This window comes from Lactococcus sp. S64, from assembly GCF_016516525.1.
GTDB lineage: Bacteria > Bacillota > Bacilli > Lactobacillales > Streptococcaceae > Lactococcus > Lactococcus lactis.
On the sequence record NZ_JACVUQ010000007.1, the window covers coordinates 57,672 to 114,545 of the forward strand.

The 56,874-nt window shown below is 35.7% G+C and carries 61 protein-coding genes and 2 tRNA genes (2 of these 63 running past the window's edge); 39 read left to right on the plus strand and 24 right to left on the minus strand.

The annotated features are described in order from the left end of the window. The 4 genes from IAE51_RS08650 to IAE51_RS08665 form a co-directional block, all read right to left on the minus strand. On the minus strand, nt 1-270 hold the 5' portion of the coding sequence (locus tag IAE51_RS08650) for a hypothetical protein (protein ID WP_012896935.1). It extends 198 nt beyond the left edge of the window; 270 of the gene's 468 nt are visible here — the first part of the coding sequence; the start codon lies at nt 268-270; its stop codon lies beyond the left edge, outside the window. A gap of 188 nt (nt 271-458) precedes the next feature. Next, on the minus strand, nt 459-1,292 hold the full coding sequence (locus IAE51_RS08655; protein ID WP_033899627.1) for an Rgg/GadR/MutR family transcriptional regulator: 834 nt from the start codon (nt 1,290-1,292) through the stop codon (nt 459-461). A 273-nt stretch (nt 1,293-1,565) separates the two neighbouring features. Continuing rightward, nucleotides 1,566-2,846, minus strand: coding sequence for an O-acetylhomoserine aminocarboxypropyltransferase/cysteine synthase family protein (locus IAE51_RS08660; protein ID WP_033900272.1), 1,281 nt, complete (start codon nt 2,844-2,846; stop codon nt 1,566-1,568). Between the two features lie 225 nt (nt 2,847-3,071). Then, nucleotides 3,072-3,905 (minus strand): SDR family NAD(P)-dependent oxidoreductase, encoded by an 834-nt coding sequence (locus IAE51_RS08665; RefSeq protein ID WP_058202937.1) that lies wholly within the window; start codon nt 3,903-3,905, stop codon nt 3,072-3,074. A gap of 400 nt (nt 3,906-4,305) precedes the next feature. On the opposite strand from IAE51_RS08665, the gene IAE51_RS08670 reads away from it, so the two are divergent. The 5 genes from IAE51_RS08670 (at nt 4,306) to IAE51_RS08690 (ending at nt 7,570) form a co-directional block, all read left to right on the plus strand. Next, the gene (locus IAE51_RS08670; protein ID WP_010905090.1) at nt 4,306-4,773 is read left to right on the plus strand and encodes a universal stress protein; all 468 of its coding nucleotides are present in this window, start codon (nt 4,306-4,308) and stop codon (nt 4,771-4,773) included. Nucleotides 4,774-4,900: 127 nt separating this feature from the next. Further along, nucleotides 4,901-5,098 (plus strand): DUF4649 domain-containing protein, encoded by a 198-nt coding sequence (locus tag IAE51_RS08675; protein WP_012896939.1) that lies wholly within the window; start codon nt 4,901-4,903, stop codon nt 5,096-5,098. Nucleotides 5,099-5,128: 30 nt separating this feature from the next. Continuing rightward, on the plus strand, nt 5,129-5,749 hold the full coding sequence (locus IAE51_RS08680; protein WP_200095194.1) for an alpha/beta hydrolase: 621 nt from the start codon (nt 5,129-5,131) through the stop codon (nt 5,747-5,749). 50 nt (nt 5,750-5,799) lie between these two features. Then, entirely contained in the window at nt 5,800-6,969 is a 1,170-nt protein-coding gene (locus tag IAE51_RS08685; protein WP_021722890.1) for a ring-cleaving dioxygenase, read from the plus strand. A 10-nt stretch (nt 6,970-6,979) separates the two neighbouring features. Then, the gene (locus IAE51_RS08690) at nt 6,980-7,570 is read left to right on the plus strand and encodes a flavin reductase family protein (RefSeq protein WP_003132255.1); all 591 of its coding nucleotides are present in this window, start codon (nt 6,980-6,982) and stop codon (nt 7,568-7,570) included. A 78-nt stretch (nt 7,571-7,648) separates the two neighbouring features. Here the strand turns inward: IAE51_RS08690 and rpmG are convergent, their stop codons facing one another. Then, on the minus strand, nt 7,649-7,798 hold the full coding sequence (rpmG, locus tag IAE51_RS08695; protein ID WP_003132258.1) for a 50S ribosomal protein L33: 150 nt from the start codon (nt 7,796-7,798) through the stop codon (nt 7,649-7,651). Nucleotides 7,799-7,827: 29 nt separating this feature from the next. Beyond that, a complete protein-coding gene (rpmF, locus tag IAE51_RS08700; RefSeq protein WP_010905107.1) occupies nt 7,828-8,001 on the minus strand; it encodes a 50S ribosomal protein L32 in 174 nt (57 codons plus the stop codon). Between the two features lie 363 nt (nt 8,002-8,364). Here rpmF and IAE51_RS08705 point away from each other — a divergent pair, with 363 nt between their 5' ends. Next, nucleotides 8,365-10,146 carry a heavy metal translocating P-type ATPase gene (locus tag IAE51_RS08705; RefSeq protein WP_021722893.1) on the plus strand — a complete coding sequence of 594 codons (1,782 nt, stop codon included), beginning with the start codon at nt 8,365-8,367 and terminating at the stop codon, nt 10,144-10,146. Nucleotides 10,147-10,198: 52 nt separating this feature from the next. Here the strand turns inward: IAE51_RS08705 and IAE51_RS08710 are convergent, their stop codons facing one another. The 3 genes from IAE51_RS08710 to IAE51_RS08720 are packed head-to-tail and all read right to left on the minus strand — an operon-like array spanning nt 10,199 to nt 12,830. Next, nucleotides 10,199-10,984 carry a ParB/RepB/Spo0J family partition protein gene (locus tag IAE51_RS08710; RefSeq protein ID WP_021722894.1) on the minus strand — a complete coding sequence of 262 codons (786 nt, stop codon included), beginning with the start codon at nt 10,982-10,984 and terminating at the stop codon, nt 10,199-10,201. A gap of 54 nt (nt 10,985-11,038) precedes the next feature. Next, on the minus strand, nt 11,039-12,298 hold the full coding sequence (locus IAE51_RS08715; protein ID WP_200095196.1) for a replication-associated recombination protein A: 1,260 nt from the start codon (nt 12,296-12,298) through the stop codon (nt 11,039-11,041). A gap of 43 nt (nt 12,299-12,341) precedes the next feature. Continuing rightward, a complete protein-coding gene (locus IAE51_RS08720) occupies nt 12,342-12,830 on the minus strand; it encodes a GNAT family N-acetyltransferase (RefSeq protein WP_200095198.1) in 489 nt (162 codons plus the stop codon). Between the two features lie 151 nt (nt 12,831-12,981). Here IAE51_RS08720 and IAE51_RS08725 point away from each other — a divergent pair, with 151 nt between their 5' ends. From IAE51_RS08725 to IAE51_RS08760, 8 genes are all read left to right on the plus strand, one after another. Continuing rightward, nucleotides 12,982-13,449: a DUF3013 family protein gene (locus IAE51_RS08725; protein WP_010905112.1), complete on the plus strand. Its 468-nt coding sequence runs from the start codon at nt 12,982-12,984 to the stop codon at nt 13,447-13,449. Between the two features lie 29 nt (nt 13,450-13,478). Beyond that, the gene (locus tag IAE51_RS08730) at nt 13,479-15,032 is read left to right on the plus strand and encodes an ABC-F family ATP-binding cassette domain-containing protein (RefSeq protein ID WP_003132266.1); all 1,554 of its coding nucleotides are present in this window, start codon (nt 13,479-13,481) and stop codon (nt 15,030-15,032) included. Nucleotides 15,033-15,162: 130 nt separating this feature from the next. Next, entirely contained in the window at nt 15,163-15,447 is a 285-nt protein-coding gene (locus tag IAE51_RS08735) for a hypothetical protein (protein ID WP_058206650.1), read from the plus strand. Between the two features lie 37 nt (nt 15,448-15,484). Further along, nucleotides 15,485-15,973 carry a YdeI/OmpD-associated family protein gene (locus IAE51_RS08740; protein ID WP_143458994.1) on the plus strand — a complete coding sequence of 163 codons (489 nt, stop codon included), beginning with the start codon at nt 15,485-15,487 and terminating at the stop codon, nt 15,971-15,973. A gap of 17 nt (nt 15,974-15,990) precedes the next feature. Beyond that, entirely contained in the window at nt 15,991-16,944 is a 954-nt protein-coding gene (gene prmA / locus IAE51_RS08745) for a 50S ribosomal protein L11 methyltransferase (protein WP_012896947.1), read from the plus strand. A gap of 99 nt (nt 16,945-17,043) precedes the next feature. Next, complete coding sequence (locus IAE51_RS08750; protein ID WP_200095199.1) at nt 17,044-17,796, plus strand: 16S rRNA (uracil(1498)-N(3))-methyltransferase; 753 nt, start codon at nt 17,044-17,046, stop codon at nt 17,794-17,796. 28 nt (nt 17,797-17,824) lie between these two features. Then, complete coding sequence (locus IAE51_RS08755) at nt 17,825-18,781, plus strand: polysaccharide deacetylase family protein (RefSeq protein ID WP_012896949.1); 957 nt, start codon at nt 17,825-17,827, stop codon at nt 18,779-18,781. 200 nt (nt 18,782-18,981) lie between these two features. Further along, entirely contained in the window at nt 18,982-21,204 is a 2,223-nt protein-coding gene (locus IAE51_RS08760; protein ID WP_200095200.1) for a bifunctional (p)ppGpp synthetase/guanosine-3',5'-bis(diphosphate) 3'-pyrophosphohydrolase, read from the plus strand. A 14-nt stretch (nt 21,205-21,218) separates the two neighbouring features. On the opposite strand, the gene IAE51_RS08765 is transcribed toward IAE51_RS08760, so the two are convergent. After that, nucleotides 21,219-22,154, minus strand: a complete 936-nt coding sequence (locus tag IAE51_RS08765; RefSeq protein ID WP_058202926.1) for a glycosyltransferase family 2 protein — start codon at nt 22,152-22,154, stop codon at nt 21,219-21,221. A gap of 190 nt (nt 22,155-22,344) precedes the next feature. On the opposite strand from IAE51_RS08765, the gene dtd reads away from it, so the two are divergent. The 5 genes from dtd (at nt 22,345) to IAE51_RS08790 (ending at nt 26,753) form a co-directional block, all read left to right on the plus strand. Then, nucleotides 22,345-22,800 carry a D-aminoacyl-tRNA deacylase gene (gene dtd, locus IAE51_RS08770; protein ID WP_200095201.1) on the plus strand — a complete coding sequence of 152 codons (456 nt, stop codon included), beginning with the start codon at nt 22,345-22,347 and terminating at the stop codon, nt 22,798-22,800. Continuing rightward, nucleotides 22,793-23,788 (plus strand): TMEM175 family protein, encoded by a 996-nt coding sequence (locus IAE51_RS08775; protein ID WP_021723310.1) that lies wholly within the window; start codon nt 22,793-22,795, stop codon nt 23,786-23,788. Before dtd ends, IAE51_RS08775 begins: the two co-directional genes overlap by 8 nt. Before the next feature lie 2 nt (nt 23,789-23,790). Continuing rightward, on the plus strand, nt 23,791-24,414 hold the full coding sequence (locus tag IAE51_RS08780; RefSeq protein ID WP_025016997.1) for an HAD family phosphatase: 624 nt from the start codon (nt 23,791-23,793) through the stop codon (nt 24,412-24,414). Between the two features lie 139 nt (nt 24,415-24,553). After that, complete coding sequence (locus IAE51_RS08785) at nt 24,554-25,963, plus strand: APC family permease (protein WP_047206169.1); 1,410 nt, start codon at nt 24,554-24,556, stop codon at nt 25,961-25,963. A gap of 148 nt (nt 25,964-26,111) precedes the next feature. Then, nucleotides 26,112-26,753 (plus strand): 1-acyl-sn-glycerol-3-phosphate acyltransferase, encoded by a 642-nt coding sequence (locus IAE51_RS08790; protein WP_003132283.1) that lies wholly within the window; start codon nt 26,112-26,114, stop codon nt 26,751-26,753. Between the two features lie 39 nt (nt 26,754-26,792). On the opposite strand, the gene IAE51_RS08795 is transcribed toward IAE51_RS08790, so the two are convergent. Continuing rightward, nucleotides 26,793-27,284: a MarR family transcriptional regulator gene (locus tag IAE51_RS08795; protein WP_010905125.1), complete on the minus strand. Its 492-nt coding sequence runs from the start codon at nt 27,282-27,284 to the stop codon at nt 26,793-26,795. Between the two features lie 34 nt (nt 27,285-27,318). Then, nucleotides 27,319-27,963, minus strand: a complete 645-nt coding sequence (locus IAE51_RS08800; RefSeq protein WP_023349128.1) for an NAD(P)H-dependent oxidoreductase — start codon at nt 27,961-27,963, stop codon at nt 27,319-27,321. A 174-nt stretch (nt 27,964-28,137) separates the two neighbouring features. Between IAE51_RS08800 and secA the strand changes: the two genes are divergently transcribed. The 5 genes from secA to IAE51_RS08825 all read left to right on the plus strand — a co-directional run bounded on the left by secA (nt 28,138) and on the right by IAE51_RS08825 (nt 34,618). Continuing rightward, complete coding sequence (gene secA, locus IAE51_RS08805) at nt 28,138-30,735, plus strand: preprotein translocase subunit SecA (RefSeq protein WP_021211046.1); 2,598 nt, start codon at nt 28,138-28,140, stop codon at nt 30,733-30,735. A gap of 128 nt (nt 30,736-30,863) precedes the next feature. Continuing rightward, a complete protein-coding gene (locus tag IAE51_RS08810) occupies nt 30,864-31,901 on the plus strand; it encodes a 3-deoxy-7-phosphoheptulonate synthase (protein WP_003132289.1) in 1,038 nt (345 codons plus the stop codon). A gap of 250 nt (nt 31,902-32,151) precedes the next feature. Then, a complete protein-coding gene (locus IAE51_RS08815) occupies nt 32,152-32,418 on the plus strand; it encodes a phosphocarrier protein HPr (RefSeq protein WP_003132292.1) in 267 nt (88 codons plus the stop codon). Nucleotides 32,419-32,420: 2 nt separating this feature from the next. Then, on the plus strand, nt 32,421-34,148 hold the full coding sequence (gene ptsP, locus IAE51_RS08820; protein ID WP_010905129.1) for a phosphoenolpyruvate--protein phosphotransferase: 1,728 nt from the start codon (nt 32,421-32,423) through the stop codon (nt 34,146-34,148). A gap of 152 nt (nt 34,149-34,300) precedes the next feature. Beyond that, nucleotides 34,301-34,618, plus strand: a complete 318-nt coding sequence (locus IAE51_RS08825; RefSeq protein ID WP_200095202.1) for a hypothetical protein — start codon at nt 34,301-34,303, stop codon at nt 34,616-34,618. Nucleotides 34,619-34,659: 41 nt separating this feature from the next. Here the strand turns inward: IAE51_RS08825 and IAE51_RS08830 are convergent, their stop codons facing one another. From IAE51_RS08830 to IAE51_RS08840, 3 genes are all read right to left on the minus strand, one after another. Beyond that, nucleotides 34,660-34,959 (minus strand): YbaB/EbfC family nucleoid-associated protein, encoded by a 300-nt coding sequence (locus tag IAE51_RS08830; RefSeq protein WP_010905131.1) that lies wholly within the window; start codon nt 34,957-34,959, stop codon nt 34,660-34,662. A 218-nt stretch (nt 34,960-35,177) separates the two neighbouring features. Then, nucleotides 35,178-35,263 (minus strand) — tRNA-Leu (locus tag IAE51_RS08835). A gap of 84 nt (nt 35,264-35,347) precedes the next feature. Next, nucleotides 35,348-36,283, minus strand: a complete 936-nt coding sequence (locus IAE51_RS08840; protein WP_012896958.1) for an alpha/beta hydrolase — start codon at nt 36,281-36,283, stop codon at nt 35,348-35,350. A gap of 241 nt (nt 36,284-36,524) precedes the next feature. On the opposite strand from IAE51_RS08840, the gene IAE51_RS08845 reads away from it, so the two are divergent. Both IAE51_RS08845 and IAE51_RS08850 read left to right on the plus strand, forming a co-directional pair. Continuing rightward, nucleotides 36,525-36,845, plus strand: coding sequence for a SugE family quaternary ammonium compound efflux SMR transporter (locus IAE51_RS08845; protein WP_021723289.1), 321 nt, complete (start codon nt 36,525-36,527; stop codon nt 36,843-36,845). Nucleotides 36,846-36,966: 121 nt separating this feature from the next. Continuing rightward, a complete protein-coding gene (locus IAE51_RS08850) occupies nt 36,967-38,130 on the plus strand; it encodes an MFS transporter (RefSeq protein ID WP_014570341.1) in 1,164 nt (387 codons plus the stop codon). A 195-nt stretch (nt 38,131-38,325) separates the two neighbouring features. Here IAE51_RS08850 and IAE51_RS08855 read toward each other — a convergent pair. Continuing rightward, nucleotides 38,326-38,412, minus strand: a tRNA-Ser gene (locus tag IAE51_RS08855). 159 nt (nt 38,413-38,571) lie between these two features. Here IAE51_RS08855 and IAE51_RS08860 point away from each other — a divergent pair. Both IAE51_RS08860 and argH read left to right on the plus strand, forming a co-directional pair. Continuing rightward, the gene (locus tag IAE51_RS08860; protein ID WP_026138845.1) at nt 38,572-39,765 is read left to right on the plus strand and encodes an argininosuccinate synthase; all 1,194 of its coding nucleotides are present in this window, start codon (nt 38,572-38,574) and stop codon (nt 39,763-39,765) included. 30 nt (nt 39,766-39,795) lie between these two features. After that, nucleotides 39,796-41,175 carry an argininosuccinate lyase gene (gene argH, locus IAE51_RS08865; RefSeq protein ID WP_200095203.1) on the plus strand — a complete coding sequence of 460 codons (1,380 nt, stop codon included), beginning with the start codon at nt 39,796-39,798 and terminating at the stop codon, nt 41,173-41,175. A gap of 16 nt (nt 41,176-41,191) precedes the next feature. Here argH and IAE51_RS08870 read toward each other — a convergent pair whose 3' ends face one another. Further along, nucleotides 41,192-42,388, minus strand: a complete 1,197-nt coding sequence (locus IAE51_RS08870) for a multidrug efflux MFS transporter (RefSeq protein ID WP_200095204.1) — start codon at nt 42,386-42,388, stop codon at nt 41,192-41,194. 195 nt (nt 42,389-42,583) lie between these two features. Between IAE51_RS08870 and IAE51_RS08875 the strand changes: the two genes are divergently transcribed. From IAE51_RS08875 to IAE51_RS08915, 9 genes are all read left to right on the plus strand, one after another. After that, on the plus strand, nt 42,584-43,159 hold the full coding sequence (locus tag IAE51_RS08875) for a TetR/AcrR family transcriptional regulator (protein ID WP_003131814.1): 576 nt from the start codon (nt 42,584-42,586) through the stop codon (nt 43,157-43,159). 136 nt (nt 43,160-43,295) lie between these two features. After that, nucleotides 43,296-43,664 carry a ribonuclease P protein component gene (gene rnpA / locus IAE51_RS08880; protein ID WP_003131815.1) on the plus strand — a complete coding sequence of 123 codons (369 nt, stop codon included), beginning with the start codon at nt 43,296-43,298 and terminating at the stop codon, nt 43,662-43,664. Then, nucleotides 43,661-44,470 (plus strand): YidC/Oxa1 family membrane protein insertase, encoded by an 810-nt coding sequence (locus IAE51_RS08885; RefSeq protein ID WP_010905140.1) that lies wholly within the window; start codon nt 43,661-43,663, stop codon nt 44,468-44,470. Before rnpA ends, IAE51_RS08885 begins: the two co-directional genes overlap by 4 nt. A gap of 88 nt (nt 44,471-44,558) precedes the next feature. Further along, complete coding sequence (gene jag, locus IAE51_RS08890) at nt 44,559-45,473, plus strand: RNA-binding cell elongation regulator Jag/EloR (RefSeq protein WP_003131817.1); 915 nt, start codon at nt 44,559-44,561, stop codon at nt 45,471-45,473. 131 nt (nt 45,474-45,604) lie between these two features. Next, complete coding sequence (gene rpmH, locus IAE51_RS08895) at nt 45,605-45,739, plus strand: 50S ribosomal protein L34 (protein WP_003131818.1); 135 nt, start codon at nt 45,605-45,607, stop codon at nt 45,737-45,739. A gap of 207 nt (nt 45,740-45,946) precedes the next feature. Next, the gene (locus IAE51_RS08900; protein ID WP_003131819.1) at nt 45,947-46,858 is read left to right on the plus strand and encodes an aldo/keto reductase family oxidoreductase; all 912 of its coding nucleotides are present in this window, start codon (nt 45,947-45,949) and stop codon (nt 46,856-46,858) included. 319 nt (nt 46,859-47,177) lie between these two features. Further along, nucleotides 47,178-47,444: an IreB family regulatory phosphoprotein gene (locus tag IAE51_RS08905; protein ID WP_003131820.1), complete on the plus strand. Its 267-nt coding sequence runs from the start codon at nt 47,178-47,180 to the stop codon at nt 47,442-47,444. Next, nucleotides 47,444-47,875, plus strand: a complete 432-nt coding sequence (gene ruvX / locus IAE51_RS08910; protein ID WP_003131821.1) for a Holliday junction resolvase RuvX — start codon at nt 47,444-47,446, stop codon at nt 47,873-47,875. The genes IAE51_RS08905 and ruvX overlap by 1 nt, the downstream gene beginning before the upstream one ends. Before the next feature lie 152 nt (nt 47,876-48,027). Beyond that, a complete protein-coding gene (locus IAE51_RS08915) occupies nt 48,028-48,351 on the plus strand; it encodes a DUF1292 domain-containing protein (RefSeq protein WP_003131822.1) in 324 nt (107 codons plus the stop codon). A gap of 30 nt (nt 48,352-48,381) precedes the next feature. Here IAE51_RS08915 and IAE51_RS08920 read toward each other — a convergent pair whose 3' ends face one another. The 5 genes from IAE51_RS08920 to IAE51_RS08935 form a co-directional block, all read right to left on the minus strand. Continuing rightward, entirely contained in the window at nt 48,382-48,933 is a 552-nt protein-coding gene (locus IAE51_RS08920) for a TMEM175 family protein (protein ID WP_003131824.1), read from the minus strand. Nucleotides 48,934-49,026: 93 nt separating this feature from the next. Further along, nucleotides 49,027-49,326: a hypothetical protein gene (locus tag IAE51_RS12230; protein WP_233611050.1), complete on the minus strand. Its 300-nt coding sequence runs from the start codon at nt 49,324-49,326 to the stop codon at nt 49,027-49,029. A 42-nt stretch (nt 49,327-49,368) separates the two neighbouring features. Then, nucleotides 49,369-49,812, minus strand: a complete 444-nt coding sequence (locus tag IAE51_RS12235; RefSeq protein ID WP_233611051.1) for an SDR family NAD(P)-dependent oxidoreductase — start codon at nt 49,810-49,812, stop codon at nt 49,369-49,371. Nucleotides 49,813-49,831: 19 nt separating this feature from the next. Then, nucleotides 49,832-50,143, minus strand: coding sequence for a DUF2316 family protein (locus tag IAE51_RS08930; RefSeq protein ID WP_012896982.1), 312 nt, complete (start codon nt 50,141-50,143; stop codon nt 49,832-49,834). 9 nt (nt 50,144-50,152) lie between these two features. Further along, the gene (locus IAE51_RS08935) at nt 50,153-50,938 is read right to left on the minus strand and encodes an SDR family oxidoreductase (protein WP_012896983.1); all 786 of its coding nucleotides are present in this window, start codon (nt 50,936-50,938) and stop codon (nt 50,153-50,155) included. Nucleotides 50,939-51,049: 111 nt separating this feature from the next. On the opposite strand from IAE51_RS08935, the gene IAE51_RS08940 reads away from it, so the two are divergent. Continuing rightward, on the plus strand, nt 51,050-51,595 hold the full coding sequence (locus IAE51_RS08940) for a TetR/AcrR family transcriptional regulator (RefSeq protein WP_010905153.1): 546 nt from the start codon (nt 51,050-51,052) through the stop codon (nt 51,593-51,595). Nucleotides 51,596-51,675: 80 nt separating this feature from the next. Here IAE51_RS08940 and IAE51_RS08945 read toward each other — a convergent pair whose 3' ends face one another. Both IAE51_RS08945 and IAE51_RS08950 read right to left on the minus strand, forming a co-directional pair. Continuing rightward, nucleotides 51,676-53,622: an alpha-amylase family glycosyl hydrolase gene (locus tag IAE51_RS08945; RefSeq protein ID WP_033899185.1), complete on the minus strand. Its 1,947-nt coding sequence runs from the start codon at nt 53,620-53,622 to the stop codon at nt 51,676-51,678. A gap of 126 nt (nt 53,623-53,748) precedes the next feature. Continuing rightward, nucleotides 53,749-54,069 carry a hypothetical protein gene (locus IAE51_RS08950; RefSeq protein WP_033899184.1) on the minus strand — a complete coding sequence of 107 codons (321 nt, stop codon included), beginning with the start codon at nt 54,067-54,069 and terminating at the stop codon, nt 53,749-53,751. A 472-nt stretch (nt 54,070-54,541) separates the two neighbouring features. Here IAE51_RS08950 and IAE51_RS08955 point away from each other — a divergent pair. After that, nucleotides 54,542-56,874: part of a SpaA isopeptide-forming pilin-related protein coding region (locus IAE51_RS08955; RefSeq protein WP_200095206.1), annotated on the plus strand (this coding region is incomplete at its 3' end). 2,864 nt of the annotated region lie beyond the right edge of the window; the window shows 2,333 of its 5,197 annotated nt.

The window sequence follows — 56,874 nt, forward strand, 5'->3', positions numbered from 1 at the left end:
AGTGAATCCGGTTCCCTGATAGCTTGAACTTCCTGAAGCTGATAAAGTTCTGCCACTAGAAATTGTATAGCTGTTAGCATTCGCCCAGTAGGGGGTAAGAGATGAAATACCTACAAAGCGATTGTATACTCTAACAGATGAAATTTTAGTGGTAATTGTTGTAATAGGCGCATCCATTCCTAATGCTTTAATGTGATTAGAAGCTAGGAACGTTCCACCAAGCATAAAAAGAACTCCTAGAATTTTGATTAGTTTCTTTTTCGTCTTCATAACGTTTTCTCCGATTTCTAGCTAAAGATTTAGCAAAGTCCAATGAAATTGGGAGAAAATTTCACTAGACAGAGAGAGGGGGTAACTTGAGATCGTAAAGTTCTCGCTTTTGTTTTTTCATACTTTTATTATAATCCAAAAGTCAAGTCTAACAACAAAAAAGCCGTAGTGTTATCACTACGGAAATATTACAGGTTTTTATTCAAAAAATGCTTGTTTCGCTTACCATAGAAATCTTTTAATTTCTCTTGACCCAATAAGTCAAAAATAGCGAGCCCATTTCTAATCTCTGCTAAACCTTCATTTTCATCAACAAAGGAATAATTATAAAATCCAATAGCCATTTTGTGCAAGACTTCAAGATAAAGGTCAATTCCTGCTCGGTTTGGTTTTTCTATCATCTTCAAAATCTGTTGACTCAGCTTTTTTTCACCACGTGAAGATAGAATGACTAAAGCTCGATAAAAAATTTGGAAAATTCGTCGACGATATTTATAAATCCCAAAATAATTTTGATTCTTTTGTTCAAAATTACTCATTAACGACTGGATTGTGAGAGTATCCAAATTATCTAATACAAAATAAGCGATAGAAAGCTCGAAATAGCCCCATGAAGTTACTTCTGTTAAAAGTTTAACGACAAAATTTATCTCCGACAATGTAAGTTTCTCAAATCGTGATTTTACAGATAAAGCTAAATAAGAAAAGCCTGATTCTTTGGCCTCTTTATAGAGTGACTTTAATTTTTTTTCGTCTTGAGCAAAATCTGCCTCCTCAACTTCAAATAGAAACTCTTCTTGAAAGTCAGGAACGAAATGATTAATTACAAGTTCATATTCTGCTAAACTGACATTCATTTCTTGCAACATCACATCAACTTTTTCAAATCCCATCATGCTTAATCCACGTTCAAAACGACTCAATCCAATTTTGTCGATACCCACTCTTTGAAAATAGGATAAAGGCAATCCTTTTTGTTTGCGGATTAACCTAAAGTTTTTTCCATAACCTGTATATGGCATTGCTTCTCCTTGATAAGTAAAATATTTAACATGATTATACAGTTTTTTGTAATTTTTGTCATCAAAAAAACTGTTAAGTTTTGATTCAAGGCTAGAAGATATAATGATAAAATTTTTTGTATGTTTAATACATTAGTAGGAATTCAAGTTTTATTTTAGCCTAGTTTTAGTAAAACTTAAGTCAAGTTGATTATAATATACTTATTCCAATAAAATTTTTCATAAAGTTTACTCCTAAACAAAAGAATGAGCGGCTGGTTACCGCTCATTTTTTTATATTTTTTCTAATGCTTGCTCTAAATCAGCAATCAAGTCAGTTACATCTTCAATACCAACCGATAAACGAATGGTTCCTTTGGAAATCCCTGCACTAGCAAGTTCTTCGGCATTCAGCTGCTGGTGAGTGGTCGAAGCAGGATGAATGGCCAATGATTTGGTATCTCCAACGTTGGCTAGAAGTGAGAAAATTTCAAGATGATCAATCAAATCACGCGCTTTTTTCTCATCTTTGTCTTTGAGTTCAAAGGTAAAGATAGATCCAGCGTCTTTTGGATAATATTTCTGATAGAGCGCATGATAGGAATTACTTTCAAGCAGAGGATGGTTAACAAGTTCCACCTTAGGATGATTGTCTAAAAATTCTACAATCTTTTTAGTATTGGAGATGTGACGTTCTACCCGGAGTGAGAGTGTTTCTAGCCCCTGTAAGAAAAGCCAAGAATGAAAAGGCGATAAAGCCGCACCCGTATCACGTAATAAAATAGCTCTAATCCGAGTCACAAAAGCAATTTCACCCAATTCGGCAAATTTAATCCCATTGTAGCTTTCATCAGCTTGTGTAAAATCAGGAAATTTACCATTTGCCCAATCAAAGTTTCCGCCATCAACGATGACTCCACCAATAGAAGTACCGTGACCGCCAATGAATTTCGTTGCTGAATGAACAATTACATTAGCACCATGTTCAAATGGTTTAAAGGCCACAGGTGTAGTAAACGTTGCATCAACAATAACGGGAATTCCATGTTTTTTAGCAATTTGACCAATGGCATCATAATCAATCACATTATTTCCCGGATTGCCCAAAGTTTCATAATAAATAGCTTTGGTTTTTTCATCAATCGCCTCTTCAAAATTCTTCGGGTCATCTGGATTGACAAATTTAGTTGTAATTCCATATTTTGGTAAAGTCCCAGAAAAAAGGTGATAGGTTCCACCATAAAGGGTACTTGCGGAAACAATATTATCACCGACTGTAGCGATATTCAAGATGGCATAGGTAATAGCGGCTGAGCCAGAACCAACACCAAGGGCTGCACTTCCACCTTCAAGAGCTGCGATGCGTGCTTCAAAAACATCGTTGGTTGGATTTCCTAAACGTGAATAAATAGCTCCAGGATCTTGTAAAGCAAAACGAGCTTCGGCATGGTCTGAATTGTTAAAAACGAAAGAAGTTGTTTGATAGAGCGGAACGGCGCGTGAACCTGTGACAGGATCAGGGACTTGTCCTGCATGGACTTGCAAAGTGTCGAATTTATAATTGTGATTAGTCATAGTTTTTTTCTCCTATTTTCGAAAATTTTAGTTAGTATAAAAAATAGTCGTTAATCACATTCGTTGATTATTCGTCAGCAATTCTTGAACCATAGCTTTCTCCTTTAGCTATAAAACTTATTATAATTATAAGAAATTCAGAAAATTCTAGCGATATGATTTTTTAATGGAGCTGATAGAACTTTTAAAAGTAGAAATAAAAAAATACAACTCAAGGTTGTATTTTTATTGATTGTGCTTTTCAAAGTAACGCATTGTAATAAGAAGAGCTTTACGAAAGATTTTTGGATGTTTACGAGCAACATTTACCATGAATTTATCACCGAAAGAGTGGAGGTAGCGAAGGCTCGGTTTAATCTCTGTCGCAGCTTTATAAAAAACTTCAGCTAAATCAGAAGCTTTAGCACTATTTTTCATAAAACGGTCAAGTCCTGAAGCAACAGAATTTACCAAAGGTTGGTAAGCAGAGTTTGAACTCATATTCTTTTTAGAATTTTCTAGGGCAATATTTCCCCAGCTTGACTGAGTTCCACCAGGTTGAACACAAACTGAACGGATACCAAATTGGGAAACTTCGAGGTCCAAAACGTCAGACCATTGTTGAAGGGCGGCTTTTGTAGCGTGATAATAAGCACCAAGTGGCATATAGACATCTCCACCAATTGATGAAATATTAACAATTCGTCCATAATTTTGAGCTCTCATTGTTGGTAAGACAAGTTGAGTTAATTCAACCGCACCAAAGAAGTTGGTTTCAAACTGATTGCGAATTTTATCCATTGGGATTTCTTCGGCTGGTCCGTATTCGCCATAACCTGCATTATTGATGAGGACGTCAATATGACCTGCCTCATCTAAAATTTTTTTCACAAAAGCTTGGTTTGATTCAGAGCTAGTAACATCCAGTTTTAGTGCTTTGATGTTGTTTTCATATTGTGGAATTTTTTCAACGCGGCGTGCACCGGCGTATACTTTCCAACCCCGTTTGGCAAAAAGTTCTGCTGCCTCAAATCCCATTCCATTTGAAGCACCTGTGATTGCAACAATTTTTTGTGTCATCTCTTTAGAGTCCTTTCAATTTGTCTGTATCTTGTTTTCATGATTTTAAAAGTAATTATACCACTTTAGTAAATCAAAGGCTAAAAAAACTTCCGCGGAGTAAACGGAAGTTTTAGGAGTATTTATGAAAAAAGTTTATTTAGGAGTATGGAAACTATTATACGTTATAATGCTGAAATGAAACTTAAATGAAAAAGAAAATGTTTTTGTATTTTTAGAATCCCTTTTCTATAAATCAATTCTAACTATAAGGACCTGATGATTGAGTGATAATGCTAGTTTGAAGCATTCTTAGTAAGAAAGTGATTTTTTATAAATGGTTTATAGAATAAATTGTACAGCGTTTAATTGGACTTGCTCTCTGAAATAACGTAAAATTGTAGTGAGGAGGACGGTTACAATGAGTAAAAATTATAAAAAAATCCTAGTCGCAATTGATGGATCTGAGCAGGCAGAAGAAGCGTTAAAAGAAGCTATTGTCCTTGCTAAAAGAGACAACTCACAATTATTCGTTTTACATGCGACGGATAAAAACAGTATTTATGCAGCTGGTAACCCAGTTCCTGTGGTTCCTGCACCAGCTATTCCAGTAGTTCCAGCAGTTCCTGTACTTGAAGAAAGTGCAGATAATGAAGCTAAAGAAGTTTTAGACAAAGCTTTGGCAATTATCAATAATGAAGTGAAGTTTGAAGAAATTCGAGTTGATGGTTCGGCAAAAAATGAAATTGTCGATTTCGCTAAAGAACATGAAATTGATATGATTGTGATGGGCTCTTCAGGAAAAGGCGCTCTTGACCGAATGTTGCTTGGCTCTACAGCAGTTTACGTGGTTAAACATGCACCTTGTAGTGTAACAATCATCAAATAAATTAGATAGATTTCAAGAATCGGCAAGCATTTGCTGGTTTTTTTGTATTTTAAAAATAAATTCCTTGACAATGAAATTCTTTTCGTTTACAATTGTAAACATAGAAATGAGAAAGTTGGATTGAACAATGAAAGTTACTTTTAAAACCCTTGATGGACGTACAATGACTAAAGAATTTGCTAGTGTAGATGAATTCGTAACACTACAAAATCGTGAAATTCCGGCAATTGATGATTCAGCGAAAGTTCTTGAAGTTGTAATTTCTGGACAAGTTGAAGAATTTAGTGGAAATGTTGCTGATTTGTATTTCAAACTTAGTAAATAAGAATCTGAAATCGTGAATGGAGGAGGAAAGATGACAGATTATGTTTTTAAGGCAGGTCGTAAAGATTTGGCACCTCTTTTGTTATTACATAGCACGGGTGGAGATGAGCATCAATTAGTAGAAATTGCTGAAATGATTGCCCCTTCACATCCTATTTTGTCAATTCGTGGACGTATTAATGAGCAAGGAGTCAATCGTTATTTTAAACTCCGAGGCTTAGGTGGTTTTACTAAAGAAAATTTTGATCTTGAATCTTTAGATGAAGAAACAGACTGGTTGACGGATGAGGTCAGTTTGTTGGCTGAAAAACATGACCTTGACGTCCATAAAATGATAGCTATCGGTTATTCAAATGGTGCAAATGTAGCTTTGAATATGTTTCTTAGAGGAAAAATAAATTTTGATAAAATTATTGCCTTTCATGGGATGCAATTGGAAGACTTTGAACAGACCGTTCAACTTGATGATAAGCATGTCTTTCTAAGCTATGCGTCAAATGATATGATTGTTCGTCAGAAAAACTTTGGTGATTTAAAAGGTGATTTGGAAGATTCAGGCTGTCAGCTTGAAATATATGAAAGTTCACTTGGTCATCAATTGACGCAAGAGGAAGTTTTAGCCGCTAAAAAATGGCTTACAGAAACAAAATAATTTTGTATTGAAAAAATTTCAGTGCAAAGTAACTAAATAGGAGAAAACAAATGGCTGAATTAACAAAAATTGAAACAAAAATACCTGAAAATCTTACTCTTGGTGGTGTTCACCACGTAACAGCAATCACCTCAAGTGCTCAAAAAATCTATGATTTTTTCACAAATATCTTGGGTCTGCGTTTAGCAAAATTAACAGTCAATCAAGATGACTATGAAACTTATCACCTCTTTTTCACAGAAGAAGATGGGCATGGAGCTGATATGACTTTCTTTGATTTCAAAGATATTCCTAAAGGAAATCATGGAGTTAATAATATTGAACGTGCTTCATTTCGTGTACCGACAGATGCGTCCTTAGATTATTGGACTCGTCGTTTTGACAATGCCCATGTTAAACATGGCGAAATTTCTAGTAAATTTGGTCAAAAAACCATAGAGTTTGAAGATTTTGATGGTCAATTGTACCAATTGATTTCTGACCAAAATAATAGTGGGGATGATTCAAAAGGACGTTCTTGGCAACTTTCTAATGTTCCGCAAGAACATGGAATTACTGGACTTGGTCCTGTTTTTGTAAAAGTTGAAAATGCCGAAAATCTTCGGACCATTTTGGAAACAGTTTTTGGCTTCCGTTACGCTGGGCAAGAAGCTGATTTACATCTTTTTGAAGTGGCGAATGGTGGAAATGGAGCAGCTTTAATTCTTCAAGAAGCTGGTGAAAAAGAAGCTTACGCTTATCAAGGTTATGGTACGATTCATCATTTAGCTCTGGGAACAACAAATCCTGAAACTTTAAACTATTGGATTGAACGCATTAAGGCTTTCCGTTTGCCACATTCTGGTTTGGTTGACCGTTTCTATTTCTCAAGTGAATATGTCAGAGTAGCACCAGGAGTTCTCTTTGAAATTGCGACTTACACACCAGGGATTGGGGCATTGGACATGGCAAAATCAGGTCTAGGAGCCGTTGATTCTTATGAAGAAGCTCTAATTACTTCTGGTTTCTGGATTGACCAAACTAAGGAAGAATCAGGTTTATCTTTGAGCTTACCTCCTCATTTATTCCCCGGAGATGAAGCTACTAAAGCGAGAACAGCCGCAAGTTTACGTCCATTGGACACTTCAGATGCTCATCGTGACCGCACAAAAGATGAACTATGGACTGTTGAAAAAGTATTGGAACACAAAGCTGGAACTCCGGCTGAAACAGTGCAATAAAGGAGAACTGATGAAATCATATCAAGCAAATGAGCTCGACGAAAAAACAGTCTATAAACTTCTGTCAGGCAGTATTGTTCCACGCCCAATTGCTTGGGTGACCAGTCAAAATCTCGAAGGTCTAGTTAATGTGGCACCCTTTAGTTTTTTCAATGTTGCTTCGTCAAATCCACCACTTTTATCCATTTCGTTTACGGGAAATAAAGATAGTTTGAATAATTTATTGACGACGAAAGAAGCAGTGGTTCACCTTGTGAATGAGGATAATGTGGAGCTTATGAATCAAACGGCAGCACCATTAGCGGAGCATATTAGTGAAGCGGAAGAATTTTCACTTGAACTTGTCCCTTCTCAGAAAGTTCAGGTTCCAAGTTTAAAGGAGTCAAATGTTCGTTTAGAAACTAAATTGTATCATCATTTACCTTTAGGAGAGAGTGGGCATTTAGTTCTTCTTGAAGTTGTCAATTTCTCTTTTGCAGAGGAACTATTGGATGAGGAAAACTTTCATGTCAATCTAAATAAACTCAAACCAGTTGGGCGTTTAGCGGGTGATGATTACAGTACCTTAGGAAATCGATTCAGCCTTTTACGACCTAGATAAATAAAAAACTTACTGATGATTGGTCAGTAAGTTTTTATTTGCTTTAAAAATAAAAAAATAACCCGAAGGTCATTTTTATTATTTAACTTCTTTAAAGATTACGTGTTTACGCAATTTTTTAGAGTATTTTTTAAGTTCCAATTTGTCTGGAGTGTTGCGTTTGTTCTTTTGAGTAAGGTACAGACGTTCACCAGATTCTTTGTGTTCAAGTGTAATATTTACGCGCATGATAGTCCCTTTCTATAACTTTTGTCGAATTATTTAGTGTCGCGAACTTTGCGGCCTTTGTAGTAGCCTTTAAGTGAAACGCGATGTGAGTGACGGTAGTCACCAGTAGTTTCGTCAAAAGTAACAGTTGGAGCTGTCAATTTGTAATGTGTACGACGACGGTTTTTCTTTGCTGATGAAGTGTGACGTGCAGGTACTGCCATTGTTTTTTTCCTCCGTAGAATTTTATCTCGTTCTTGCAGAGTGCAAAAACGTACTTTATTAGTATAGCATAAATTTTCAGAAATGCAAGTTTTGTAAAGTAAAATTACTTGACAAATTTTTGCAAACCTTTCTGTCAGTAAAATTTGAGTAAGCAAAAGTACTGACAAATATCTTTGACAACTAAAATGATAGGGCCTTTAGCGCAAATTTGATAAAATAGAAGTAACTTAACGGATAACTTAAAAATTTAAGCTCAGCTTCGAAAGAATCAAAGCGGCGTAAGGAGAAGACAATCAGGTCGTAAAAACTCCTCACAAAGCAGGGCAATGTTCTAGGATAATTAAATTTTTAAGGAGAAATGAATGAAGAACTGGAAAAAACTGATTCTTGTTTTTGTCATTGCAGGCGTGGCATTGATTGCTTACTTTGGCTTTAATCAGCCTTTTTTGGCACGCTTAATTGTTACAATTGCTGGGGGAGTCTTGGCCTTCTCAATGCTGATTGAAATGATTAAAACTTTACGGTCTGGCTCTTATGGTGTTGACTTATTGGCCATCACGGCCATTATTGCTACTTTACTAGTGGGTGAATATTGGGCCTCTTTGATTATTATTCTCATGCTTGTTGGAGGTGAGAGTTTAGAAGACTATGCAAATGGTCGAGCTCACCGAGCTTTAGCTGCTTTATTAGATAAGTCGCCTGATATTGCTCATGTGCAAAAAGGAGATAAGGTGGTCGATTTACCGATAGACCATGTGGAAGTCGGGAGTCATTTATTGATTAGACCGATGGAAATTATTCCAATTGACGGGAAACTTATTTCTGAGGCAGTGGTACTTGATACAGCGTCATTGACGGGTGAAACCAAGCCGAATGAATTAGTAAAAGGTGATCCTGTTCTTTCGGGAGCTATCAATGGGAATTCTAGTATCCAGATTGAAACTACGGTGATAGCGGCAGAATCACAGTTTCAAAAGATTGTAGAACTGGTTAAAGAAACGGAGAAAACTCCAGCTCAGTTTGTACGTCTGGCTGATCGTTATGCTGTTCCTTTTACAATTATTGCCTATCTTATTGCAGCAGTTGCTTACTTTATTTCTGGTGACCCAGTGCGGATTGCGGAAGTCCTAGTGGTTGCAAGCCCTTGTCCATTGATTCTGGCAGCCCCTATCGCGTTTGTTTCGGGAATGAGTCGCTCTAGTCAAAATGGAGCATTAATCAAAAATGGAACAGTCATCGAAAAATTAGCAAAAGCTCGGGAAATATTTTTAGATAAAACAGGTACAATTACTGAGGGGACAATTAAGGTTGACAGTCTAAAACCAATAGAAACGGTAGATGAAGTAGAACTTTTACAGTTGGTTTACACGGTTGAAAAATCAAGTGGTCATATTTTGGCAAAAGCTGTTGTTGAATATGCTGAAAATAAAAAGGTTCAACCATTAAAATTGACCTCTTTAACTGAGGTTGCTGGACTTGGTGTGATTGGAGAAATCGAAGGTCAAGAAATTAAAATTGGGCGAAGTTCTTTTGCTTTTGCACCTGATAATCTCAACTATGAAACAGCATTTTATGTGAGTAAAGCAGGTAAATATGTTGGGGCGGTCACATTCTCTGATACTTTAAGACCAGAAGCTAAAGAAACAATTGCTCAGATGAGAAAAATTGGTCTTGAAAAGATTACGATGTTGACGGGTGACAATCAACTTGTTGCTGATAAAATTGCGAGCACTGTTGGAATTGACAATGTTTATGCAGGTTTGATGCCAGATGAAAAATTAAAATTTATTAAAAATGCGACGAATAGACCAGTAATTATGGTTGGAGATGGAGTTAATGATGCTCCAGCTCTAGCCACAGCAGATGTTGGAATTTCGATTGGTGTGGGCTCAGGTACAGTTGCAAGTGAAGCGGCTGACATTGTTCTATTGCAAAATGACCTTAGGAAAGTGACGACATCTATTGAAATCAGTCGTGATACGTTAAAAATTGCTAAACAAGCGGTCATGATTGGGATTATCATTTGTATTATTTTGATGTTTATTGCAGCTCTGGGAGTGATTCCAGCTGTGATTGGAGCTTTGTTCCAAGAGATCATTGATGTTGTTTCAATTCTCTATGCGCTTCGAGCTTTAAGAGGATAAAGAAAAAATTTACTGACGGAATGCTTAAAAGTCCTCTGTCAGTAAATTTTTTTTATTTTTTTAGTAATTTTATTAGATGTTCTAGTTCATCAAGATTATCAAAGTGAATGGATAAATTCCCTTGATATTTTTTATTTGCTTGAATCTTAACCCTGTTTCCCAATTTTTTCATCAGTTCTTTTTCAGTTTCGTCAGTAAAAAGATTGATATTTAATTTACTGACAGATTTGTCAGTAACTTTTTCTTCACCATAAATAATAGCTTCAAGTGCTCTGACATTGAGCTGCTCTTTAATTATTTTATCAACGAGCTCTAATTGCTTTTTAGGATTTTTTTCAGCTAAAAGTGTTCTAGCGTGAGCAGGTGAAATCTCTCGATTTTCAACATGCTTCAAAATTGTGTCAGGCAAACCAAGTAAACGAATAAGATTAGAGACATAAGACCTTGATTTTCCAAGGGCCTTAGCGATTTGATCGTGGGTCATTCCCAATTTGTCAGCCAATTGTGCCAAGCTTTTAGACTCTTCTAGTGGATTGAGATTTTCTCTCTGCAAATTTTCTAAAATTGAGAGAGTCATCATTTCTTCATCAGAATAGCTTCTAATAATTGCTGGTATAGTTTCTAAACCAGCTAATTTTGAAGCTTGAAACCGACGTTCACCTGCTAAAAGCTCATAGCCAACAAGTTTTGATTTACGAACGATTATGGGTTGTAAAACGCCATTTTCTTGGATAGAATTAGCCAATTCTTTTAATTTATCCTCATCAAAAACAAGACGAGGCTGGTAAGGGTTTTTTACAATTGTTGACAACTTAAGTTGAGTGATTTGTTCTACCATATTTTTCACTTTCTGTCAGTAAATTTTATTGTGCTCTATTTACTGACAGATTTGTCAGCTCCTCTTTTTTTGTTCATCAATCCATTCTTTACGACTGTGGAGTGCTTTTTCATATCTTCCCATATCATCAGGACGGAAATAATCAGCATTTTTAATTTTATCAGGTAAGTACTGTTGGTTTACCCAGTGATTAGGAAAATTATGAGCATATTGGTATTCTACAGACCTTCCTAAATCCTTTGCCCCAGCGTAATGGCCATCCTGTAAGTGTGGTGGTACAGCAAGATTTCCATATTTCCCTAAATCAGCAATCGCTTCATCCATCGCTAAATAAGCCGCATTTGATTTAGGGGATAAAGCCAAGTCAATAATGATATTGGCAAGGGGAATCCGTGCCTCAGGAAAACCGAGTTTTTCGGCTGCTGATAATGCTGAAACCGTATGAAGTGCGGCATCAGGATTTGCTAAACCAATATCTTCATAAGCCATAACGGTTAAGCGCCGGGCTAGACTCTGCAAATCTCCGCCCTCAATTAAACGAGCCGCATAGTGTAAACTTGCGTTGACATCAGAACCACGAATTGACTTTTGTAAAGCAGAAAGCAAGTCATAATGAGCATCGCCATCTTTATCAAAAGTTGCAGCTTTTCTTTGCAAAGAATTTTCCATATCATCTAAAGTGACATGGTGTTCTTTTGAGGAAAGAACGGCTAATTCTAAGGCATTAAAAGTAGAACGTAAATCCCCATTAGTCGAATGAATTAAAAAGTAAAGTGCATCATCGTCAATGGTCACATCAAAATCAAATCCACGTTCTTTATCTTGTAAACTTAGGTTTACAGCAAATTCTAAATCTTCTGGTTCTAAAGGTTTTAATTCAAAAATCTGTACGCGAGAACGAATCGCTGGAACAACTGAAAAATAAGGGTTTTCGGTTGTTGCTCCAATTAAAATAATTTGTCCGTTTTCTAAAAGTGGTAAAAGAAAATCTTGTTTAGGTTTGTCTAGGCGATGAATTTCATCAAGTAATAAAACAAGTTGGCCAGAAAATTCGGCTTCTGAGGCAATTTCTTGAAGTCTTTTTTTAGTGTCTGTCGTTGCATTAAATGTCCGAAATGCGACATTCATTGTTCCAGCAATCGCTGAAGCAATTGAAGTTTTACCAATGCCAGGAGGTCCGTAGAGAATCATACTTGAAAGAAGTTGAGTTTCGACCATTCGGCGAATGATTTTTCCTTTACCAACTAAATGTTTTTGTCCAACAATTTCATCAATATTTCTTGGTCTCATTCGTCTTGCAAGATTTTGTGCCATATTATTCTCCAATCCATAGGTTTACAACAAATGTAAATCTGGTTTACATAAGGCTTTTGTCTAGATAGAAGGGGAGAATGCAATCATCAATATATTCACCATCAATGAAAAATTCTTTTTTCAAACGTCCTTCTTCAACAAAGCCTAATTTATTATAAAGTTTCAAGGCTGCTGGATTTGAACCCATCACTTGAATTGTAATTTTTTTGAATCCTTCTTTTTTTGCAAAATCAATAAAGAAGTTTATTAGTGTAGTAGCTACGCCCTTACCTCTGGCTTCTTGTGCTGTCATAATGCCAAAGGTGACAGTATGTCTTCCAAATTCAGATTTGTGGCGGGGGCCGTAATCAAGTATTCCAAGAATTTCATCATTTTCTACTGCCAGAAAATAAGTGGTTCCAGTCATAATTTTACCGATAATTTTTTCTGCTGAGGAATCCATGACATGTGGAGTTGAAGCTAGGGTCCAGTTTTCATTTTCCAATTGAGCAACTTTGACAAAGTCACGTGGTTCTATTTTTCTAATTTCCATTAAATCTTTCTCCAAATTCTAAAAAAATATCTATTTACACATTATAAACGTAAAAAAGCTATTAAATGAACTGATTTATTAAGTCTTGCGACTTTTCTAGAGCAAATTTTTGTTATAATTATTTTAACATAATATAAAGAGGGTGTGAACAATGGCTAAATTTGGATTTTTAGATGTTTTGGAAGAAGTTTTAGAAAAAGGATTTACTTATGATTTTGAAATGAATTGGGATAAGCGTAATTTTGCGGTAGAAGTCAGCTTTTTACTAGAGGCAGAAAATAGTTCTGGAGCGCTTTTGACTGATGCAGAAGGAGTAGAATCAGCAGAAAATATCGTCTATGAGGATGCAGTTTTATTTTATAATCCCGCTAAATCACGTTTTGATGAAAATGATTATTTGGCAACAATTCCTTATGGTGAAAAAGGCTTATCTCGTGAATTTTTGGCTTATTTTGCTCAATTTTTACAAGAAAGTGCCGATCAAGGCTTGGATGATTTAATGGACTTTCTAGCTGATGAAGCTGCCGAAGAATTTTCAGTCAATTGGGATAAAGAAGCTTTTGAAAATGGCATTGCTGATTTATCTGAAACAGACTTTTATAAGTATCCAAGATATTAAGAAATTTAGAAAGATTTAAGAAATAAAAAATGAGTATTTTAAATGTAAAAAATCTATCCCACGGTTTTGGTGACCGCGCAATTTTTGAAGATGTAAGTTTCCGTTTGCTAAAAGGTGAGCACATCGGCTTTGTTGGGGCAAATGGTGAGGGTAAATCAACTTTCATGAATATTATCACAGGAACTCTGGTTCCTGATGAGGGAAAAGTAATTTGGTCTAAAAAACACCGGGTTGGCTATATGGATCAACACGCTGCGCTTGGAAAAGGTAAAACGACGCGTGAAGCATTGGCTGAGGCTTTTCAATATCTTTTTGATATAGAAGCGAAAATCAATGATACTTACATGAAAATGGCAGAAATGTCAGAAGATGAGATGAATGCTGCGCTTGAGAATGTAGGAGAACTTCAAGAAGAATTGGATAATAGTGACTTTTATCTCATTGATGCCAAAGTTGAAGAAACAGCACGAGGTCTTGGTTTAACTCCTCTTTTGGATAAAGATGTAGCCGAGCTTTCTGGAGGGCAAAGAACAAAAATTTTACTTGGTAAACTTTTGCTTGAAAAACCAGATATCTTGCTTTTGGATGAACCAACAAACTATTTGGATGAAGAACATATTTTATGGTTGAAAAATTACCTTAAAAACTATGAAAATGCCTTTATTTTGATTTCGCATGATGTGCCATTTATGGATGAAGTGGTCAATATCATTTATCATGTGCATGGTCTAGGGATTACCCGCTATTCAATGGGGTATGCGGAATTTGAACGTGTCTTTGAAGAGAAAAAGGCACAGCTTGAATCTTTGCATAATGCGCAGGTCGCTGAGCAAGCTAAACTTAAAGATTTCATTGCCCGTAAAAAAGCGAATGTGGCAACATCTGGTCAAGCAAAAGCGCGTGAGAAAAAATTGGCGAAAATGGAAATTGTTGAGACTATTTCTGAAAAGCCAAAACCTCATTTTGATTTTAAATTTAGTAGAAAACCAAGTCGTCTCGTTTTTGAGGCAAAAGATTTAGTTATTGGTTACAATGAACCTTTGTCGTCAGAAATTAATTTAAAAGTAGAAGCTGGACAAAAAATTGCCTTTATTGGTTCCAATGGGATTGGGAAATCGACTTTGCTTAAGAGTTTAATGGGCTTGATTCCAAGTCTTGATGGGGAAGTTGAAAAAGGAAATTTCCAAGATATTGCTTACTATGAGCAAGAAATCAAAAATCCTTCGCAAAAAACGGTACTTGATGATTTATGGGATGAGTATCCAAGTTGGAATCAAGCAGAACTCCGCGGGGCACTTGCTCGGGTGGGCTTGACGGCTAAACAAATTGAATCACGTGTTTATGTTCTTTCAGGTGGAGAACAAGCAAAATTACGTTTTGCTAAATTAATGAATACCGAATCTAACATTCTCATCTTGGATGAACCAACCAATCATTTGGACGTGGACGCTAAAGAAGAACTCAAGCGTGCACTTATTGAATATCCGGGAACTGTTTTGATGGTTTCACATGAACCAGAATTTTATGAAGGTCTAGTTTCTGATGTCATTAACTGTGAAGAATGGACAACTCGTATTTTGTAATTACTGATTAATTCTTATGCTAGTTCATCTCTAATTTTTCTTAAAAATTGGTAGTTGAACTGCAGTTATACTAGCTTGCACAAACACAAGAAATGGTTTGCATGAAAAATTAAACAGTATTAGGAGAAAAATGACTCAGAAACTTCATCCTTGGGAAAATCCCGAACAAGATTATGCACGAACTTTGGCAAAACGCCGCTCAGAGCGGTGTTATCGGAGCTTACAGTTAGTAAAGACACTAAAAATTTTACTGACAGAATTTAAAAAGTACGATGTGAACAATTTTAACTCAGAGATATTGAGTTGGATTGATTTGCTTGAAGATGCTGTTGAATATGTTGATGATGAAGATTTTAAGTCAGCAAAAAAATTTGTTTCGCGAATGCAAAGAGAACTAAAAAAACTTGAAAAGTAAATTTTTTGCTGACAGGAAAGAGGACTTTAAGGTCACTATGAAAAGCTATAGTTTTCAAGCTGAACTGGAAATTATCGGTATCAATCCCTTTGTGGCTGTACCGCCAGATATTTTGCAGAAAATATTTCAGGATTCAGGACGAGAAAAATCGCCCATTCCTATTTGTGGTCAGATTAATGAAAAAACTTATCAGCAAAATCTCATGTTTTTCAAAGGGGATTGGCGCTTATATGTCAATACGACGATGCTGAAAAATTCGCCTAAAAGAATCGGGGAAATCTTTGATTTTACAATTTCCTATGATTCAGAGCCACGAATTGTCAAGCAACCACAAGTTTTAAGTGAAGCATTAGCCAAAAATCCGGAAGCAAAAAAAGTATTTGACCAATTAATCCCCTCTGAACAAGTTGAAATTAATCGTTACATTGCAAGGTTGAAAACAGAAGAAGCTATCGAGCGAAATGTTAGGCGAGCGATTGGTTTCTTACTGGGAAAGAACTCTTTTGTAGGCCGAGATAAACCATAGAAAGAAAGATGAAATAAATGAATAATTGGAATTCAATCACAATAAAAATCAGTCGGGAAGCCGAAGAGGCCATTTCAGCTTTGCTGATAGAGGCGGGGTCAGCCGGCGTTGAAATTAATGACAGTGCTGATTATCTCAATCACGAAGACCAATTTGGCGAAGTTCTTCCTGAAATTGAACAATCTGATTTTGTTGAAATTACTGCTTATTATCCAGAAAATATGCCAATTGTGGAACTCAAAGCCGAAATTGAACATAAAATCGCAAATTTGAGTGATTATTTTTCGCTGACAGGTCTGTCAGTAACAACGAATAACCTGTCAGAAACAAATTGGGCAGAAGCTTGGAAAAAGTATTTTGAACCAGCACGAATTACGCATGATTTAACCATTGTGCCGAGTTGGACAGAGGATTACGTGGCGACAGGCTCTGAAAAATTGATTCGACTTGACCCTGGTATGGCTTTTGGGACGGGGACACATCCAACGACCAAAATGTCACTCTATGCCTTAGAACAAGTTCTTCGTGGTGGAGAAACGTTACTTGACGTTGGAACAGGTTCGGGCGTGCTGTCAGTTGCAGCTTCATATCTTGGCGCATCAGAAATATTTGCTTATGATATTGATGAAGTGGCTGTGCGCGTGGCTTTAGAAAATATTGAACTCAATCCTGGTCATGAAAAAATTCATGTTTCAGCAAACAATCTGCTTGAAGGAATTGACAAAAAAGCGGATGTCATTGTGGCTAATATTTTGGCTGATATCCTTGTTTTAATGACAGAAGACGCATTCCGCTTGGTCAAAGAAGAAGGCTATCTCATTATGTCAGGAATTATTGCTGACAAAGCGGACATGGTCATTGCATCAGCAGAAAAAGCTGGATTTTTCCTTGAAACACGAATGATTCAAGGCGAATGGAACTGCCTGATTTTCAAGAAAACAGAAAATCGTGAAGGCGTCATTGGTGGATAAAAGGCTTAAATAAAGTCGTTTATCTTTCAGTCAATGGAGAAGCACAATAAAGAAAAGATTAGATTCAAAACTTTATTCTAAGAAATGATTGGAAAAAATATGGCCAACCAATATTTTGTATTTAAAAAATTACCGGAACTGGGCGAAGAATTTATCATTGAAAATCAAGCAGCAGCTCATCATATTTTCACTGTGATGCGGGCTAAAAGTGGTGACCAAATCCGTCTTGTTTTTACTGATGGTGAAATTGGGCTGTCAGAAGTCATTTCGCCAAGTGACCAATCAGTGAAGCTGATAGAATTACTGACAGAGTCCTCAGAATTGCCTGTTCAAATTACAGTAGCTGTAGGATTTCCTAAAGGAGACAAGCTCGATTTTATTGTTGAAAAATCAACAGAATTAGGAGCTACAGCCATTTGGTCAGCACCTTTTAAAGCTTCTGTCAGTAAATGGGACAAGAAAAAACTGACAAAAAAACAAGAAAAATTGGAAAAAGTTGCTCTAGGAGCAGCCGAACAATCACGCAGACAAATGATTCCAGAACTTCAACTTTTTGAGCAATTTACTGATTTACTTGATAAGTTTACTGATTTTGACCAAGTTCTTATCGCTTATGAAGAATCAGCAAAAATGGGTGAGAAAACAATGTTCAAACAAGCACTGACAGAAATGTCGCTCAACCAAAAAGTACTTATCATTTTTGGACCAGAAGGCGGAATTAGTCCAGACGAAATCACAAAGTTTTCCGATTTAGGTGCAAAAATGATTGGCTTAGGGCCGCGAATTTTAAGAGCAGAAACGGCTCCATTATATGCCCTCTCAAGTATTTCAGCTTATTTTGAATTATTATAAATAAAGAAAAATTTTTAGGAAATCGATTATGAAAAAACGTGCACAACGTAACAAAAAACGAATTCGCTGGGCTTCAATCCTCACAGTTTTCGTTCTTTTAATTGGAATAATTGCAATTGCTTTTGCTGGGGTTCATTTGTTAAGTCCTAAAACAAATACAAGCCCAAAAAGCAGTCAAACTTCAAGTCAAGAAAAAGCTAAAAGCACTGCCTCATCTAGTGCTTCTCAACCAAAAGAAACAAAATGGCTGGCTGGAACAAATGAAAATCAACTGCCCATTTTGATGTTTCATTATGTCACTTCAAGGGCTGATCAGCTCCCACAAGATAGTAATAACATCAATATTGTAACCTTTGAAAATGAATTAAAAGCACTGAAAGAAAAAGGCTACACAACGGTTAGTGGCTCAGATGCCGAAAAAATTCTAACGACCAAAGAAAAACCAAGTGATAAAATGGTTTGGCTTACTTTTGATGATGGTTCAGTCACAATGTACACTGAAATTTTCCCTTTATTGAAAAAATACAATATGCACGCCACGAATTTTATTATTACAGGTTATGTGAATAAAGGCCAAGGCGGAATTTTGACCTGGGAACAAATCAAGGAAATGAAAGCAAGTGGACTTGTTGATTTTGGCAGTCATACGGTCAGCCATCCTGATTTAGGAAAGCTCACTTTGGAAGCTCAACGAACAGAACTTGAACAATCAAAAGCAGATTTAGATAAAAACCTCGAGCAAAAAACAGATATCATCTGTTATCCAGCAGGGGGTTATAACCAGAATACCTTGAATTTAGCTAACGAGTTAGGTTATAAGTTTGGTTTGCTTGACCCGGGCCGTAATGGTGCTATTGCAATAGCAGCCAAAGAAAGTGATGGTCTATTAACGCTACCACGCTTTAGAATGATGAGTTCTACCACAACTGAGCAAATGCTACAAATGATTCAACCCTCAACCGATTATAATGAAAAAAATAAATAAACTCCGAATAATCGGAGTTTTATCTTTAGTTTTGCAATAGTCATCCTTTTGCTTAACCTACAAATGTGATAGAATAGATTAAATTAAGTGAAATAAACCTTAACTTACAAAATTTGATGAGATGATATATTAATCTAAATAAGGAGGAAAACTGGTCACCATTTTAGAGTCAACTTTAAAATGGTCTAGTATCTAAAGTTATGCCTAAAGAACCAGATTTAACCGGAGCAGAGGTTGTCAATATCTGTTCTGACTACATGAATGAAACAGACCTTTTACTCGTAGAAAAAGCACTTGCTTGTGCTTCACTTGCCCATGCAGACCAATATCGTGCATCAGGAGAAGCTTACTTTGTCCACCCTACCCAAGTTGCAGGAATTTTAGCCAAATTAAAACTGGATGCCGTTACCGTTTCCTGTGGTTTTTTGCATGATGTTGTTGAAGATACCAATTTTACCCAAGGTGATTTGCAAGAATTATTTGGCGACGAAATTGCTGAAATTGTTGATGGAGTTACTAAGTTAGGTAAAGTTGAGTATAAGTCACACGAAGAACAATTGGCTGAAAACCACCGTAAGATGCTTATGGCTATGTCCAAAGACATTCGTGTTATTTTGGTCAAATTGGCTGACCGCTTGCACAATATGCGCACGCTTAAACATCTCAGACCAGATAAACAAAAGCGGATTTCACGTGAAACCATGGAAATTTATGCCCCTCTTGCTCATCGCTTGGGGATTGCCAGTATCAAATGGGAATTAGAAGATTTATCATTCCGTTATCTTGAAGAAGCAGAATTTTATCGCATTCGTGGTCTCATGAATGAAAAAAGAACAGCTCGTGAAGCGCTTGTTGCTGAAGTAATTGGTAAATTAAAAGAACGAGTTGAAAAAGCTGGAGTTGATGCAGAAATTTATGGTCGTCCAAAACATATTTATTCTATTTATCGTAAAATGCACGATAAGAAGAAACGTTTTGATGAGATTTATGACCTGATTGCCATTCGTTGTATCACAGAAACAACAAGTGACGTTTACACGACTTTAGGTTATATTCATGACCTTTGGAAACCAATGCCGGGTCGTTTTAAAGATTACATTGCCAATCCAAAAGCCAATGGTTATCAATCTGTCCATACAACCGTTTATGGTCCCAAAGGCCCAATGGAATTCCAAATTAGAACACGAGAAATGCACCAAATCGCTGAGTTTGGGGTTGCCGCTCACTGGGCTTACAAACAAGGGATTAAAGCAAAAGTTGATGTTCATGAAATTTCTGAAACCTTGAATTGGATTCATGAACTTGTGGAATTGCGTGAAGAAGCTGGTGATTCAGCAGAAGATTTTGTCAAAGCCGTTCAAGAAGATATTTTATCAGATAAGATTTATGTCTTCACTCCAAATGGTGAAGTCCAAGAATTACCAAGAGGTTCAGGTCCTATTGACTTTGCTTATGCTATCCATACAAAAGTTGGTGACCATGCGACTGGAGCGAAAGTAAATGGACGAATGAAACCATTATCTGTTCAACTAAAAACAGGTGATCGGGTTGAAATTATTACCAGCTCAAGCTCTTTTGGACCAAGCCGTGACTGGATTAATCTAGTTAAAACTAATAAAGCCAGAAACAAAATCAAACAATTCTTTAAGAGCCAAGATAAAGAATTGTCGGTCAATAAAGGCCGTGAAATGTTACAAGAAGCTTTGGAAGAAGGTGGATTTGTACCAAATCAGTATTTAGATAAGAAACATCTAGATGAAGTCTTCAATAAGATTAGCTACCGTAATGCGGAAGCTTTGTATGCAGCAATTGGATTTGGTGAGCTTTCAGCAACAACAATTGCCAATCGTTTAACTGAAAATGAACGTCGTGAAGTTGAGAGAGCCAAACAAAAAGCCGAAGCTGAAGAGCTGATGAAGGGTGAAGTTAAACGCGAATCAAGTAAAAACATCATGAAGATTCGTCACGATGGTGGAGTCAGTGTTTCTGGTATTGATAGCCTACTTGTTCGTATTGCCAAATGTTGTAATCCTGTTCCAGGGGACCCAATTGTGGGGTATATTACAAAAGGGCGTGGTGTTTCAGTTCATAGAGCTGATTGTCAAAATGTGCGAAGTATGGAAGACTTTGAACAAAGACTTGTTGAAGTTGAATGGGATGATTCAGAAAACTTAGTGAAAGAATATGTCGCTAATATTGATGTCTATGGCTTTAATCGTCCGGGCTTGCTCAACGATGTGATGCAAGTTTTATCAAATTCTACTAAAAATTTGATTTCAATTAATGCTCAACCCACTAAAGATAAAAAAATGGCGAATATTCACATCGCTTTAGGCATTAAAAATCTATCAGATTTGACTTTAATTGTTGATAAAATCAAAATGACCCCAGATGTTTATTCTGTAAAACGGACAAATGCTTAAAAAAAGAGCTTGACTTAGTCAAGCTCTTTTAAATTACTTTCTTTAATAATATAATTGGGACGTTTTTTTGTTTCCAGGAATATTTTAGCGATATATTTACCAATAATTCCAAGAGAGAGAAGTTGTAAGCCGCCTAAAAGTAAAATCAAAACAATCAAAGTTGGGAAACCTTGAACAGGGTCACCGTAAATCAGTGTTTTAAGAAGATAAAAAATGCTGAGTAAAAGTGAGGCTAAAAAACTAAAAAAGCCAACAAATGTCGCAATATTGAGCGGCATTTCCGAAAAATTTATAATCCCATCAATAGAATAACGGAGAAGTTGACTAAAAGACCAAGAAGTTTGACCAGCACTTCGTTCGTGATTTTCGTATTCTAAATAAGTTACATCATAACCGACCCAAGAAAAAAGCCCTTTTGAAAAACGATTATTTTCTCTGAGTGTCAAAATACTATCCACAACTTGACGAGTCATAAGCCGAAAATCTCTGGCTCCGTCTACAATAGGTGTAGTCGATACTTTATTAATAATCTTATAAAAAAGTCGAGAGAAAAATGAAATCAGTGGAGATTCACCAGAACGTGAAATTCTGCGAGCACCAACACTATCATAACCTTCTTGAAGTTTCTGATACATAGAAACAAGTAGTTCAGGTGGATCTTGTAAATCAACATCCATTACTGTAACAAGAGGTTCTGTAGTAGCTTCTAAACCAGCAAGTAAAGCTGCTTCTTTACCAAAATTTCTTGAGAAACTAATGTAGTTAATATTATCAACTTGACTCGCTAATTTTTTTATAAGAGGAAGCGTTTGGTCACTAGAACCGTCGTTTACAAAGTAAAAAATCTTTTTTAGCTCGAGTTTTTCTGTTTTGTCATTTACCTCTTTAATAAAGAGCTCAATCGTTTCTTCTTCGTTATAAACGGGGACAACAATCGCTAATTCTTCCATTTTTTTCCTTTATTGTTTTTTTATCTTATCTTAGTACCTATTTATGATAATACCTAAAGAGTCCTGTGATGTCAAGCTTTCTTTTGATGTTATTAAAATGAATAAATGCCCAAAGAGAGCTGATTAAAATTGGACTTTTTGTGCTATACTGTCAGTAAAGAGATTATCATAGGAGTGAAATATAAAGATTATGAAAATAGTAATTCAACGTGTAAAGTCAGCTTCTGTCAGTATTGATGGAGTCATTAAGGGAAAAATTAATCAAGGCTTTTTATTGTTGGTTGGGGTTGAAGATGCTGACAGTAATTTTGATTTGGATTATGCAGTACTTAAAATCGCGCAAATGCGAATTTTTTCAGATGAAGCTGATAAAATGAATCTCTCTGTTCAAGATATTCAAGGAGAGATTTTGTCAATTTCTCAGTTTACTTTGTATGCGGAGACTAAAAAAGGGAATCGTCCGAGCTTTTCTGCAGCAGGAAAACCTGATTTTGCTAAAGCAATGTATGAAAAATTTAATGATAGCTTAGCTCAGATTGTGCCGGTTAAAGCAGGAGTTTTTGGGGCTGATATGCAAGTTGAGTTGATAAATGATGGCCCTGTCACTATTATTTTAGATACGAAAGAAGCTAGAAAAAATGCCTAAAAGACTGCAAAAAAGTAGCGTAAAAAAACGGGTTCCTGTTCGCTCTGTCAGTAAAATAAAAACTTATCAGTCCTCAGAAAAACCTGACCAAGTTGGTGAAATTTGGCAAAATAATATTATTGGCTCACTTGATAACGGTTATTCAAAAGAGCAGGCTAGAAAACAACAAAGTCAAAACCTGACTGAACGTCAGAAACGAAAAATTGAGGAAATGCAAAGCAATCCGGAGATGATTCAAGCGCGTGAAGAACTTAAAGAAGAGTTTCTCAATACGCATCCACAATATGCCAAGATGACGAGTGAAGAATTGCAAGAATCAATGACTCATCATGCTTTAGAAGATGAGAAGCTTAGAAAACAAAAGCTCCGTCATCACATTGAAGCATTTGCTGACGGAATTATTGCGGTCATCATTACTATTATGCTCCTTGAAATTCCTGTCCCTTCTGGTAATCAAGGTTATTGGGAGTTCATCAGTTCAGTTGGAATCTTCCTAGTAAGTTTTGTTGTTACAGCTAATTTTTGGTTCAATCGTCACAAGATTTTTGCTCTGACAGAGGAAATTACGGAAAAAATCATTGTTCAAGATTTTATCTTTATTGGTTTGCTTTCACTAATTCCGCTGTTGACCAAATGGATTATGGTTGCTCCAACATCATTTAGTGCCCTGAATTTTGGTCTGGTTTTGATTGTGATTTTACTTCAGCAGGAGCTTTTAAGTTATTCAATTACTAAAGATCATTTTCATAAAATGCCTAAATCTTTTAAATTCTGGCGTCGTGTTTGGTTAATCAGGCTATTTTCAACTATTCTAATGAATGTTGTTATCATGATTATTGCCATTATTTTTCCATTTTATGGACATTGGCTCTTTGTTATTGTTCCCATTTTTAACTTTTTGTTCCGCATGGTTAATGACCGCAATCAGGAGGAAGAAGTTTATGCTGCTACACGTTCTATCGGTGTTCCTTATTTGAAAGAAGGTTAATAATGACTGTAAAAAATATTATTTTTGATTTAGGTGGTGTAATTTTAGACTTAGGTTTTGAACGAATGGTCAATTCCTTTGAGAACTTAGGAATAAAAGATTTTTCTGCTTATTTTAATCCGCAAAAGCAAGTCGATTTTTTTGAGAAATTAGAATTAGGTCTTATTTCTCCCGAAATTTTTTATGACAAGTTTAGAGAAGCAACAAATAGCCAACTGACAGATGAAATAATTGAAGAAAATTGGAATTTAATTCTAAAAGATTTCCAAAAAGAACGAATGGATTTACTGACAGAGCTGTCAGCAGATTTTTCACTCTATCTTTTTTCAAATACGAATGCTATTCACGCTAAGTGTTTTGAGCAACGTTGTATCGAAGAAATGGGTCAGCCTCTATCAACTTATTTTAGAAAAACTTATTATTCACATGACTTGCATTTAAGAAAGCCAACAGTTGAAAGTTTTCAAGAGGTTCTTCGTCAGTCAAATTTAAAGGCTGATGAAACTTTATTTATTGATGACAATGCGGATAATATCTTGGGCGCACAAGCAGCAGGTTTGAAAACTTATCATCTAAAGGCGCCAAAAGTACTGACAGAACTCAATTTCCAAGAAATAATTTACTGACAAGTCTGTCAGTAATTTTTTTTTGGAAAAAATATTTTTATACTGCATAAAGTTAGTTCTTGACAATTATCAGACAATTCGGTAAAATACAGTTTATTGAAATTATTTAGTTACAAATTCAGAAAAATGAGGATTTATTATGGGATTTATGAGAAAAGCTGATTTTGAGCTTTATCGAGATGCAGATAAACACTATAATCAGGTGTTAACCACACGTGATTTTCTTGCACTAGGTGTTGGAACAATTATTTCGACTTCTATTTTTACTTTACCAGGTCAGGTCGCTGCTCAATTTGCAGGCCCAGGTGTTGTCTTTTCTTACCTGCTTGCTGCATTGGTCGCTGGTTTTGTTGCCTTGGCTTATGCTGAAATGTCAACAGTGATGCCATTTGCGGGTTCAGCCTATTCTTGGATTTCAGTCTTATTTGGCGAAGGTTTTGGTTGGATTGCTGGTTGGGCTTTGCTTGCGGAATATTTTATTGCCGTTGCCTTTGTTGGTTCAGGCTTCTCAGCAAATCTGCAACAATTGCTAGCGCCACTCGGTTTCCATCTCCCAAAAGTATTGGCCAATCCATTTGGTACAGACGGTGGAGTTGTCGATATTATTTCACTTTTAGTCATTTTACTCTCGGCAATTATTGTCTTTCGTGGGGCATCTGATGCTGGACGAATCAGTCAAATTCTTGTTGTGCTTAAAGTAGCGGCTGTCATTGCTTTCATCATTGTTGGGATTACGGTCATTAAGCCAGCAAATTACCATCCATTTATTCCACCACACAATCCCAAAACAGGTTTTGGTGGCTTCTCGGGAATCTGGTCTGGGGTATCAATGATTTTCTTGGCCTATATCGGTTTTGATTCAATTGCAGCCAATTCAGCGGAAGCTAAAAACCCCCAAAAAACAATGCCACGTGGAATTATTGGGTCGCTTCTAATTGCTGTTGTTCTATTTGCAGCAGTAACCTTGGTACTTGTAGGGATGCATCCTTACTCAGCCTATGCAGGAAATGCAGCGCCAGTTGGTTGGGCTCTTCAACAATCAGGTTATTCTGTTTTATCAGAAGTTGTAACAGCTATTGCACTTGCCGGAATGTTTATCGCCCTTTTGGGAATGGTTCTTGCAGGTTCACGTTTGCTTTATGCTTTTGGACGCGATGGACTTTTACCTAAAGGTTTGGGTAAAATGAATGCTCGAAATCTTCCAGCAAATGGTGTGTGGACCTTAGCCATTGTTGCTATTATCATCGGGGCATTCTTCCCCTTTGCTTTCCTTGCTCAACTTATTTCAGCAGGAACTTTGATTGCTTTCATGTTTGTTACACTTGGAATCTATTCACTTCGTCGTCGTCAAGGAAAAGATTTGCCAGAAGCAACTTACAAAATGCCTTTCTATCCAGTTTTACCAGCTCTTGGTTTTATTGGTTCATTATTTGTATTTTGGGGATTGGATGTGCAAGCAAAACTTTATTCAGGAATTTGGTTCCTTATTGGAATTTTGATTTATTTTGCTTATGGAAATCGTCGAAGCAGAAAATCAGAAGAAAAATAAAAAGATATTATAAAAAATGGTTTCAAAATCTTTTGGAACCATTTTTTTGTCATCATTTTGGAGCGGACAAAAATTGCTAAAATTACTAAAATAAGTTAAAATAGGGAAGTTATCAGCAACTATGATATGAGGAGTAAATTACCCAAAAATGAAAGAATATGAAAAACAACATCGAATCTTTTATGTCTTTTTACGCAATCTTGTCGCTTTTTTACTTTTGATTTTGAATGGAAAAAGTAAATACTACAATGTTGACCGAATTCCTAAAGATGAAAATTATATATTAGTCGCCCCTCACCGAATGGCTTGGGAGCCAGTTTGGTTTGCTTTTGCAACTCGTCCTAAACAATTTATTTTCATGGCGAAAAAAGAATTGTTTAAAGGTTTTGGGGGGTGGTGGATTAAAATGTGTGGTGCCTTTCCAGTTGACCGCGAAAATCCAGGAACTAAGCCTTTAAAACATGCGGTTAAAATGCTTAAAGAATCAGATAAATCAATGATTATGTTTCCATCAGGAAGTCGTCATAGTGCAGAGATGAAAGGTGGGGTTGCGGTCATTGCTAAAATGGCAAAAGTCCGAATTGTACCTGCCGTCTATCAAGGGCCTTTGACGATGAAAGGTGTTTTCAAGCGTCAAAAAGTTTCAATAAATATTGGACATCCAATTGATATTTCAGATATTAAAAAAATGGATGAAGCAGGCATTGCCGAAGTTAACCGTCGAATGGAAGTTGCTTTTGCAGAACTTGATAAAGAATTGAACCCAGATTTTCATTATGAAGCAAAATAAAAAAACTCTAGCAAATTGATTTGCTAGGTTTTTTTTGACTTATTCTGAATCAAAAAGTCCTGCTTCTGTCAGATTGAAATCAGACAGAAAGCTCAAAATAATTGATTTTTCTTGTTCATTATATTTATCGAAAATTTGTCCAAGTCTAATATCCATGATTTTATGCATTTTATCGTGAATGGTCGCTACTTTTCGACCTTTGACTGTCAGGTGATAGAAAATTTTCTTTTTATCACTTTCAGATTGATAAGTAGTTAAAAACTGATATTTGATTAAATTTTGGACAGCACGAGTCACTCCGCCACGAGTGACGGATAATTTTGTGGCTAATTCAATACCGGTTAAATCTTCTTTGGTCAAAGCTGACAAAATGTGAAGGGCAACAACTGACAAAGTCAAAACTTCTTTTTCCAATTTATCATTATCTAATTGAGCTAAAATCCAGCTTCTTTCCTGAGAACGATTGTCAGTTGCATGTCGTAACTCATGCAATTCTTTTGAGATTTGTTGGTTTAGGTCTGCTGAGGTCATCTTATCCATGCTTACATTATACAATAAAAGGGAATTAGAAGGCTTTCCCAAAATTTTCTGCACTGGTAAATGCTTTTTCTTTTAATTCATCCGCACGTTCTGGGTAGCGAGCATATCCTTCTACGAAAAGTTGTTGACGGTTCTCGTCAGTAAGTCCTACCATTTTCATTGTTTGGTCAATATAAGCAGCACCTAAATCGTTAGCCATATGTGTTGGGTCTTGTTCATTATGATAAAATCCTCCGGCTGATTGAATATGAAGCGATTTTTTTCCTTCAAGTAAGCCAATCGGGCCATTTTCAGTATAACGGAAAAGTTTTCTAGGCACAGCAATAACATCAATATATTGTTTCAATTCAGCAGTGACAAAGCCGTTGTACATAGGGTTGACGAAAACATATTTGTCAGCTGATAGAAATTCTTCTAAATATTCTTCGTGTCGATGTAGTAAATTTTTATCATCAGCACTCAGTGTATCAGGAGCATATTTATTACGTTTCCAAGCAGCAAAAGTTTCATTATCAAGAGCTGGGACCTTTTCTGAAAATAAATCACGGATGATTATTTTATCTAAAGGATGAGACTCTTGATAAGATTTTTTGAATTCTTCTACTGTAGCAAGAGACCAGCTAAAGTCGTCAGTATGTGGGTGAGCTAAAATTATAAGTAAAGTTGTCATTTTTTTATTCTTCTTCCTTTTTTGTTGATAAGCAACATTATAAACTTAATTTTGTTGCTTGTCAACATGAAAACGAATTAAATTCGAATTATTTGTGGTATTTCAGTTTGTAAAAGCTATGTAAAAGTGTTACAATTAATGGTAATATCCACTTATTTTTGTGAAAGAGAAATTATGCCGAATATTATTAGAAAACTTGTCGAAAACGACAAAAAAGAGCTCAAAAAACTCAATAGAATGGCGCTTCAAGTTGAAAGTTTCGCTGATGAAATGGAACATTTGACTGATGAGCAATTGAAAGCCAAAACACCCGAATTAAAAGAACGTATTGCAAAAGGAGAAAGTCTTGATGATCTTCTCTATGAAGCATTTGCTGTCTGTCGTGAAGCAGCCCGCCGTGTGCTTGGCTTATACCCTTTCCACGTTCAAATTATGGGTGGGATTGTCTTACATAATGGTGACGTTCCCGAAATGCGTACTGGTGAAGGTAAAACTTTAACTGCGACAATGCCAGTTTATCTTAACGCTTTGTCAGGTAAAGGCGTTCACGTTGTTACTGTCAATGAATATTTGGCAACACGTGATATGACTGAAATGGGTGAACTTTACAGCTGGCTTGGATTGACTGTTGGTTTGAACTTGAATTCAAAATCACCAGAAGAAAAACGTGAAGCTTACAACTGTGACATCACTTATTCAACATCAGCTGAGCTTGGCTTTGATTATCTTCGTGATAACATGGTGACACGTGCCGAAGATATGGTTCAAAAGCCATTGAACTATGCTCTTGTTGATGAAGTTGACTCAATCTTGGTCGATGAAGCCAGAACACCTTTGATTATTTCTGGACAAGCTGAAAGTTCATCAGCACTTTACTATCGTGCTGACCAATTTACTAAGACATTAAAAGGTCAAAACTTGAATGTTGCTACTTCTGAATATGAAGAAGGCGACGATTACAAGATTGATTTACAATCAAAAACAATTTCCTTAACTGAAGAAGGAATTGATAAGGCCGAAAAATTCTTCCAAATCGAAAATCTTTATGATATGGAAAATGTTGCCTTAACTCACTTTGTAGATAATGCTTTACGTGCCAACTTTATCATGCTTCACGACATCGACTATATGGTTGATGAAAACCAAGAAGTTTTGATTATTGACCAATTTACTGGACGTACGATGCCTGGACGTCGCTATTCTGATGGTCTTCACCAAGCAATTGAAGCTAAAGAAGCTGTGCCAATTCAAGATGAATCAAAAACTATGGCTTCAATTACGATTCAAAACTACTTCCGGATGTATAAAAAACTGTCAGGGATGACAGGGACTGCTAAAACCGAAGAAGAAGAATTCCGTGAGATTTATAACATTCAAATCACACCAATTCCAACCAACCGTCCTGTTCAACGTTTAGATCATCCAGATTTACTTTACCCAACTTTGGAAGCTAAATTTAAAGCAGTTATTGATGATATTAAACGTCGTCATGCTGAAGGTCAACCAATATTGATTGGTACTGTTGCTGTCGAAACTTCCGAATTGATTTCTAAGAAATTGGTTGAAGCAAAAATTCCTCACGAAGTTTTGAATGCGAAAAATCACTTCCGTGAAGCACAAATCATCATGAATGCGGGTCAACAAGGAGCAGTAACGATTGCGACCAACATGGCCGGTCGTGGGACTGATATCAAGCTTGGGCCTGGTGTAATTGATCATGCAGACCCTGAATTCCGAGGTCTTGCTGTTATTGGTACTGAGCGTCATGAATCTCGTCGTATTGATAATCAATTACGTGGTCGTTCTGGACGTCAAGGTGACCCAGGGGTTTCACAATTCTATCTTTCTCTTGAAGATGAATTAATGAAACGTTTTGGTTCGGAACGTGTTTCAGCTTTCCTAGATAGAATGCGTATTTCTGGTGAAGATGCTGTCATCAAATCTGGCTTGATTACTCGTCAGATTGAAAGTTCACAAAAACGTGTCGAAGGAAATAACTACGATTCTCGTAAACAAGTCTTGCAATATGATGATGTCATCCGTGAGCAACGTGAAGTTATTTATGCACAACGTCAGGAAGTTATCTTGGCTACAGAAGATATGACTCCTGTTTTGATGGGCATGTTCAAGCGAACAATTGATCGTCAAGTGGATGGTCATGAACTTGCAGGAAGTCTTAAAGATGAAGAAAATGTCAAAAATCTCTTGCAAACATTGCACAATACAATGTTGCCAGAAGATGGCATTGAATTGTCTGAACTGACAGGCTTGTCAGTACAAGCAATGAAAGATTTGATTTTTGATAAAGTCAAAGCTCGTTATGCTTCACAAATGGAAAAATTATCTGACCCAGAACGTCAGTTGGAATTCCAACGTGCAGTTATCTTACGAGTTGTTGATAATAACTGGTCGGAACACATTGATGCGCTTGACCAAATGCGTCAATCAGTAGGACTTCGTGGTTATGCCCAAAATAACCCTATTGTTGAATATCAAGAAGAATCATATAAAATGTACAATAATATGATTGGTGCGATTGAATTTGAAGTGACTCGTTTGATGATGAAAGCTCAAATTCAACCACAAACGGCAATCCGTCAGGAAGCGCCAAGAATGACAACCACAGCTTCACAAGAAAATATTACAAATGTTGATACTGAACATTCTGTTAGTGAAGAAATTTCATTTGAAAATGTTGGTCGTAACGACCTTTGTCCTTGTGGTTCTGGTAAGAAGTTTAAAAATTGTCACGGACGTACACATATTGCCTAAAAGGCCAATTAATTTACTGACAGCTCTGTCAGTAAATTTTTTTATATTAATGGACGCAAATAAGTATAGAATTAAATAAATTTTTGATACAATAGATAAAATAACAAAGCGAAATACGAGGAATTGGAATGAGTTTTAAAGAAATAAGTCCTAAGATAAATATTGATGCGATTAAGATGTTGGGACATCTCAACAGTGAGCAACAAGAAAAAAAATTGCAACGGGATAAAGAACTTGAAGCAATTATAAAAGGTGAAGATGACCGTTTACTCTTGATTATTGGGCCATGTTCGTCAGACAATGAAGAAGCAGTTTTAGAATATGCTCGCCGTTTAGCTAAACTTCAAGAAGCAGTTAAAGATAAAATTTTTATGGTCATGCGTGTCTATACTGCAAAACCTCGTACAAATGGCGATGGCTATAAAGGATTGATTCACGAACCAGATGCTGATGGTCATACCGATTTAATCAATGGAATCAAAATGGTTCGTGACTTACATTACAAGGTCATCACTGAAACTGGTTTAACAACTGCTGATGAAATGCTTTACCCAGAAAATCTTCCAATGGTAGATGATTTGGTCAGCTACCATGCGATTGGTGCACGTTCTGTTGAAAATCAACAACACCGTTTTGTTGCTTCTGGGATTGATGTGCCAACTGGTTTGAAAAATCCAACATCAGGAAATTTGAAAGTGATGTTTAATGGAATTTACGCCGCTCAACAATCACAAGATTTCCTCTTTGGTCGTGCAGAAGTTCAAACATCAGGAAATCCTTTAGCACATGCGATTTTGCGTGGTGGACAAGATGAAAATGGAAAATACCATCCAAACTACTACACTGATAACTTGCTTGATACAATTGAAATTTATGAAAAAATGGGCTTGAAAAATCCTTTTATTGTCATTGATACAAACCATGATAACTCTGGTAAGAAATTTATGGAACAAATCCGTATTGTTCGTCAAACCTTAGTTAATCGTGACTGGGATGATAAAATTCGCCAAAATGTTCGTGGCTTCATGATTGAATCTTACCTAGAAGATGGTCGCCAAGATAAACCAGAAGTATTTGGTAAATCAATTACTGACCCATGTTTAGGTTGGGATAAAACAGAAGCACTTGTTCAAGAAATTTACGAAGCTGAAAACAAAAATAACTAAAAATGAAAGCTGTCAGAACTGACAGCTTTTTTTCAGCTCATTTTCTTCAGGGAAATAATATAAAAAATACTTATTTGATGATAAAAGAAATCAAAGTCTAGCAACCATTCAAAAGCAGCCATGAAAAAAATAATGAAAAATTAACAGCAGATATTGCAAACCCTTTCGTTTTGTGGTACAATTTCAAGAGTGATAGATATTTTAGATATCGTCAATAAAAATGAAAAAACATCTAAGGAGAACCATAAAAATGGCATCTAAAGAATTCCACATCGTTGCAGAAACTGGTATCCATGCACGTCCAGCTACATTGCTTGTGCAAACAGCTTCAAAATTCACATCAGAAATCACTTTGGAATACAAAGGTAAATCAGTAAACCTTAAATCAATCATGGGTGTTATGTCACTCGGTGTTGGTCAAGGCGCTGACGTTACTATTTCAGCTGAAGGTGCAGATGCTGACGATGCAATCTCAACAATCGCTGAAACAATGACTAAAGAAGGACTCGCAGAATAATCATGACAACTATGCTTAAAGGTATCGCCGCATCATCAGGTGTAGCAGTAGCTAAGGCATACTTGCTTGTCCAACCAGATTTGTCTTTTGAAACAAAGACAATTGCTGATACAGCTAATGAAGAAGCTCGCCTTGATGCAGCACTTGCTACATCTCAAAGCGAGCTTCAACTTATTAAGGACAAAGCAGTAACAACCCTTGGTGAAGAAGCAGCATCTGTATTTGACGCTCATATGATGGTCCTCGCTGACCCAGATATGACTGCTCAAATTAAAGCAGTAATCAACGACAAAAAAGTTAACGCTGAATCAGCCCTCAAAGAAGTAACTGATATGTTTATCGGTATCTTTGAAGGAATGACTGATAATGCTTATATGCAAGAACGTGCAGCTGATATTAAAGACGTTACAAAACGTGTTTTGGCTCACCTTCTTGGTGTTAAATTGCCAAGTCCAGCGCTTATCGATGAAGAAGTAATCATCGTAGCAGAAGACTTGACACCATCTGATACAGCTCAATTGGACAAGAAATTCGTTAAAGCCTTTGTTACTAACATTGGTGGACGTACTTCTCACTCTGCAATTATGGCTCGTACTTTGGAAATTCCTGCTGTTCTTGGAACAAATAATATTACTGAACTTGTTTCTGAAGGTCAACTTTTGGCTGTTTCAGGATTGACTGGTGAAGTAATTCTTGATCCATCTACTGAACAACAAAGCGAATTCCACAAAGCTGGTGAAGCTTATGCTGCTCAAAAAGCAGAATGGGCTGCTCTTAAAGACGCTGAAACTGTTACAGCTGACGGACGTCATTATGAGCTTGCTGCTAATATCGGAACACCTAAAGATGTTGAAGGTGTTAACGATAACGGTGCTGAAGCAATTGGTCTTTATCGTACAGAATTCTTGTACATGGATGCACAAGATTTCCCTACAGAAGATGACCAATACGAAGCATATAAAGCTGTACTTGAAGGAATGAACGGTAAACCAGTTGTTGTCCGTACAATGGACATCGGTGGTGACAAAACATTGCCTTACTTTGACCTTCCTAAAGAAATGAACCCATTCCTCGGATGGCGTGCACTTCGTATCAGCCTTTCAACAGCTGGTGACGGAATGTTCCGTACACAATTGCGTGCACTTTTGCGTGCTTCTGTACACGGACAACTTCGTATCATGTTCCCAATGGTTGCTCTCGTAACTGAGTTCCGTGCAGCTAAGAAGATTTATGACGAAGAAAAAGCAAAATTGATTGCTGAAGGTGTTCCAGTTGCAGATGGTATCGAAGTAGGTATCATGATTGAGATTCCAGCAGCAGCAATGCTTGCAGACCAATTTGCTAAGGAAGTTGATTTCTTCTCAATTGGTACAAACGACCTCATCCAATATACAATGGCTGCAGACCGTATGAATGAACAAGTTTCTTACCTTTACCAACCTTACAATCCATCAATCCTTCGTTTGATTAACAATGTAATCAAAGCAGCTCACGCTGAAGGTAAATGGGCTGGTATGTGTGGTGAAATGGCCGGCGACCAAACTGCTGTACCATTGCTTATGGGTATGGGGCTTGACGAATTCTCTATGTCAGCAACATCAGTACTCCAAACTCGTTCACTTATGAAACGTTTGGATTCTAAGAAAATGGAAGAATTGTCTAGCAAAGCTTTGAGCGAATGTGCAACAATGGAAGAAGTTATTGCCCTCGTTGAAGAATACACTAAATAATCTTTTCAATTGATTTGAATAAATGAATCCTGTCAGTTCTGACAGGATTTTTTGTAATCTATTTATCAACAACAAATTTACTGACAGAAAAACTTATCCACGTGGATAAGTTTTTTGTATTATTTTAATGTTAAAACGTACAATAATGATAAGTGGAGAGAAATGGCAAAATTAAATTTTTTGATTACTGGTTAGTTGGAGAAGTAGGTTACAGTCTCATTTTGATATTGATTTTACCTAGCCAAATTAATATTAATTTCTGGCTTATTTCGACGAGTAAGCAAACTAGCGGTTCAGTTTTTAATATTATTACCCTACCAATTTTGATGGCCTTGCCTAATCTAATTCAACGGGTGATGACCTCAAATTCTATTTATTGGACTAAACAAAAATATATTATTCTGATATTGAATTGTATTTTACTTTCAGTGACAACTTTTTGGTTGCTAACATTGCCTTTTGGTCAGTAAAAAAGTTACTGACAAAAAATCTGTCAGTAACTCATACATGCTTAAAATGGTAATCCTTTAGTGAATTTTCCAAGTTTTTGTTCAGTAACTTTTTCGATTTGGCTTAGCGCATCATTAACAGCATCAGTAACCATATCTTGTAAAGTTTCAGGATCTTCAGGATCAATCACATCAGGTTTGATGTCGAGAGATTTCAAAGTGCGGTCACCTGAAAATTCAACAGTTACAAGGTCTTGAGCAGATTTACCAACAAAAGTTGTATTGGCAATTTCTTCTTGTGAAACTTGCATTTGCTTTTGAAGTTTTTGTGCTTGTTTCATCATTGATTGCATATTCATCATGGAAATATTACCTCTTTTAGAAATTTTGTTGAAAGCCTTTCAACACCTCTCTATTTTACCATAAAAAAAGATAATAAAAAAATAGGAAAATAAAGGAGAGGCAAATGAAACGTATGTAAAGTCACTTTTTATTTACTGACAGAAGTAGAAAGGTTTGAGGAGCGTTCTGTCAGTAAAAAATGAGACAATAAAACTCAGCCTTAGCTGAGTTTTATTAGTGCGGTGGGCGGGACTTGAACCCGCACCAAGAAAATTCCCGACAGGATCCTTAATCCTGCGCGTCTGCCAATTCCGCCACCACCGCGAAAACAGTACCTAAATATAATACCATTTTCATTGTTCTATGTCAAGAATTAACTCGTAATTTACTGACAAGATTCATAGTAAATTATGGATTATAAGCTTTCATAAATTTTGAAATTGTTTGGCGGTAAAGTTCAGGATTTGTTTCAAATGATTTGGCGTGAGCAGCCCCTTTGATAACCAATAATTCTTTTGGCGTTCCTTTTTTGACAGCTTTATAATTTTCGTAAACCATCGAAGTAGGGACATAAGTATCATTACTTCCATGAATCAATAGAATAGGAAGTTTATCTTTTGTCAGTGCTTTTGTAGCACTAGCTTCTTGGAAAAACCAACCTTGTCGCAATTTACTTTCAAGAGAAACACTATAAACGAGTGGGAAAGGTGGAATATTATAACTTTCTTTTGCTTGATAAGTAATTTCATCCCAAGCGTTGGTATATCCACAATCTTCAATAATATTTTTTACTGACGAAGGCAAAGATTTTTCGCTGGAAGCCATCATTACTGTAGAAGCTCCCATGGACAGTCCATAAAGACTGATTTGACTCTCAGGATTCTTGTCAGTTAAATAGTTAGCCCAAGCAATGATATCAAATTTGTCATGATAACCAAAAGTGATGAATTTGCCTTCCGACTGACCGGCCCCACGATTATCTGGCATGAGCACATTATAACCTAATTCATGAAAAAGTTGACCATACTGACGCATAGCCGACTTATCTTGGCGAAAACCATGTACCACGATTACTGTATTATTAGTTTTGTGCTCGGCTGGAACATACCATGCATCAAGTTTCAGACCATCATTTTTAATTGACTCAGTACTTTTTGATAATTTATCGAATTTTTGTACTAAAGAATAATTAGGACTGCTACTTTTGACCTGACCAATCTGTTGATTATTTCGAACACAGGCAATTTGATAAAAATATAAAGTTGCTCCTAAATTAATAACTAAAAGAAGAGCAAAAAGGCCAATTATTACACGCCAGATTTGTTTTTTTCTAAATTTTTTCATGAATTTTATTATACATGAAATTCAATATAAAACCAAAATTAAAAGATTCTCTGTTTTAATAATAGATTTAATCATTCAACTCTAAAAAATAAATTTAGCTTTTTTAATAAAAGTGTGATAGAATGAAGAAAATAGAATAAATACTCCACCGGGAGTTAAATCGTACGAACGATTATTTGCATTTCAGTAGGTCTGAGAAGAAATGTAGATGGTCGTTCTTTTTTTAGCTGAGGAGGCAAAAATGACTTGGATTTATTTACTTATAGCAGGAACATTTGAAGTGGCTTGGGCAACAACAATGAAGTTGAGCCACGGCTTTTCAAATTTGAAGTTTACACTACTGACGATCATCGGAATGATTGCTAGCTTTGGTTTTCTTGCGCTAGCTCTAAAAAAATTACCTTTAGGGATTGCTTACCCAATTTGGACGGGGATCGGAGCCGTTGGCTCAATCTTAATCGGACTTATTCTATTCAAAGATAAAGTCCCACCATTAACTTGGCTTTTCATTGCCTGTTTAGTCGTGGGTATTATTGGAATAAAAGTAACAAGCGGTCACTAAAGATGATACAGTCTTTTAATTTTTTAGTATATAGATTTCATGATATAATAAGAGAATTGGTAAAAAATAAAAGAAATAGCAATAGAATAATCTATTTGCTATTTTTAATGAGGAGGAAAAAATGAAAAACAAAAAAAGCATGATGAATTTAGCAATTTCTAATCTCTTTTTAGTATTTTTGGGTGCAGGTTTAGTCATTCCTGTTTTGCCAACCCTTAAAGAACAAATGCACTTTTCAGGAACAACAATGGGAATGATGATTTCTATTTTTGCAATTGCTCAATTGGTTGCTTCACCAGTCGCTGGTGCTTTATCTGATAAAATTGGGCGCAAAAAACTCATTGCCATTGGAATGATTATTTTTTCTTTTTCTGAACTTTTATTTGGTTTAGCACAAGCGAAAACAGGTTTTTATATTTCGCGAGCGCTAGGGGGTGTCGCAGCTGCGATGCTCATGCCTTCAGTTACTGCTTACGTGGCTGATATGACCACAATTGCCGAACGTCCTAAAGCGATGGGACTTGTTTCAGCAGCAATCAGTGGTGGCTTTATTATTGGTCCTGGAGTGGGTGGTTTTATTGCCCATTTTGGAATACGTGTTCCTTTTTATGTTGCAGCAATTTTAGCTTTCCTTGGTTTTATTTTAACAATCACAATTTTAAGAGAACCAGAGCGCACAATTGAAAGTCATCAAGAAATCGAAAAAGTTTCATTTCTTGATATTCTCAAAAATCCATTATTTGGTTCACTCTTTATTATAATTTTGATTTCATCATTTGGTTTACAGGCCTTTGAGTCAATTTATAGTATCATGGCAAGTATTAACTTTGGTTTTAGTATGAGTGAAATTGCTTTGGTAATTACAGTGAGTGGAATTTTAGCTCTCTTTTTCCAACTTTTCTTATTTGATGCAATCGTCAATAAAATTGGTGAACTTGGCTTGATTCAATTAACTTTCTTTGCCAGTGCAATCTTCATTGCTGTTATTGCCTTTACAAAATCAAATTTAGTCGTTGCTCTTTCTACATTTGTTGTTTTTCTGGCCTTTGATTTATTTAGACCAGCTGTAACAACCTATCTTTCAAAGCATGCGGGCAATCGGCAAGGGGCAATTAATGGCTTGAACTCAGCCTTTACGAGTTTTGGAAATATTTTAGGGCCAATGGCCGCGGGTTATATGTTTGACCTTAACCATTTATTTCCATATTATATCTCTGCGATTATTCTACTGGGAACCGGATTTTTATCACTATTCTTAAACAGAAAAAATTTCAGTAAAATCTAAATAAAACTTTCAATTTTATTATATTTATAACTACTACCTTGCAAAAAGTGGTAGTTTTTTTCATAAACAAAAATTTTTTTGAATAAAAAAACCTCCTGATGTAATCTTATACAGTCAGGAGGAAAAGGAGTAAGCGTATTGGTCACTGGATTTTCTATAATTTTTTCAAATAGGGTAGAAAAATCCATTTATAAAAGGAGTCAAGGGGATTTGAACCCCTGCGCCGCTTTACACGGTTCGACGGATTTCGAGTCCGCTGCATTACCACTCTGCCATGGCTCCACTCCTTTATCTAAATTAATTATATCACAGTTGATTCTCTTCTTGAAATAATATGAAATTGCTAGAATGAAAATAAAACGCATATTTATACAAAAATGTTGACAAATGAATAAATATGCTGTACAATTGCATTTATATTAATTTGAAAGAAGAAAAATGATGGGAAACAAAAAAATTGTCTTGGCATATTCAGGTGGATTGGATACAAGTGTTGCTGTAAAATGGTTGACTGATAAAGGATTTGACGTCATTGCTGCCTGCATGGACGTTGGTGAAGGAAAAGACTTGAATTTTATTCATGATAAGGCGCTTCAAGTAGGGGCAGTGGAATCTGTTGTTTTGGATTGCAAGGAAGAATTCGCTAAAATATTTGTTGGAGCTGCACTCAAAGGAAATTTAATGTATGAAAATAAATATCCTTTAGTATCCGCTTTGAGTCGCCCTTTGATTGCTCAAAAATTAGTAGAAGTAGCCAAAGAAAAAGGGGCAACGGCTATTGCTCATGGTTGTACAGGAAAAGGAAATGACCAAGTGCGTTTTGAAGTAGCCATCCATTCTCTTGCGCCTGAGCTTGAAGTCATTGCTCCAGTTCGTGAGTGGCATTGGGCTCGTGAAGAAGAAATCGAATATGCCAATCAAAATGGTGTTCCTATTCCTGCTGATTTAGACAATCCCTACTCAATTGACATGAATTTATGGGGACGTGCGATTGAAGCTGGTGTTCTTGAAAATCCTTGGAATACTTGTCCAGAGGATGCTTTCTTTATGACTAATTCTGTGGAGGACGCTCCAAACGAAGCTGAATATATCGAGGTTGAGTTTAAAGAAGGATTACCAATCGCCTTAAATGGAAAAAGCTTAGAATTGCATGAAATCATTAAAGAAGTGAATATTATTGCAGGAAAACATGGAATTGGTCGGATTGACCATATTGAAAATCGCCTGGTTGGGATTAAATCCCGTGAATTTTATGAATGTCCTGCTGCCATTACTTTATTAAAAGCACATAAGGATTTGGAAGATTTAACTTTCGTTCGAGAACTTGCACATTTTAAACCAGTTCTTGAAAATGAATTAGCAAACTTGATTTACAATGGTTTGTGGTTCAATCCTGCTACTAAGGCTTTGATCGCTTATCTTGATGAAACTCAAAAAGTAGTTAACGGGATTGTAAAAATTAAATTATATAAAGGTTTAGCAACACCAGTGGGACGTAAATCAACTAATTCGCTTTACAGCGAAAAATTAGCAACATATACTGCTGCAGATGAGTTTGACCAAGCAGCGGCAGTTGGATTTATTAAATTGTGGGGTCTACCTACTCAAGTCAATGCTCAAGTAAATCTCAAATAATAGCTATAGGAAAATTTGGAAAGTAAGAGAATGGTAGAAAAACTTTGGGGAGGACGTTTTGAGGCGTCACTAGATAAACAAACGGAAGAATTTGGAGCATCAATTAAATTTGAGCAACGACTTGCTCCTTTTGATTTAAAAGGCTCATTAGCTCATGTAAAGATGTTGGGTGAAACAGGAATTATTACTACCGAGGAATCCCAAAAAATTGCCGAAGGTCTGAAAAAAGTAGAAGAAAAGCTTCTTAATGGCCAAATTGAATTCAAGATGGAAAATGAAGATATCCATATGAATATGGAATCTTATCTTCATCAAGAAATTGGTCCACTAGCTGGTAAATTGCATACGGCTCGCTCTAGAAATGATCAAGTGGCAACAGATATGCATCTATACCTCAAAAGTATCTTAGAGGCCGTTTTAGAAGCTTTAAAAGGGTTAAGAAAAACAATTGTAAAGCTCGCTGTAAACCAAATTGACACTATTATGCCTGGTTATACTCATTTACAACATGCACAACCGATTTCCTTTGGTCAATATCTAATGGCTTATTATCAAATGCTGACACGTGATTTTGAACGTTTTGAATTTAATGTTAAGCATACAGATATGAATCCTTTAGGAGCGGCAGCTCTAGCTGGGACAACGTTTCCGATTGATAGAATGTTGACGACAAAATTACTTGGTTTTGAGAAGGCTTATGATAATTCAATGGATGCGGTCAGTGACCGTGACTTTATTTTAGAATTTCTCTCAAATGCAAGTTTGTTAATGATGCACTTATCAAGATTTTGTGAGGAACTTTTACTATGGTCTAGTCATGAATTCAAATTTGTCAGTCTGTCTGATGCATATTCTACGGGTTCTTCTATTATGCCACAGAAGAAGAATCCAGATATGGCAGAATTAATCAGAGGAAAAACAGGCCGCGTTTATGGAAATCTTACAGCTTTATTGACTGTGATGAAAGGTTTACCTTTAGCTTATAACAAAGATTTGCAAGAAGATAAAGAAGGAATGTTTGATAGTGCTGATACTATAATAACTTCTTTAACAGTTATGAATGGGATGTTGTCAACTTTAACTGTAAACCGTGTAAACATGGAAAAATCAACTGAACAAGATTTTTCTAATGCGACAGAGTTGGCCGATTACCTTGCAGCAAAGGGCCTTCCTTTTAGAAAAGCTCATGAATTAGTTGGTCTCTTAGTATTAGATTGTATAAAAAAAGGAATTTACCTCCAAGATGTAAATTTACAAGATTATCAAATGCTATCTCCATTAATCAATGAAGATGTTTATGAAGTTTTAAAATCAAGAACGGCAGTTTCAAGAAGAAATTCTCTAGGTGGTACAGGATTTGAATCAGTTAAAAAACAAATAGAAGAAGCAAAAAAAGAACTTCAAATTTGAAGTTCTTTTTTTATAATTAGTTTTTTACAGCAAGTGATTTAGTATGTGTAAAGTAGTTTATTAAATTAAAGACAACCAGAATTGCTGAACTCACAAAGACATAACGATAGTCAATAAATCCAGCAATAGCTGAACCAAGTAAGGGACCTGCAAAAGCACCAATTGATTGAGCAGATTGATTATAAGAGAAAATTCGACCAGTAATAGCTTGAGGAGATTCTTTTGCTAAGATGGCTTGAACTGAAGGGAGAATTGCCGCATCAGAGACTCCGACAAGTAGTCTCATAACAATTAAAAACCAAACATTAGTTGTCATTGCTGTGATTGAGAAGACGATTAGTGAAAAGAAAAGTCCAAAACCAAGGATTTTTCTTTGACCAACTTTATCACCTAGACGACCTAAGAATGGAGCAGCCACTAATGTAACGATTCCTGGGGCAGCAGCGACAATTCCGGCCATGAAAGTAATGTTTCCTTGACCATGCATAAGTTCTTGGACATAGAGTGAAAGAACTGGATTAATCGATTGATTGGTCATTTGAGTAATGAGGGTTGCAAAAAACATGCCCCAAATAATGGCTGGGTGGGTAACAACTTCCCAAACTTGTTTATAGGAAAGCATGTTTTTCTTCTCAACGGGCTTAAATGTTTCTTTGACAAAAAATAAAGCAAGGAAAAAGACGAGAAACATAATGATTCCTGTGACGCTAAAAACGCGACGATAACCAGTTATATTAACAAGTATTCCGCCAATGATTGGACCGATAAGAGTTCCAGCAACAGATCCTGTTGTAAGGAGCGATAAGACGGCCCCTGATTTTTCCTTTGGTGCAGAACTGGCCATTAAGGCCATTGAATTAGAGACAAAACCAGAAAAGGCCCCAAGTAGCATGCGTAAAATAAGCAATTGCCAAGCAGCTGTAACAAAAGCCATTAATGAAATTGAAATTGCCATCCCAAGAGAAGCGCGTAAGAGCATCAATTTCCGACCTTTCTGGTCAGCTAATCTTCCCCAAAGGGGAGAAACGATTGCTAAAACAATAAAGGTGGATGAGAAGACCAAGCCTGACCAGATGTTTAATTCCGTTTTTGAGTAATGGCCAAGTGTACTGATGTAAAGTGATATAAAAGGGGCGATAAGACTTGAACCTATCCCCGTCATAAATGTCCCAAACCAAAGGACAATTAAATTTCGTTGCCATGATTCTTTCATGAATGAATGTCCTTATTTCTTGATATATTCATAATAATATTATAAAACTATTGTTCATAGTTTGTCAATGACGAATCATTGCTTGAAAAAGATTGAGAATAGTTTTATACTGATAGTAAGATAGTTTGAATCGACTATAAAAGTTCAAACTTCGAGTAAACTTTCGGCATCGAAAGTATTGAAAGGAATCCAATTATGGCAAGGATTGCATTGACTCGTGATAAAATCGTTCAAGCTACTATTGAACTAGCTGGTAAAATTGGTCTCTCTAATGTTAGTTTTCCGCGCTTAGCTGAGTATTTTGGAATTAAAGCTCCGTCACTTTATAATCATTTTAAAAATATGGAAGAAGTACGTGTGGCAACGGCAGTCTACCTCCAAAAAGAATTAAACTATGAACTAACTCATGCAATGGTGGGACTAACTCCTTTGGCAGCACTTAGGGCTTATGCTGAGAGTTATAAAAGATTCGCTGAAAAATATGAAGCAGTTTATGAACTGATTAATGTAATACACCAAACAAATAATGGGGAACTTGAATATTTGGCAAAAGAAAATATTCGTTTGGTTCGTCGAAGCTTGGAAAATTTTCATTTGTCAGAAGAAGAAAATTTTCATATCAGTCGGATGTTTCGCTCAACGCTTCATGGATTTATCACTTTAACACAATTAGGATATTTCCGTCAGTCTGGATCAATTTCTAAAGAAGAATCCTTTACTTACATGGTCGATCATCTGCTTAGTCGTCTAGATAATCCAGAAAATATTTAAAAATACCATGTTAAATACATGGTATTTTTAAATGCTAAATGTAACTGATAATCCCTTCGTTCTATATAGAACGTTTTCAAGTGATATAGTGACTTTTTAGCAAGTTTATGATAAAATTAATACGATAATTTCTAAAATGGGAGAGAGTGGCTTGGCTATAAAAAAAACATATCGCGTTAAACGCTCAAAGGATTTTGACCAAATTTTTTCAGCGAAACATAGCTTTGCCAATAAAAAATTTGTGGTCTATAAATTAAACACAAATCAACCTCATTTTCGTGTAGGTCTATCAGTAAGCAAAAAGCTTGGTCATGCGGTTTTACGTAATCGAATTAAACGTCTTTTACGCCATGCCATTGCTGAATTTAAGCCTTATTTGACGGATGAAGATTTTGTAATTATTGCACGTTCGGGTGTTGAAACACTCAGTTTTGAGGAAGTAAAGAAAAATCTAAAACACGTTTTGAAGTTGTCAAAAATCTATGTGGATGGAGAAAACGATTGAAAAAGAAATTTAGTTTGATCGCAATGGCAGGGGCGGCTCTTTTGTTGCTTACAGCTTGTGGAACAACAGCTGTGACAAGTAGTTCAACCAACCTTTGGGACCAAATTGTATATGGCTTTGCACAGGTTATTCGTTTCTTGTCATTTGGTGGTTTGACCGGAGTTGGTATTATTTTATTCACGATTGTTATTCGGGCAGCATTGCTTCCCTTGATGAATATCCAAATCAAATCTAGCCAACGTATGCAAGAAATTCAGCCAGAAATCAAAAAAATTCAGGCTAAATACCCAAGCAAAGATATGGAATCTCGTCGTTTGATGAACGAGGAAATTCAAAAACTTTATGCAGAAAATAAAGTCAACCCTTACATGGGTTGTTTACCACTAGTTGTTCAAATGCCAGTGCTATGGGCACTTTATCAAGCCTTGTCTCGTGTGGACTTTTTGAAACACGGAACTTTCCTATGGTTTGAAATTGGTGCTAAAGACCCTACTTTTATTTTGCCTATATTGGCTGCGGTCTTTACTTTCTTGAGTTCATACTTGATGATGAAATCTGCTCCAGAAAGAAATGCAATGACAACTTCAATGACTTATATCATGCCTATTTTCATCTTGATTATGGGGGTTAACTTTGCTGCTGGGATTGCACTCTACTGGGTAATCTCTAATGCTTTCCAAGTATTCCAAACAATGTTGTTGGCAAATCCATACAAAATTATTGCGGCGCGTGAAGCTAAGGTACAGGTCGAAAAAGACAAAATTAAAGCTCGCGAAAAAGCATTGAAGAAAGCAAGAAAAAAATAAAAAATACCATTGGCAGTTTTTATTTTAATTTGGAAGTTGTGCTAGAAATTGTCAATAGGCTTTATCATATGACAGGAGTAGTTTTATTATGGCTATTTTTACTGGTGAAACGGTCGAAGATGCAATCGAACGTGGCTTAAATCGCTTAAATGTTAAGCGTGAAAATGTTCATATTCATATTGAACAAAAAGAAAAAAAGGGTTTCTTAGGATTTGGAAAGAAACGGGCTCGGGTTAATATTGAGCCAATCCATGAAGAAACAGTGCGTAAAGCTGACCATTTAGCAGAACGTGGTGTGGATGATACAATTAATCTTGGTGTGCCTAAGTCACAATCTGCTATGGAAGCAACACTTGAATTAAGCCAAGTGGTTAAAGCTGTCCGTGCGGCTGAGAGAGAACAAAATGGTGAAATCACTGAAGAAGAGCGTAATGCGATTATTGAAGTGGCTAAAAAGACGGTTGTTCAAAATCGTCAAGGAACAGCAGACCTCTCTGATGTGGTTTCTGCTGTTAAAGAAGAAGTTGAAGCGAAGAAAGAAGTTTCAAACGAAGATGAAAAAATTGCTTCAAAAATTTCAAGCTATTTAACAACTATCACACAAGAAATGGGAATTGCAACGCGTGTTTCAGTTTCTCGTGACGGAAATTTAACAGTTTTCAATTTGACTTCTAATCATGATGCTTTGCTTATTGGCAAACATGGTAAAATTTTACAAAGTTTGCAAATTTTAGCAAAAGCTTACGCTAATAGTATTTTGAATACACGAATGAATATTGCTGTTAATGTGGGTGATTATCATGAAAAACGCAAAGCTTATATCGTAAGTCTTGCTCATCGTGCAGCTGAACGTGCGCGTGGCGGTGAAACTGTTTATATTAATGATTTACAGTCTAATGAACGTAAAATTGTTCACACTATTATTGGTCAGGAAAATGGTGTATCAAGTCATTCAGAAGGACAGGAATATAATCGCTATATTGTTGTGGCTAAAGAGATTTAGCCTTGACAAAAGACCTTTCATAGTGTAGAATTGTAAGGTATGCTTTTAATAGCAGTAAAAAGATGAAAGGAACACCGAAAAGGTGGAGCTACTTTCAACCAAAAGTGAAGTAGCCCAGGGACTTATATAAAATGAAACGTACTTACCAACCACACAAAAAATCTCGTAAGACTACTCACGGATTCCGTAGCCGTATGGCAACTAAAAACGGACGTCGTGTCCTTGCAGCTCGTCGTCGTAAAGGACGTGCTTCACTTACAGTTTAATTTGTAAATGAAATTGAAATCAGCTTATGGCTGATTTTTTTTATTTGATTATTCCTAAATAAGGCAGGAGTCGGCTGATGATTAAATATATTTTGTTAAACGGTTTCATTAATTGTGTTATAATGGTTTTATTAAATAATTAGTGAAATTTTTTCCTTTGTTGATTGAAGATAAGGTGAAATCTCACACTTAAAGGAGAGTTTTGTCGTGAAAAAATTCAAAATTGGTGAACTTGAAGCTTCTCAAATTATTTTAGGTTGTATGAGAATTAATGAAGAGGGAAAAGATCCGGTTGCTGTCATTGAAAAATCAGTGGAGCAAGGGATAAATTTCTTTGACCATGCTGATATCTATGGGGGTGGAGCTTGTGAATCGATTTTTGCAGATGCTCTAGAAAAATCGTCAGTAAAACGAGAAGATATTATTTTACAGTCAAAATGCGGAATTGTTCCTGGGAAAATGTTCGATTTTTCAAAAAAACATATTATTGAATCGGTTGAGGGGAGTTTATCTCGTTTAAAAACTGATTATTTGGATACTTTGCTCTTGCATCGTCCAGATACTTTAGTCGAACCTGAAGAAGTAGCTGAGGCTTTTTATGAATTGGAAAAAGCAGGAAAAGTACGTTATTTTGGGGTTTCTAATCAAAATCCTGGTCAAGTTGAACTGTTGAAAACAGCGGTGAAAGAGCCGTTGTTGTTTAATCAATTACAGTTTGGCTTAAAACATACGGGAATGATTGATGCTGGGATTCATGTAAATATGAGTGATGAAGGTTCTTTTGTTCATGATAATGGTATTTTAGAGTATTCTCGTATTAATAAGATGACTATTCAGGCTTGGTCACCTTTCCAATATGGTTTCTTTGAAGGCGTCTTTGTTGGAAATGAAAAATTCCCTGATTTGAATAAAAAATTGGAATTTTATGCAGAAAAATACAATTCTACTCCAACTGGAATTGCTGTCGCTTGGATTAATCGGCATCCTGCTAATATCCAAACAATTATTGGAACGATGACATTGAGCCGAATTGAAGAAATTGCGGCTGCTTCAGATATTGTCTTAGAACGTGCGGAATGGTACGACTTGTACATGGCAGCTGGAAATATTTTACCTTAAAATCATTGTAGTAAAGACTAGTTTTTAAAACTAGTCTTTTATTGAACTTATTTTTATAATTTATATCTTTGGAAATTTTTAACTTAAATTTAAAAGCCTTGATAGAAGGCTTTTATTTACTTTAATGGAGAAAACGGTTGAATTCAAGCAAAAAATAACGTATAATTAACATGTATCTAAGAAATTTTTAATGGGATATTTCTGTCAGTAAATAAAATGATTGTCTTCTAAAAATGTGGACATCAGTTGGCTGACGGGATGGAAATTATTGATTTTTAGTTTAATCTGGCTTTACAGATAAATTTAAAGGAGGTGTCTTATGAGTTTTACAGATGAAACAGTCCGTTTTGAATTTGGTGATTCGGACAAGAAAGAAATTGGCGAAACACTCGTTGATGTTTACAATGTGCTTGAGGCTAAGGGTTACAATCCTATCAATCAAATCGTGGGTTATGTTTTGTCGGGAGACCCTGCTTATATCCCTCGTCATGATGATGCGCGTAATAAAATTCGCCGTTTTGACCGAGATGATATTGTTGAGGAATTAATCAAGAATTATTTGAAAGATAATGGTGTCAATTTATAGTGTTTGCACGAATTTTAGGGCTTGATGTCGGAACAAAAACTGTGGGAGTTTCTGTCAGTGATTTACTTGGGATGACCGCTCAACCTGTTGAAACCATTAAGATTGACAGTGAAGCCGGTGAGCTTGGCTTTGAACGTTTGGGCGTTTTGATTAAAGAATACAAACCTGAAAAGGTAGTTCTTGGTCTTCCAAAACATATGAACGGTGATGAAGGGATTCGTGCCGAAGCATCACGGGATTATGGTACAAAATTAGCCAATGAATTCGGTTTGGAAGTCGCTTATCAAGATGAACGATTGACAACTGCGCAAGCTGAAAAAGTATTGATTGATGGTGGTGTGCGTCGTAAAGATCGCAAAAAATCGATTGATAAATTGGCTGCTGTTTTGATTTTACAAAATTATTTGGATGCTCATGCATTAAAATTATAATTTTTGGTTTACTGATGAAAGCTTTAGTTTATTTGTAAGTATAAAAATACTGACAAGTATTCGTAGGATTTTCTGTCAGTAAAAGTTGTCTATTTATTTTATTATGAATAGCAGAAAATTCCTCTAATTAAGGATGAAGAAAAGGAAATAAAATGACTCATACACATGATCACGAACATGACCATAATCATGAACCTGACTATATTACTTTGGTTGATGAAAATGGAAACGAAAGCTTGTTCCAAATTTTGATTACCATTGATGGACAAGAAGAATTTGGCAAAAACTATGTTGTTTTACAACCTACTGAGTTTGAAGAAGATGAACAAGGTCTTATCGATGTTTTGGCTTACTCATTTACTGAGAATGCTGACGGTACTGAGGGTGATTTGCAACCAATCCCTGAAGATGCTGAAGATGAATGGGATATGATTGAAGAAGTCTTCAATAGCTTTATGGATGAACAAGAAGATTAAAATAAAAAGCTGTCATTAACTGACGGCTTTTTATTTCTTTAAGAAACTTATGAGGGATATTGTAGCAAGCATAGCAACGCAAACTAAGCCGATAGGAGGCCAAAACCAAACGATAACAATAGAAAGAAAGTTGATGAGAAAAAGATTTCTACCTGAAAGACTGTGTGTGAGTTCTTTGTATTCTTTATCAGGATTTTCTTTGAGCAGCTCATGGTCCATAAGATGAAAAACAGCCGCCCAGAGAAAAATAACAATCAAATAGAAAAATTCAGGGAGAAACTCACTTGCATGTTTTCCGACCCAACCCGTGGTGAAGGGGAAAAATGACATAATGAATAGCCAGAGCGTATTCAATAAGAATATTCGAGGAGTAATATTTTTAATATCACGATAAAGTTGATGATGATTATACCATACGGTCATAATCATAAAAAAGCTCAAAGCATAAGCTAAAAGTGGGATGGTTAATTCTGCCAGAGCAGGCCAGCCACTTTTATCAGGGGTTTTAAATTCTAAAACCATAATCGTTGCAATGATGGCAATAATAGCATCTGTAAAAGCCAAAAATCTTTCTTTTTCCATGGAATTATTTTATCATAAATGTTAAGATTTGCTTACGCTTTTTTCAAAAAACAATAAAAAAGTTGCTGACTAATCTGTCAGTAACTTTTTTATTTATTTTTTAAATTTACGCTTTAAACCATTTTTAGCGACATCTTTAATGACTTTGTTACGTAAGCCTGGTTCATAGTTATCATAAATTGTTCCGTCAAAATTAATAATTTGAGCATTATGATTTTTGTCATCAAAAATAAATTTACTAATCATTTGAGCTGTTTCTTCAGGAGATTTTACAAACGGACTATCCCCAACTTTTGCACCGTTCAAATCTGTTGCAACTGCACCAGGCATAACAGCAAAGATTTGTTTTTTAGATTTATCTTTTTTGAATTGATGACCAAAAGCAAAGGTCATGGCATTTTGTGCGGCTTTTGAAGTGACATAAGCAAGTGGAATCTAATATTCTTGAGAAACAGGTACGGTGATGTTAATAATTTTAGCATTTTCTGTCAGTGAATGTGGAAGAAGTTCTTTGATCACAGCATGTGTTCCCAAAAAATTGGTTTTAATTGTTTCTTCTAAATCAGTTGTTGAATAATCAAAAGCTGATTTTTCCATATCAAGGTGCCCTTTATCTGAATGGATATTCCCAGAAATTCCAGCATTATTAATAAGTAAATCAATATCTGTTAGTGCTGACAAACTCGTCAATTGATTTAAGTCATCTAAATCTACTTTGACAAATTTGGCAGTAATTCCTTCGGCTTTCAGCTTTTCAACGGCTTCTTGTCCACGCGTTTCATTACGGGCTCCGACCAAGACTTCATAGCCGCGATGACCAAGGTTTTGAGCAAGTGCAAAACCAATTCCTTTATTTGCGCCAGTGATAAGTGTTTTCATGATTTTTCTCCTTTGAGTTTTAGTTGTCGCCTTTAGACATTTGTTGTTGGTCAATTAGATTGGAATTTAAAAACCAGTGACGGTGCCAATCTCCAGATAAAGCGGTAAAGGGAACAGGTTGTTGACCTGTTTTTTCTACTTTTTCTAGTAAATAATTTCGTAAAATCCAAGTGTCTTCGAGTGTTCTTTGTTTAAGATTAAATATTTTTTCAAGTTTTACTTCGCTAATTTTTAAATCATTAGCAATTTCAGATTTGCTAAGTCCTGTGAGTTCAAAATTTTTGCGGAGTTCTTTTTTGGTATTATGCATTTGAAGGGGATTAAGTGACATTTTTCTTCTCTAATCTTTCATTTTGGGAAAATAATTGCTGAGCATTTGTTGAGAAAGTAGTTTGGTGTTTTCGTCACTATTTACTTTTCCCATTTGGTGAAGTTGTTTAGCAAAACCAGCGTCAATCCGGTCTAAGCCATTTTCAAGCCCGGCTAAAGTTTCACTAATTAAGTCTGAAAGTGCCATGTTATTGGGTGCGTCAGTATTTGTATGGCTTTCGAGATTTGTTTCAGCAACTAATGGTGGAACTAATTCGATGACTTTTAAAGTCTTTTCAAAATATTTAGCTTGTTCTCGAAGCGCATCGGAGTAAAAATGAATCCCAGCTTTGGTCAAATTGTAAATAGGGTGTGCACCGTCAGCCAGATTTGATAATCCTGATGAAACATTAATGACTAGTCCATTATTTGCGACAAGGATTTTCAAAAATGCTTGTGTCACAGCAATTGTTCCTAATAAATTAATATGAATTTCTTCTGTCAGTACTTCCAGAGAATTGTCAGCTTGTTCAAATAAATTAATCGCACGCATAATTCCGGCACAGTTCATAATGACATCAAGTTGAGGGAAATTTTCTTTGATGAATTTGACTAATTGGGGGAGGGAGTCTTTGTCAGCAACATCACTGACAAATCCTGTAAAAGTTGGATTTTCATTTAAAATTTGATTAAGACGTTTTTCATTTCGGGCGGTAATGATGACTTTATTTCCTAATTCGGAAAACTTTTTAGCAAAACCAAGTCCGATTCCGCTTGTACCACCTGTGATTAAAATCGTATGTCCTGTAAATGTCATGATTTCTCCTTTTTATGAGGTTATTTTTTTTAACTTTTATAACCAACAAAATGAATTATAAACCAGAAAGTTATATTTGTCAAGAATTATAACTTGTGTTACAATTAATTTATGAATACACGTGAAAAGATATTAGGAAAAACAGAAGAATTTATCTTAGAGAATGGAATAGAGAAACTCACCATTTCAAAAATTGCTAAGGAACTCAATATTAGTCAACCAGCTATTTATAAGCACTTTAAAAGTAAAGATGAACTTTTAACGATACTTGCCCTTCGCTGGCTCAATGGTCAGACACTTGTAAAAATATTTCCTTTTGACACAAGCAAGTATGAACATCAAAAAGAGATTGTTCATGATTGGCTCTGGTCTGTCGCCATTGCCAAATATGAAGCACATCGAAAAACTCCAGAAATGTTTGCCTTATACACAACCTACATTGGAGAAAATTTAGAATTGGGACGTAAGCATATTTTAGAAATGGTTGAGAGTCTAAAGACGGCTGCTAAATTTGAAAGTGAAGAGGAAGCTGCTGCTTATATTCAAGCTTTTGTTTATTTTCATCACCCAAAAATTGCCCCACAGTGGGATGACCAATTTCAAAATCAATTTGAAAATCTCTGGACTTTGCTTGAACCGAATTTAAATGCCTTTTAAAGTTACTGACAGACTTTTTGGATTTCTGTCAGTAACTTTTACGATTTTGTCAGTAAAAAAACCTGTCAATTGACAGGTTTTTATTCTTTAATTCGGAAAACCATGGCAGTTCTAGGTTCAAGGATTAGATTTAAATGCCCTTTTGACCAACCAAAACTACTTCTTGGACCAAAACCACCAAATTTTTGGTCATCACTATCGAAGATAAGTTCTGGTTTTTCAGGAAATTGGAGTTGAAGCTCTTGTTCATAACTAGGATGGAAATTAAAGACGAAAAGAAGTTGCCCTTTTTTATAAGCTAGTAATTTATCCGAATTTTTTATCCAAAGTTGTTGGACAGGTTCTGGGCTTTCTAAAAACTTGTAATGTCGCTCTAGATTAATCATCGCTTGGTCAAATGCCAATAAATATTGGAAACGCAAATCTTTATTATCAGCTAAAGACCATTGTCTTCTAGCATGTTGGAAATCATCATGATTTTCTTGACGCGGAAAATCAAGCCATTCGGGGTGGCCAAATTCATTACCCATGAAATTTAAATAACCCTCACCAGCCAAACTAAAAGTAATTAGGCGAATTAATTTATGAAGTGCTATAGCACGGTCAATTTTTAGAGATTGACTATTAAGGTCCATTTTCCAATAAATCTCTTCATCAGCTAACCACATCATAATCGTTTTATCACCAACTAAAGCTTGGTCATGACTTTCAGAATAACCAATATTTTTTTCACCAGGACGTCGCGTCGTTAATTCCCACCAAAGGCTCAATAAGTCAAGACTATTATCCGTTTTTTCTTTCAATTGTTTAATCCAAAAATCAGGAATTCCCATTGATAAACGGTAATCGAAACCAATTCCACCACTTGAAATAGGTAGGGCCATTCCCGGCATGGCTGACATATCTTCAGCGATTGTTGTTGCTGATGGATTGAATAAATGTGTTAATTCATTTGCCAACATCAAATAAGTCACCGCTTCGATATCTGTATTGAGCGAAAAATATTTGCTGTAATCAGTAAATGCAGTCCCTAAACCATGATCATGATAAAGCATTGAAGTCACACCGTCAAAACGAAAACCGTCAAAATGATAGGTATCCAACCAAAATTTAAGATTTGAAAGTAGAAAATGAATCACTTCATCTTTGCCATAATTAAAAAGTTTTGTCTTCCAAGCTGGATGATTTCCTCGTTCGCCTTCATGAAAATACTGATTTTCTGTCCCATCAAAATAGTTGAGACCATCTTCGATATTTTTTACAGCATGTGAATGAACCACATCTAAAAGCACTCGCAAACCCATACCATGAGCTTGATCAATCAATTCCATCAAATCTTCTGGCTGACCAAAGCGACTAGAAATTGCAAAGAAATTGGAAACTTGATAACCAAAACTAGCATAGAGCGGATGTTCCATAATTGCCATCAGTTGAATAGTATTGTAACCGGCCTTTTTAATTCTTGGTAAGACATCGCGCGTGAATTCTTTATAAGAATTAATTTTATATTCTTCAGTTGAAATACCAATATGTGCTTCATAAATCAAAGGAGCTTCTTTTAACTGAGGGGCTTTATTCTTCCAATCATATTTTGGTTGAACAATCACTCCATCCAATTCATGGCGCTCATTGGGGACAGCAAACATAATATAAGAGGGAACACGATAAACTGTTTCACCAGACGGTAAAAGCAGCTTAACCTTCACCTTAGAACCCACAGGTAGCATACCCGGAATTGAAATTTCCCAAGTCCCACCATAGGCCTGTTTCAACTCAAAATTGTTTTCCCAATTATTGAAATCTCCAACCAACCAAGCTCTTTTAGCATTTGGTGCCCATTCGCGAAAAGTCCAGTGTTTACTTTCTTGTTGAAAGCCAAAATACTTATAACCATTAGCAAAATCAACAAGCGAACCATCAGTTCCTAAAAGCCGTTTTTTTGTTCGAGCAAATTCAAAAAGCCGTAAAGACAAATCTTCTTTGAAAGGTTCCAAATAAGGGTCGTAATCCAAAATATTTAGAGGCATAAGCTATTCTCCTTTTTACTGAAAATCATTTCTAGCTCTATTTTATCACTTTTGCAAAGGTTTTCACAACGAAATTCCCATATAAAATAAAAAATATTTACTGACAGAATGGGTCAGTAAATATTTTTATTCATCATTAAAACCAAACCAAGGGTCTTCCTCACCTTCGAGTGCTTCTTGACCAAAAGAAACTGTTTCTGGAATTTTGGGAGCATTAAAAATTTGCGAAGGAGTTGCTACATTTTCTGTCAGTAAATTTTTTTGGTCAGCAACTTTTTCGTCATTAAAAAGATGAGCTTCTAGGCTTTGAATATAATCATAAAACTCTGTCAGTAAATCATGATAAGCCTTTAATTCACTTGTTTTATTTAAATTTTTATAATTAGCCTGAAACTCTCCCCAACGTTCAGCAATGTGCTTACTTTTCATAAAATCATTATAATCCATATTTGTTCCTCGTTCCTTTCTCTTTATTATACATTATTATCCTTAATGCTTAAGCGGTAATATTTATTATTTAAAATAAGACTCAATTTAGAGGTGTAATGTAAAAATAATAAAACGAATGTGAAACTTTCCCCTTTTAAAAAAGCATTATCTTGTTTTTTTGTTATAAAAGTCGATTTAGACTCAAATTTTTAATTTTTATCGGTCTTTTTTTATTAATCATTTAAATATTTATGAAATATTAAAAAAAGGGGCTAATGGCTTTATGGAGCCATTATGTTGCAAAAAGGCTATATTAGGAACTAACAAAAATATAAATAAAAGTAAGACAATAGAATTTAATGTACGAAATTTATTACACATTTGTATTGTATTATGCTATAATGTCCTAGAATCAGCAATTTTTATAAGAAAATGTAATTAATAAAATACATCGCTTACAAAACTGATTTAAAATCAAAAGGAGGACATTATGAAAAGTAGAAAAAAAGTTATTTCTATAATTTTAGGTTTAATGCTGCTTTTACAATATGTTATTACCCCAGTTGGAGCAATTGCAGGAGCAATAAATGAAGAAACAAATGATTCGGATATAACATTAAGTCAATTTAAAATAGATGAATCCGAAAGTAATGCTGATTTAATGACATTTGATTTAAGTCTCAAGATTAATCAGTCAATATTGAAAAGTAAAACAACTATTATTGAATTAGATAAATCAATTAAAATTAATGAACCAAATGAGGCTAACAGACAGAAGTCAACAGCATCTTATACTGCTGACGAAAATAGATTGACAATAGACCTTAATTCACTAAATACAAGCGAAGTGAAAGTCAATTTTTCAATCTCTAAAGAACTTTTGAAAAACTTTGAGCGATTAACAGCCAAATTAAATGATAGCCAGGTTGATGTATTGTTGCCAAAAACGAGTTCAACTTCAGAAACTCCAAGTCAGTCAACTTCCACTGTGACTCAAAATACTGTTACACCTGAAATCAAAGAAAAAGAAAGCACTACGACTAAACATTCAGAGCAAGCTATAAAAACTGTGGAAAGTCAAGATATTCGTAAACTTCTAGAAGACTCAGGAATTTCACCAGCGACTATTATCGACTCAGCTAAGGTCATATATCTTGATAAAGAAGGAAAACCTTATCCAGATCAAACAGATGTTCCGATAGATGCAGAAGTTCAAATCGATTATACCTGGAGTATTCCAGAAGATATTTTACCATTGAAATCAGGAGATTACTTTGATTTTAAACTTCCTGATGGTGTAACAATTGAGCAAGCGACATCGTCACTGGGAGATTATGGAACCTATACAATTAATGCAGATGGAACCGTTCGTTTCGTCTTCAATGAAAAAGTTGAAACCTATCATGATATTAATGGTACCTTTCATTATGATGCACATTTCGATAAGACAATTGTTCCAGGAGAAGTTGTAGTTGATACACCAACGGAGGAAAATTTTCCCCCTTCAGAAATTCATGTTCGGCCAACCTATGACCAAGCAATTGATAAATCAGGACATTTCGATAAAACTCCAAATCCTAGTAAAGTGATTTGGGAAATAAATATTAACCGTCCATTAAATACAATGGAAAATGCTACACTTACCGATCCAATGCCAGAAGGAACAACTTATGAATCCGTCGAAATTTACCCTGAGACAGTTGGAAAAAATGGAGAAATCATTTCCATTGATAAAGAACATCCTTTAGTAAAAGGTACAGATTATACTGTTGATTCAAATGGAAAAATTACTTTTATTGGTAAATATGCTACCACCGATCAAGCGTTCAATGTTGTCTATACAACAACTATCGATGAAAGTAGTTTTCCGGAAAAAGAGGGATCTGTAAGTTTTAAAAATACAGCGACATTAAATGATGGAAAAACAGATACCAATGCAAGTGCCTCTGTTACTGCGCAATATAAAGGGCCAATTAAAAAAAATGGACCATTTACAACAGGGAACGATCAAATTTATAATTGGAATATAGAATACAATTATAATGAAAAAAATCATAAAGCAGGGTCATTTATTGAAGATACCATGAGTGATGCCATCGAGCTGGTGAACGGAAGTGTTAAACTTTATAAAATTACTTTTGATAGTAACGGAAAAGAAATTAAAGGTGCTCAATTAAAAGAAGGGGAAGATTATAAACTTGTACAAGACCCTGATAATCCTCAAAAATTTAAAATTGAGTTTATTACTGATATCGATTATGCAGTAAAAGTTGAATATCAAACGAAGGTTAAAGATATCGTAGATGGAAATGTTACCATTGATAACTCAGTAACAACTGATACGGGAGATAACAGCGAGTCAGGTGGTAATGCAACTCAACAAGGAATCGTTAAAAATATTGATGGAGCTATTGATTACGAGAATAGAGAAATTCCATGGAAAATAGATATTAATAGTGCAGGCTATTGGATGGAAAACTGGTCACTTGAAGACAAAATGTCTGAAGGTTTGACTTTCCTTGAAAATACTTTCCAAATTATTGATAAAACTGCTGGAAATAAAGTACTCTCCCCAACAGAATATACACTGATAAAAACAACAGCAGGCTTTTCAGTTTCCTTTAATTCCCCACTTAAGGAGGGGACAGATCATAAATATCAAATTAAATACAAAACAAAATTTGATACTAGTGTGATTGATAATGGGTCTGGTCATGAAGGAGATATCAAATTTGTAAATGATGCTTCAATGACTTGGAAGGATAAAAATGGAGGAGATCATACTAATAATGATCATAAAGAATTTAAACCAATACCTCCGTT

Excerpts from the sequence above, each read along its gene's own strand:
- IAE51_RS08730 (WP_003132266.1), top strand. The coding sequence starts at position 13,479 with ATGAGTATTTTAAATGTAAAAAATCTATCCCACGGTTTTGGTGACCGC.
- IAE51_RS08870 (WP_200095204.1), bottom strand. The coding sequence starts at position 42,388 with ATGAAAGAATCATGGCAACGAAATTTAATTGTCCTTTGGTTTGGGACA.
- IAE51_RS08780 (WP_025016997.1), top strand. The coding sequence starts at position 23,791 with ATGACTGTAAAAAATATTATTTTTGATTTAGGTGGTGTAATTTTAGAC.
- rnpA (WP_003131815.1), top strand. The coding sequence starts at position 43,296 with ATGGGAGAGAGTGGCTTGGCTATAAAAAAAACATATCGCGTTAAACGC.
- rpmF (WP_010905107.1), bottom strand. The coding sequence starts at position 8,001 with ATGGCAGTACCTGCACGTCACACTTCATCAGCAAAGAAAAACCGTCGT.
- IAE51_RS08675 (WP_012896939.1), top strand. The coding sequence starts at position 4,901 with ATGAAAGTTACTTTTAAAACCCTTGATGGACGTACAATGACTAAAGAA.
- IAE51_RS08790 (WP_003132283.1), top strand. The coding sequence starts at position 26,112 with ATGAAAGAATATGAAAAACAACATCGAATCTTTTATGTCTTTTTACGC.
- IAE51_RS08655 (WP_033899627.1), bottom strand. The coding sequence starts at position 1,292 with ATGCCATATACAGGTTATGGAAAAAACTTTAGGTTAATCCGCAAACAA.
- IAE51_RS08680 (WP_200095194.1), top strand. The coding sequence starts at position 5,129 with ATGACAGATTATGTTTTTAAGGCAGGTCGTAAAGATTTGGCACCTCTT.
- IAE51_RS08660 (WP_033900272.1), bottom strand. The coding sequence starts at position 2,846 with ATGACTAATCACAATTATAAATTCGACACTTTGCAAGTCCATGCAGGA.
- IAE51_RS08705 (WP_021722893.1), top strand. The coding sequence starts at position 8,365 with ATGAAGAACTGGAAAAAACTGATTCTTGTTTTTGTCATTGCAGGCGTG.
- IAE51_RS08720 (WP_200095198.1), bottom strand. The coding sequence starts at position 12,830 with ATGGAAATTAGAAAAATAGAACCACGTGACTTTGTCAAAGTTGCTCAA.
- prmA (WP_012896947.1), top strand. The coding sequence starts at position 15,991 with ATGAATAATTGGAATTCAATCACAATAAAAATCAGTCGGGAAGCCGAA.
- IAE51_RS08755 (WP_012896949.1), top strand. The coding sequence starts at position 17,825 with ATGAAAAAACGTGCACAACGTAACAAAAAACGAATTCGCTGGGCTTCA.
- ptsP (WP_010905129.1), top strand. The coding sequence starts at position 32,421 with ATGACAACTATGCTTAAAGGTATCGCCGCATCATCAGGTGTAGCAGTA.
- IAE51_RS08685 (WP_021722890.1), top strand. The coding sequence starts at position 5,800 with ATGGCTGAATTAACAAAAATTGAAACAAAAATACCTGAAAATCTTACT.
- IAE51_RS08815 (WP_003132292.1), top strand. The coding sequence starts at position 32,152 with ATGGCATCTAAAGAATTCCACATCGTTGCAGAAACTGGTATCCATGCA.
- IAE51_RS08760 (WP_200095200.1), top strand. The coding sequence starts at position 18,982 with ATGCCTAAAGAACCAGATTTAACCGGAGCAGAGGTTGTCAATATCTGT.
- argH (WP_200095203.1), top strand. The coding sequence starts at position 39,796 with ATGGTAGAAAAACTTTGGGGAGGACGTTTTGAGGCGTCACTAGATAAA.
- IAE51_RS08920 (WP_003131824.1), bottom strand. The coding sequence starts at position 48,933 with ATGGAAAAAGAAAGATTTTTGGCTTTTACAGATGCTATTATTGCCATC.
- IAE51_RS08735 (WP_058206650.1), top strand. The coding sequence starts at position 15,163 with ATGACTCAGAAACTTCATCCTTGGGAAAATCCCGAACAAGATTATGCA.
- IAE51_RS08710 (WP_021722894.1), bottom strand. The coding sequence starts at position 10,984 with ATGGTAGAACAAATCACTCAACTTAAGTTGTCAACAATTGTAAAAAAC.
- dtd (WP_200095201.1), top strand. The coding sequence starts at position 22,345 with ATGAAAATAGTAATTCAACGTGTAAAGTCAGCTTCTGTCAGTATTGAT.
- IAE51_RS08725 (WP_010905112.1), top strand. The coding sequence starts at position 12,982 with ATGGCTAAATTTGGATTTTTAGATGTTTTGGAAGAAGTTTTAGAAAAA.
- IAE51_RS08840 (WP_012896958.1), bottom strand. The coding sequence starts at position 36,283 with ATGAAAAAATTTAGAAAAAAACAAATCTGGCGTGTAATAATTGGCCTT.
- IAE51_RS08945 (WP_033899185.1), bottom strand. The coding sequence starts at position 53,622 with ATGCCTCTAAATATTTTGGATTACGACCCTTATTTGGAACCTTTCAAA.
- IAE51_RS12230 (WP_233611050.1), bottom strand. The coding sequence starts at position 49,326 with ATGACCTTTGCTTTTGGTCATCAATTCAAAAAAGATAAATCTAAAAAA.
- IAE51_RS08950 (WP_033899184.1), bottom strand. The coding sequence starts at position 54,069 with ATGGATTATAATGATTTTATGAAAAGTAAGCACATTGCTGAACGTTGG.
- rpmH (WP_003131818.1), top strand. The coding sequence starts at position 45,605 with ATGAAACGTACTTACCAACCACACAAAAAATCTCGTAAGACTACTCAC.
- IAE51_RS08750 (WP_200095199.1), top strand. The coding sequence starts at position 17,044 with ATGGCCAACCAATATTTTGTATTTAAAAAATTACCGGAACTGGGCGAA.
- IAE51_RS08905 (WP_003131820.1), top strand. The coding sequence starts at position 47,178 with ATGAGTTTTACAGATGAAACAGTCCGTTTTGAATTTGGTGATTCGGAC.
- IAE51_RS08940 (WP_010905153.1), top strand. The coding sequence starts at position 51,050 with ATGAATACACGTGAAAAGATATTAGGAAAAACAGAAGAATTTATCTTA.
- IAE51_RS08830 (WP_010905131.1), bottom strand. The coding sequence starts at position 34,959 with ATGATGAATATGCAATCAATGATGAAACAAGCACAAAAACTTCAAAAG.
- IAE51_RS08930 (WP_012896982.1), bottom strand. The coding sequence starts at position 50,143 with ATGTCACTTAATCCCCTTCAAATGCATAATACCAAAAAAGAACTCCGC.
- IAE51_RS08860 (WP_026138845.1), top strand. The coding sequence starts at position 38,572 with ATGGGAAACAAAAAAATTGTCTTGGCATATTCAGGTGGATTGGATACA.
- IAE51_RS08845 (WP_021723289.1), top strand. The coding sequence starts at position 36,525 with ATGACTTGGATTTATTTACTTATAGCAGGAACATTTGAAGTGGCTTGG.
- IAE51_RS08775 (WP_021723310.1), top strand. The coding sequence starts at position 22,793 with ATGCCTAAAAGACTGCAAAAAAGTAGCGTAAAAAAACGGGTTCCTGTT.
- IAE51_RS08810 (WP_003132289.1), top strand. The coding sequence starts at position 30,864 with ATGAGTTTTAAAGAAATAAGTCCTAAGATAAATATTGATGCGATTAAG.
- IAE51_RS12235 (WP_233611051.1), bottom strand. The coding sequence starts at position 49,812 with ATGAAAACACTTATCACTGGCGCAAATAAAGGAATTGGTTTTGCACTT.
- IAE51_RS08665 (WP_058202937.1), bottom strand. The coding sequence starts at position 3,905 with ATGACACAAAAAATTGTTGCAATCACAGGTGCTTCAAATGGAATGGGA.
- IAE51_RS08765 (WP_058202926.1), bottom strand. The coding sequence starts at position 22,154 with ATGGAAGAATTAGCGATTGTTGTCCCCGTTTATAACGAAGAAGAAACG.
- IAE51_RS08875 (WP_003131814.1), top strand. The coding sequence starts at position 42,584 with ATGGCAAGGATTGCATTGACTCGTGATAAAATCGTTCAAGCTACTATT.
- IAE51_RS08670 (WP_010905090.1), top strand. The coding sequence starts at position 4,306 with ATGAGTAAAAATTATAAAAAAATCCTAGTCGCAATTGATGGATCTGAG.
- IAE51_RS08690 (WP_003132255.1), top strand. The coding sequence starts at position 6,980 with ATGAAATCATATCAAGCAAATGAGCTCGACGAAAAAACAGTCTATAAA.
- IAE51_RS08915 (WP_003131822.1), top strand. The coding sequence starts at position 48,028 with ATGACTCATACACATGATCACGAACATGACCATAATCATGAACCTGAC.
- IAE51_RS08795 (WP_010905125.1), bottom strand. The coding sequence starts at position 27,284 with ATGACCTCAGCAGACCTAAACCAACAAATCTCAAAAGAATTGCATGAG.
- rpmG (WP_003132258.1), bottom strand. The coding sequence starts at position 7,798 with ATGCGCGTAAATATTACACTTGAACACAAAGAATCTGGTGAACGTCTG.
- IAE51_RS08935 (WP_012896983.1), bottom strand. The coding sequence starts at position 50,938 with ATGACATTTACAGGACATACGATTTTAATCACAGGTGGTACAAGCGGA.
- jag (WP_003131817.1), top strand. The coding sequence starts at position 44,559 with ATGGCTATTTTTACTGGTGAAACGGTCGAAGATGCAATCGAACGTGGC.
- IAE51_RS08785 (WP_047206169.1), top strand. The coding sequence starts at position 24,554 with ATGGGATTTATGAGAAAAGCTGATTTTGAGCTTTATCGAGATGCAGAT.
- secA (WP_021211046.1), top strand. The coding sequence starts at position 28,138 with ATGCCGAATATTATTAGAAAACTTGTCGAAAACGACAAAAAAGAGCTC.
- IAE51_RS08800 (WP_023349128.1), bottom strand. The coding sequence starts at position 27,963 with ATGACAACTTTACTTATAATTTTAGCTCACCCACATACTGACGACTTT.
- IAE51_RS08850 (WP_014570341.1), top strand. The coding sequence starts at position 36,967 with ATGAAAAACAAAAAAAGCATGATGAATTTAGCAATTTCTAATCTCTTT.
- IAE51_RS08715 (WP_200095196.1), bottom strand. The coding sequence starts at position 12,298 with ATGGCACAAAATCTTGCAAGACGAATGAGACCAAGAAATATTGATGAA.
- IAE51_RS08740 (WP_143458994.1), top strand. The coding sequence starts at position 15,485 with ATGAAAAGCTATAGTTTTCAAGCTGAACTGGAAATTATCGGTATCAAT.